The 56,020-nt window shown below is 70.2% G+C and carries 52 protein-coding genes (2 of these 52 cut by a window edge); 18 read left to right on the top strand and 34 right to left on the bottom strand.

Features of this window, described 5'->3' with window-relative positions; translation table 11 throughout:
- The 7 genes from DVK05_RS12585 to DVK05_RS12555 all read right to left on the bottom strand — a co-directional run.
- Positions 1 to 112, bottom strand: the 5' portion of a protein-coding gene (locus tag DVK05_RS12585; protein ID WP_121563751.1) for an ABC transporter substrate-binding protein. The gene continues 830 nt to the left of window position 1, outside the view; the window shows 112 of its 942 coding nt (coding positions 1–112); its start codon is at positions 110 to 112; the stop codon falls past the left edge of the window.
- A 113-nt stretch (positions 113 to 225) separates the two neighbouring features.
- A complete protein-coding gene (locus tag DVK05_RS12580) occupies positions 226 to 720 on the bottom strand; it encodes a hypothetical protein (protein ID WP_121563749.1) in 495 nt (164 codons plus the stop codon).
- A gap of 43 nt (positions 721 to 763) precedes the next feature.
- Entirely contained in the window at positions 764 to 1,135 is a 372-nt protein-coding gene (locus DVK05_RS12575; protein WP_121563747.1) for a hypothetical protein, read from the bottom strand.
- A 29-nt stretch (positions 1,136 to 1,164) separates the two neighbouring features.
- Positions 1,165 to 2,502, bottom strand: a complete 1,338-nt coding sequence (locus tag DVK05_RS12570; RefSeq protein WP_121563745.1) for an ABC transporter ATP-binding protein — start codon at positions 2,500 to 2,502, stop codon at positions 1,165 to 1,167.
- Positions 2,495 to 3,538 (bottom strand): ABC transporter ATP-binding protein, encoded by a 1,044-nt coding sequence (locus DVK05_RS12565; protein ID WP_121563743.1) that lies wholly within the window; start codon positions 3,536 to 3,538, stop codon positions 2,495 to 2,497. Before DVK05_RS12565 ends, DVK05_RS12570 begins: the two co-directional genes overlap by 8 nt.
- Before the next feature lie 47 nt (positions 3,539 to 3,585).
- A complete protein-coding gene (locus DVK05_RS12560) occupies positions 3,586 to 5,028 on the bottom strand; it encodes an ABC transporter permease (RefSeq protein ID WP_121563741.1) in 1,443 nt (480 codons plus the stop codon).
- A gap of 3 nt (positions 5,029 to 5,031) precedes the next feature.
- Positions 5,032 to 6,075: an ABC transporter permease gene (locus DVK05_RS12555; RefSeq protein ID WP_121563739.1), complete on the bottom strand. Its 1,044-nt coding sequence runs from the start codon at positions 6,073 to 6,075 to the stop codon at positions 5,032 to 5,034.
- A 103-nt stretch (positions 6,076 to 6,178) separates the two neighbouring features.
- On the opposite strand from DVK05_RS12555, the gene DVK05_RS12550 reads away from it, so the two are divergent.
- On the top strand, positions 6,179 to 8,011 hold the full coding sequence (locus DVK05_RS12550; protein WP_121563737.1) for an ABC transporter substrate-binding protein: 1,833 nt from the start codon (positions 6,179 to 6,181) through the stop codon (positions 8,009 to 8,011).
- A gap of 158 nt (positions 8,012 to 8,169) precedes the next feature.
- Here the strand turns inward: DVK05_RS12550 and DVK05_RS12545 are convergent, their stop codons facing one another.
- From DVK05_RS12545 to DVK05_RS12535, 3 genes are all read right to left on the bottom strand, one after another.
- Positions 8,170 to 8,355: a hypothetical protein gene (locus tag DVK05_RS12545; protein WP_121563736.1), complete on the bottom strand. Its 186-nt coding sequence runs from the start codon at positions 8,353 to 8,355 to the stop codon at positions 8,170 to 8,172.
- A 65-nt stretch (positions 8,356 to 8,420) separates the two neighbouring features.
- Entirely contained in the window at positions 8,421 to 8,687 is a 267-nt protein-coding gene (locus tag DVK05_RS12540) for a hypothetical protein (protein WP_121563734.1), read from the bottom strand.
- Positions 8,684 to 9,349, bottom strand: coding sequence for a class I SAM-dependent methyltransferase (locus DVK05_RS12535; protein ID WP_121563732.1), 666 nt, complete (start codon positions 9,347 to 9,349; stop codon positions 8,684 to 8,686). The genes DVK05_RS12540 and DVK05_RS12535 overlap by 4 nt, the downstream gene beginning before the upstream one ends.
- Positions 9,350 to 9,492: 143 nt before the next feature.
- Here DVK05_RS12535 and DVK05_RS12530 point away from each other — a divergent pair, with 143 nt between their 5' ends.
- On the top strand, positions 9,493 to 9,861 hold the full coding sequence (locus tag DVK05_RS12530) for a VOC family protein (RefSeq protein ID WP_121563730.1): 369 nt from the start codon (positions 9,493 to 9,495) through the stop codon (positions 9,859 to 9,861).
- A gap of 40 nt (positions 9,862 to 9,901) precedes the next feature.
- On the opposite strand, the gene DVK05_RS12525 is transcribed toward DVK05_RS12530, so the two are convergent.
- The 7 genes from DVK05_RS12525 to DVK05_RS12500 all read right to left on the bottom strand — a co-directional run bounded on the left by DVK05_RS12525 (position 9,902) and on the right by DVK05_RS12500 (position 19,395).
- Positions 9,902 to 11,350, bottom strand: a complete 1,449-nt coding sequence (locus tag DVK05_RS12525; RefSeq protein WP_121563728.1) for a PGF-pre-PGF domain-containing protein — start codon at positions 11,348 to 11,350, stop codon at positions 9,902 to 9,904.
- A 3-nt stretch (positions 11,351 to 11,353) separates the two neighbouring features.
- Complete coding sequence (locus DVK05_RS12520) at positions 11,354 to 14,482, bottom strand: surface glycoprotein (protein WP_121563807.1); 3,129 nt, start codon at positions 14,480 to 14,482, stop codon at positions 11,354 to 11,356.
- 286 nt (positions 14,483 to 14,768) lie between these two features.
- Positions 14,769 to 14,942: a hypothetical protein gene (locus DVK05_RS17385; protein ID WP_173228915.1), complete on the bottom strand. Its 174-nt coding sequence runs from the start codon at positions 14,940 to 14,942 to the stop codon at positions 14,769 to 14,771.
- Positions 14,943 to 15,015: 73 nt separating this feature from the next.
- Entirely contained in the window at positions 15,016 to 16,068 is a 1,053-nt protein-coding gene (locus DVK05_RS12515) for a zinc-dependent alcohol dehydrogenase family protein (protein WP_121563726.1), read from the bottom strand.
- A gap of 107 nt (positions 16,069 to 16,175) precedes the next feature.
- A complete protein-coding gene (locus DVK05_RS12510; RefSeq protein ID WP_121563724.1) occupies positions 16,176 to 17,207 on the bottom strand; it encodes a DUF4350 domain-containing protein in 1,032 nt (343 codons plus the stop codon).
- Positions 17,204 to 18,190 (bottom strand): S49 family peptidase, encoded by a 987-nt coding sequence (locus DVK05_RS12505; protein WP_121563722.1) that lies wholly within the window; start codon positions 18,188 to 18,190, stop codon positions 17,204 to 17,206. Before DVK05_RS12505 ends, DVK05_RS12510 begins: the two co-directional genes overlap by 4 nt.
- A 119-nt stretch (positions 18,191 to 18,309) precedes the next feature.
- Positions 18,310 to 19,395: a sulfite exporter TauE/SafE family protein gene (locus DVK05_RS12500; protein WP_121563720.1), complete on the bottom strand. Its 1,086-nt coding sequence runs from the start codon at positions 19,393 to 19,395 to the stop codon at positions 18,310 to 18,312.
- Positions 19,396 to 19,795: 400 nt separating this feature from the next.
- Between DVK05_RS12500 and DVK05_RS12490 the strand changes: the two genes are divergently transcribed.
- Both DVK05_RS12490 and DVK05_RS12485 read left to right on the top strand, forming a co-directional pair.
- Positions 19,796 to 22,183, top strand: a complete 2,388-nt coding sequence (locus DVK05_RS12490) for a type II/IV secretion system ATPase subunit (RefSeq protein WP_121563716.1) — start codon at positions 19,796 to 19,798, stop codon at positions 22,181 to 22,183.
- Positions 22,180 to 24,210: a type II secretion system F family protein gene (locus DVK05_RS12485; protein ID WP_121563714.1), complete on the top strand. Its 2,031-nt coding sequence runs from the start codon at positions 22,180 to 22,182 to the stop codon at positions 24,208 to 24,210. Before DVK05_RS12490 ends, DVK05_RS12485 begins: the two co-directional genes overlap by 4 nt.
- Before the next feature lie 30 nt (positions 24,211 to 24,240).
- Here the strand turns inward: DVK05_RS12485 and DVK05_RS12480 are convergent, their stop codons facing one another.
- From DVK05_RS12480 to DVK05_RS12460, 5 genes are read right to left on the bottom strand one after another with little or no spacing between them, the layout of a single operon-like run.
- Positions 24,241 to 26,388 (bottom strand): ABC transporter ATP-binding protein, encoded by a 2,148-nt coding sequence (locus DVK05_RS12480; protein WP_121563712.1) that lies wholly within the window; start codon positions 26,386 to 26,388, stop codon positions 24,241 to 24,243.
- A complete protein-coding gene (locus tag DVK05_RS12475; protein WP_121563710.1) occupies positions 26,378 to 27,292 on the bottom strand; it encodes an ABC transporter permease in 915 nt (304 codons plus the stop codon). The genes DVK05_RS12480 and DVK05_RS12475 overlap by 11 nt, the downstream gene beginning before the upstream one ends.
- Positions 27,292 to 28,269, bottom strand: a complete 978-nt coding sequence (locus tag DVK05_RS12470; RefSeq protein ID WP_121563708.1) for an ABC transporter permease — start codon at positions 28,267 to 28,269, stop codon at positions 27,292 to 27,294. Before DVK05_RS12470 ends, DVK05_RS12475 begins: the two co-directional genes overlap by 1 nt.
- Complete coding sequence (locus DVK05_RS12465; RefSeq protein WP_233559383.1) at positions 28,266 to 29,924, bottom strand: ABC transporter substrate-binding protein; 1,659 nt, start codon at positions 29,922 to 29,924, stop codon at positions 28,266 to 28,268. The genes DVK05_RS12470 and DVK05_RS12465 overlap by 4 nt, the downstream gene beginning before the upstream one ends.
- Positions 29,925 to 29,951: 27 nt before the next feature.
- Complete coding sequence (locus DVK05_RS12460; protein ID WP_394338860.1) at positions 29,952 to 30,692, bottom strand: DUF1028 domain-containing protein; 741 nt, start codon at positions 30,690 to 30,692, stop codon at positions 29,952 to 29,954.
- A 255-nt stretch (positions 30,693 to 30,947) separates the two neighbouring features.
- Between DVK05_RS12460 and DVK05_RS12455 the strand changes: the two genes are divergently transcribed.
- Together DVK05_RS12455 and DVK05_RS12450 are read left to right on the top strand one after the other, a co-directional pair.
- Positions 30,948 to 31,622, top strand: coding sequence for a hypothetical protein (locus DVK05_RS12455; protein ID WP_121563706.1), 675 nt, complete (start codon positions 30,948 to 30,950; stop codon positions 31,620 to 31,622).
- A 328-nt stretch (positions 31,623 to 31,950) separates the two neighbouring features.
- Positions 31,951 to 32,643, top strand: a complete 693-nt coding sequence (locus DVK05_RS12450) for a hypothetical protein (protein ID WP_121563704.1) — start codon at positions 31,951 to 31,953, stop codon at positions 32,641 to 32,643.
- A gap of 47 nt (positions 32,644 to 32,690) precedes the next feature.
- On the opposite strand, the gene DVK05_RS12445 is transcribed toward DVK05_RS12450, so the two are convergent.
- Positions 32,691 to 33,179, bottom strand: a complete 489-nt coding sequence (locus tag DVK05_RS12445; protein ID WP_121563702.1) for a cupin domain-containing protein — start codon at positions 33,177 to 33,179, stop codon at positions 32,691 to 32,693.
- A 299-nt stretch (positions 33,180 to 33,478) separates the two neighbouring features.
- Between DVK05_RS12445 and DVK05_RS12440 the strand changes: the two genes are divergently transcribed.
- Together DVK05_RS12440 and DVK05_RS12435 are read left to right on the top strand one after the other, a co-directional pair.
- Positions 33,479 to 35,053 (top strand): alpha-isopropylmalate synthase regulatory domain-containing protein, encoded by a 1,575-nt coding sequence (locus tag DVK05_RS12440; RefSeq protein WP_121563700.1) that lies wholly within the window; start codon positions 33,479 to 33,481, stop codon positions 35,051 to 35,053.
- A 48-nt stretch (positions 35,054 to 35,101) separates the two neighbouring features.
- Positions 35,102 to 35,413 carry a hypothetical protein gene (locus tag DVK05_RS12435; RefSeq protein WP_053772484.1) on the top strand — a complete coding sequence of 104 codons (312 nt, stop codon included), beginning with the start codon at positions 35,102 to 35,104 and terminating at the stop codon, positions 35,411 to 35,413.
- 49 nt (positions 35,414 to 35,462) lie between these two features.
- Here the strand turns inward: DVK05_RS12435 and DVK05_RS12430 are convergent, their stop codons facing one another.
- From DVK05_RS12430 to DVK05_RS12420, 3 genes are all read right to left on the bottom strand, one after another.
- Positions 35,463 to 35,840 carry a group 1 truncated hemoglobin gene (locus DVK05_RS12430; protein ID WP_121563698.1) on the bottom strand — a complete coding sequence of 126 codons (378 nt, stop codon included), beginning with the start codon at positions 35,838 to 35,840 and terminating at the stop codon, positions 35,463 to 35,465.
- A 72-nt stretch (positions 35,841 to 35,912) separates the two neighbouring features.
- The gene (locus DVK05_RS12425) at positions 35,913 to 37,349 is read right to left on the bottom strand and encodes an MATE family efflux transporter (RefSeq protein ID WP_121563696.1); all 1,437 of its coding nucleotides are present in this window, start codon (positions 37,347 to 37,349) and stop codon (positions 35,913 to 35,915) included.
- A gap of 29 nt (positions 37,350 to 37,378) precedes the next feature.
- Complete coding sequence (locus tag DVK05_RS12420; RefSeq protein ID WP_121563694.1) at positions 37,379 to 38,464, bottom strand: ATP-binding protein; 1,086 nt, start codon at positions 38,462 to 38,464, stop codon at positions 37,379 to 37,381.
- Between the two features lie 131 nt (positions 38,465 to 38,595).
- Here DVK05_RS12420 and DVK05_RS12415 point away from each other — a divergent pair, with 131 nt between their 5' ends.
- Together DVK05_RS12415 and ilvA are read left to right on the top strand one after the other, a co-directional pair.
- Complete coding sequence (locus DVK05_RS12415) at positions 38,596 to 39,003, top strand: gamma-glutamylcyclotransferase (protein ID WP_121563693.1); 408 nt, start codon at positions 38,596 to 38,598, stop codon at positions 39,001 to 39,003.
- Between the two features lie 267 nt (positions 39,004 to 39,270).
- Complete coding sequence (gene ilvA, locus DVK05_RS12410) at positions 39,271 to 40,482, top strand: threonine ammonia-lyase (protein WP_121563691.1); 1,212 nt, start codon at positions 39,271 to 39,273, stop codon at positions 40,480 to 40,482.
- Positions 40,483 to 40,963: 481 nt separating this feature from the next.
- Here ilvA and DVK05_RS12405 read toward each other — a convergent pair whose 3' ends face one another.
- From DVK05_RS12405 to folP, 4 genes are all read right to left on the bottom strand, one after another.
- Positions 40,964 to 42,034: an NAD(P)/FAD-dependent oxidoreductase gene (locus DVK05_RS12405; RefSeq protein ID WP_121563689.1), complete on the bottom strand. Its 1,071-nt coding sequence runs from the start codon at positions 42,032 to 42,034 to the stop codon at positions 40,964 to 40,966.
- Between the two features lie 108 nt (positions 42,035 to 42,142).
- A complete protein-coding gene (locus tag DVK05_RS12400; RefSeq protein ID WP_121563687.1) occupies positions 42,143 to 42,877 on the bottom strand; it encodes a bifunctional 2-polyprenyl-6-hydroxyphenol methylase/3-demethylubiquinol 3-O-methyltransferase UbiG in 735 nt (244 codons plus the stop codon).
- Positions 42,878 to 42,953: 76 nt separating this feature from the next.
- A complete protein-coding gene (locus DVK05_RS12395) occupies positions 42,954 to 44,438 on the bottom strand; it encodes a DHH family phosphoesterase (RefSeq protein WP_121563685.1) in 1,485 nt (494 codons plus the stop codon).
- Between the two features lie 91 nt (positions 44,439 to 44,529).
- A complete protein-coding gene (gene folP, locus DVK05_RS12390; RefSeq protein ID WP_121563683.1) occupies positions 44,530 to 47,142 on the bottom strand; it encodes a dihydropteroate synthase in 2,613 nt (870 codons plus the stop codon).
- A gap of 97 nt (positions 47,143 to 47,239) precedes the next feature.
- Here folP and DVK05_RS12385 point away from each other — a divergent pair, with 97 nt between their 5' ends.
- From DVK05_RS12385 to DVK05_RS12370, 4 genes are all read left to right on the top strand, one after another.
- Positions 47,240 to 48,301 carry an ABC transporter ATP-binding protein gene (locus tag DVK05_RS12385; RefSeq protein WP_121563681.1) on the top strand — a complete coding sequence of 354 codons (1,062 nt, stop codon included), beginning with the start codon at positions 47,240 to 47,242 and terminating at the stop codon, positions 48,299 to 48,301.
- Positions 48,298 to 49,053 (top strand): ABC transporter permease, encoded by a 756-nt coding sequence (locus DVK05_RS12380; protein ID WP_121563679.1) that lies wholly within the window; start codon positions 48,298 to 48,300, stop codon positions 49,051 to 49,053. The genes DVK05_RS12385 and DVK05_RS12380 overlap by 4 nt, the downstream gene beginning before the upstream one ends.
- A 62-nt stretch (positions 49,054 to 49,115) precedes the next feature.
- Positions 49,116 to 49,259: a zinc ribbon domain-containing protein gene (locus DVK05_RS12375; RefSeq protein WP_121563677.1), complete on the top strand. Its 144-nt coding sequence runs from the start codon at positions 49,116 to 49,118 to the stop codon at positions 49,257 to 49,259.
- A gap of 153 nt (positions 49,260 to 49,412) precedes the next feature.
- Complete coding sequence (locus tag DVK05_RS12370) at positions 49,413 to 50,426, top strand: aldo/keto reductase (protein WP_121563675.1); 1,014 nt, start codon at positions 49,413 to 49,415, stop codon at positions 50,424 to 50,426.
- Positions 50,427 to 50,448: 22 nt separating this feature from the next.
- Here DVK05_RS12370 and hisH read toward each other — a convergent pair whose 3' ends face one another.
- Positions 50,449 to 51,150 carry an imidazole glycerol phosphate synthase subunit HisH gene (gene hisH / locus DVK05_RS12365; RefSeq protein ID WP_121563674.1) on the bottom strand — a complete coding sequence of 234 codons (702 nt, stop codon included), beginning with the start codon at positions 51,148 to 51,150 and terminating at the stop codon, positions 50,449 to 50,451.
- Positions 51,151 to 51,279: 129 nt separating this feature from the next.
- On the opposite strand from hisH, the gene phnD reads away from it, so the two are divergent.
- The 3 genes from phnD to DVK05_RS12350 all read left to right on the top strand — a co-directional run bounded on the left by phnD (position 51,280) and on the right by DVK05_RS12350 (position 54,248).
- Entirely contained in the window at positions 51,280 to 52,350 is a 1,071-nt protein-coding gene (gene phnD / locus DVK05_RS12360) for a phosphate/phosphite/phosphonate ABC transporter substrate-binding protein (protein ID WP_121563672.1), read from the top strand.
- Positions 52,351 to 52,416: 66 nt separating this feature from the next.
- The gene (phnC, locus tag DVK05_RS12355; RefSeq protein WP_121563670.1) at positions 52,417 to 53,235 is read left to right on the top strand and encodes a phosphonate ABC transporter ATP-binding protein; all 819 of its coding nucleotides are present in this window, start codon (positions 52,417 to 52,419) and stop codon (positions 53,233 to 53,235) included.
- Positions 53,232 to 54,248, top strand: coding sequence for an ABC transporter permease (locus tag DVK05_RS12350; protein WP_121563668.1), 1,017 nt, complete (start codon positions 53,232 to 53,234; stop codon positions 54,246 to 54,248). Before phnC ends, DVK05_RS12350 begins: the two co-directional genes overlap by 4 nt.
- Positions 54,249 to 54,252: 4 nt before the next feature.
- Here DVK05_RS12350 and DVK05_RS12345 read toward each other — a convergent pair whose 3' ends face one another.
- Genes DVK05_RS12345 through DVK05_RS12335 form a run of 3 tightly spaced genes read right to left on the bottom strand, consistent with a single transcriptional unit; the run spans position 54,253 to position 55,698 of the window.
- Positions 54,253 to 54,876 carry a uracil-DNA glycosylase family protein gene (locus tag DVK05_RS12345; RefSeq protein WP_121563666.1) on the bottom strand — a complete coding sequence of 208 codons (624 nt, stop codon included), beginning with the start codon at positions 54,874 to 54,876 and terminating at the stop codon, positions 54,253 to 54,255.
- A gap of 24 nt (positions 54,877 to 54,900) precedes the next feature.
- Positions 54,901 to 55,515, bottom strand: a complete 615-nt coding sequence (locus DVK05_RS12340; protein WP_121563664.1) for a DUF99 family protein — start codon at positions 55,513 to 55,515, stop codon at positions 54,901 to 54,903.
- Entirely contained in the window at positions 55,516 to 55,698 is a 183-nt protein-coding gene (locus tag DVK05_RS12335) for a DUF5786 family protein (RefSeq protein ID WP_007995123.1), read from the bottom strand. It lies immediately after the preceding gene.
- Positions 55,699 to 55,808: 110 nt separating this feature from the next.
- Between DVK05_RS12335 and DVK05_RS12330 the strand changes: the two genes are divergently transcribed.
- On the top strand, positions 55,809 to 56,020 hold the start of the coding sequence (locus tag DVK05_RS12330) for an MBL fold metallo-hydrolase (RefSeq protein ID WP_121563662.1). It continues 430 nt past the right edge of the window; only the first 212 of its 642 coding nucleotides appear in the window; the start codon lies at positions 55,809 to 55,811; its stop codon lies off the right edge, out of view.

Raw genomic sequence — 56,020 nt, 5'->3', positions numbered from 1 at the left:
GTAGGCCGCGGGCGGCCGGCGGGTGGTCGCAGCTGTGCGAGACGCCGACCGGTTCGACGCCGAGCGCGAACAGCGTTTCCGTGGCCGAGGGGAGGAGGGAGGCGACGCGCATACGCGGACTGAGGGGCTCGGCGATGAAAAGTCAGGGGTCGCCCGAGTAGCGGTTGAATAGGCCGATTCCGTGCGCGAACGGACCGCCGTCGTGGACCGATGACAGCGGCCGGCTCAGCCCTCGGGGAAGAACTTCTCTGGCTTGTCGTGTCGGAACGAGCCGAGGTGGGTCGCGTCGAGCTTCTGGACGTGAGAGTACACCACCCCCTCCTCCTCGGTCACCGATCGGAGTGACTCTCCGTGTCGCTTGTCGTACTGGGCGGCAAGCAAGATGGCGTTCTGGGAGGGTGCGTCGAGCAGCTGAACGAGGAAGAACACTTTCCCGCCGATCTCCCGGTGGAACACGTCGTAGCGCTCGAAGCCGCCCGCTTCGAACGCCTCTCGGAACGCCGACTCGTAGTTGCCGGGAATCACGTGAACGAAGCCGAACCGCCCCTCTTCGCCGACGTCGGGGACTTCGGGCGCGGCGTGGCCGACCGGAATCGCGACGGTCTCCCACCCCTCTGCTTGGAGGTCCGATGCGATCGACTCCATCTCTTGGAGCGTTCGGCGCCACGCGTCCTTCCGCGCCTCGACGCTCGCCGGAGTATCCTCAGTCGGCTCAGGCATGATCCGAGCTATGGAGATGTCACCTAAATACCTCCCGACGACATCAGACGCCGAGCACCGCCTCCAGTCCGAACGACACGAAGAGGATCGCCAGCCCCGAGAGGAACCGTTTCGTCCCGAGCGCGAAGTGCCGGCCGACAGGGAGGCCGAAACGTCGGGTCAGCGAGAGACGGTCGACGACCCGCTGCGTCCGAGAGGGTGCGTCGGGAGCGGACTCTTGGATGTCCGACGGGTCGCTCGGCCAGAGCTGTGCGATACCGACGCCGACCTGTAAGAACCCGCCGACGAACAGCAGGTACTTGAGGACAACCAACGGCTCCGCGAAGAGCGCCCCGACGGCCAACCCGACGAGCGACGCGGCTCCCGCCGTGAGGACAGCGTAGACGACGCCGTCGACTGTTTTGGAGAGAAACACCGCGACCGGCGACCTCCGATCTGTCGACATCACTCGAGGTTGCGGATCGATGACGGCGATTCGTACTCCGCGGCATGGCGGTGACAGTAGCTGGACCGCCCGGCGTCGTCGACGGTGTGGTACTCGGGCGTGTCGGTGTCGCACGGGCCGCCGATCTCCCGTTTCAGGTAGCTCTGAGCGGCCTCGGGGTTCCCGTTGTTCACCTCGTGGACGACGCGCTCGACGTGGTCGGACAGCTCGGCGGGTAAGTCGACGTCACCGAACACCTCTTCGACGATTTCGTCGATGTCGGAGATGCGCGTCTCCAGCCCGAGCAGTTCGCGGGCGATCACGGTTATCGAGCGGTCGGTGTGCGCCCGCTCTCTGAGGATCCCTCGGAGCTCCTCCATCGCCCGCCACGCGTCGTCGTCGACCGAACGGTACTTTTCAGGGCGGATCTTCGTCGGACAGCGCGTCGAGAACGGACAGCCCTCCGGTGGATTCCGGGGACTCGGCGGCGCCCCGCGGAGCGTGATCCGTTCGGACTCGGCGTAGGGGTCCGGTTCGGGAATCGCCGACAGCAGCGAGTGCGTGTACGGGTTCGCGGGGTTCTCGAACAGCTGCTCGGTCTCGCCGAGCTCCATAATGTGGCCGAGGTACATCACCGCGACGCGGTCGGCCAGGTGGCGGACGACCGAGAGGTCGTGCGCGATGAGCAGGTACGTCAGATCGAGGTCGGACTGGAGGTCCCGGAGCAGGTTGAGGATCTTCGCTTGGACCGACACATCGAGCGCCGAGACCGGCTCGTCGAGTACGAGGAACTCGGGTTCGAGCGCGAGTGCGCGGGCGATCCCGATACGCTGGCGCTGGCCGCCAGAGAACTGGTGAGGGTATCGGAAGTAGTGGCTCTCTGAGAGTCCGACCTTCTCCAGCAGTTCGCGCACCCGCTCGTCGCGTTCGGCCTTCGTCTTCCAGTCGTGAACGTCGAGCGGGTCGCGGATCAGCTCTCCAACGGTCATCCGCTCGTTGAGACTCGAGTCAGGGTCCTGAAACACCATCTGTGCGTTCCGTCGCCACTGCTTAAGATCGCTGCCGGAAAGCGTCGTGATATCGGTGTCGTCGAACCGTATCTTGCCGCTCGTAGGCGTTTCAAGTCGAACGAGCGTCCGCCCGAGCGTGGTCTTCCCGCAGCCGGATTCACCGACGAGCCCGAGCGTCTCGCCGCGATGGATGTCGAAGCTCACGCCGTCGACAGCTTTTACCGGATTGTCCGAGAGAAAGCCGTCCGCACCGTAGTGTTTCCGGAGGTTGCGAACGCTGACCAGACTCTCGTCGTCGGCAGTCGCCGCTCGTTGCTCCTGTTCGGGCGTCGTATTCGTTTTACTCATCGTCGGCCTCCGTCTCCGAGTCCGCCGTCTGTCGTTCGTGTTCCTCGATCGCTGCCTCCCGAGTTAGATCGTCCGGGTACAACAGACACGCTGCTTGGTGACCCGATCTCCCGGACTCGATGTCAACCGACGCGGGGTGGACCTCCTCGCACGTGTCGAACTTCTTCGGACACCGCGGGTGGAATCGGCAGTCAGTCGGCGCCTCCGTCGGCGTCGGCACGTCCCCCTCGATCGTTCTGAGGTACGTCTCGTCGGGGAACCGTCCGGGAATGCTCTTCAGTAACCCCTCGGTGTACGGGTGGGCAGGATTCTCGAAGATCTCCCCGACCGGACCGGACTCCACGATCTCGCCGGCGTACATCACGTTCACCCAGTCGCTGATCTCCGCGATCACGCCCATGTCGTGGGTAATGAAGATGATGCTGAGGTCGCGCTCCGCTTGGAGCTCCTGAAGCAGCTCCAGGATCTGCGCCTGAATCGTCACGTCTAGCGCGGTCGTCGGTTCGTCACAGATCAGCAGGTCCGGGTCACACGCCAGCGCCATCGCGATCACCGCGCGTTGGCGCATTCCGCCGGAGAACTGGTGCGGGTACTCGTCGAGTCGCCGCCGGGCGTCAGGGATACTCACCGATTCGAGGAGGTCGATCGCCGCCTCGTCGGCCTCGTCGCCCCGAAGCCCCTGGTGGACCCGCAGCGTCTCTTTGATCTGGTTACCCACCGTGTACACCGGGTTCAGGCTGGTGAGCGGGTCTTGGAACACCATCGCGATCCCACTTCCTCGCACCTCGCGGTATTCGTCTTCCGTCATCCGGGTCAGCTCACGCCCCCGGAACGTGATCGAGGAGTCGTCTCCGATCCGTCCGGGAGCGTCGACCAGCCCCATGATCGAGCGGGCAGTCACGCTCTTACCGGAGCCGGACTCGCCGACAATGCCGACGGTCTCACCCTCCCGAACCTCGAAACTGATCCCCTCGACCGCTCGAACCGTCTCCTTGTCGGTGTGAAACACCGTCTGTAGGTCTTCCACGGCGAGCATCGCTTTGTCACCCTCAGCGGTCGCCGTACGAGGCTCCAGGGTTCGGTTCACGCGCCACCACCACCGGCCGCGGCGGCAGTCGCTTCATCGCCCTCGGCGCTCTGCGGATCGACCGCGTCGCGGATCCCGTCTCCCATCGCGTTGAACGCGGTGACGACCAGCGTGATCAAGAACCCCGGGATCAGCGAGATGTGCCACGAGGCGGAGGCGACGTACGGCTGCCCGAGACTGATCGCTCGTCCCCACTCGGGCGTCGGCGGTGTGATACCGAGTCCGAGGAACGAAAGCCCCGCGACGGATATTATTACCCCACCGAGCGTGAGCGAGGCGTAGATCAGCATGTACCCGACGATGTAGGGAGCCATGTGTTTCCGCATGATCTGCGCAGGATGTTGCCCGTAGTTTTTCGCGGCGTCTATCCACTCCTCTTCGGCAACTTGGAACGACGGCCCACGGATGGCCCGCCACAGATACGGCCAGTATATCAGCGTAAACAGCGCGATGAACAGCAGAGCCCCGTTATACATCGTCGCGATCCAAGTGTTTGAAAACACCACCGCGGCTAGAATGAGGATCATTAACACCGGTAACGCCTGGATCGAGTCGCTGGTGACGACCAGTGCCAAGTCGACGGCGCCTTTGTAGAACGAGGAGATCATCGCGAACGACATCGCGAGGACGCCGGCGCCGAGCATCGAGCTGACACCGATGAACAGCGAGATGCGGGCCCCGTAAGCGAGGAACGTGAACAGATCCTTCCCCGAGGGCAGCGTGCCGAAGGGGTGGAACCGATTGAAGTTGTCGTACTCCCACGGCCCGACGTTGCGCGCGACCGAGCCGACGGAGGTCGACTGCCGGTTCGCCGCTCCGGCGGTCGTCGATTGAACCTCGCCGGTCTCTTCGGAGAAGTACTGGATCTGGTGGGAATACGGGTCCTGGATGTTTTGCTCCATCGTCGTCGGGCTCACGACGGGCGCGAACAGCGCTAACAGGAGGAACAGCGCCACGATGACCATCCCGAACTTCCCCCACTGGTGGCTCCTGAGCCGGTCGATGATGTCGTCCGTCGGCGTCCAGTCCGCGACGCGGTAATGGCGGCGGAACGTGATGTAGCCGAACCACAGCCATCCGCACCAGACCGCCCCGTAAATGAAGACCAGGGTGACCCGAACGAGCCAGGCGTACTTCGGCTCCAGTCCGAGGAACGTGCCTACCCATTCCTCCCCAGTGTAGTAACCCTGGTTCGGCACAAATTCGCGCGAAATCAGCGTCGGAAGCGACTGGGAGGCATCGACCGCGCCGGAGAGCGGGGTAGCTCCGAGGGTGAGCCGGAGGAGGTCGTTCGTCACACCCAGCACGAAAGAGAGCACTGCTCCGAGCTCGGCGAGGAGGAGGAGTGAGGCTCCCACCAGCCATCGGGCGAACGGAACAGGCTGGTCACGCACTCGGTCGCGGTACGTCGTTGTCGTTGCCGTTTGTTCGGCGGACATGGATTATTGATCCTCGAATCCAACGCGGGGGTCCAGCACCGTGTACAGCAGGTCCTGGATGATGTTGAGTGTAACCAACGTCAGGATAAACACGAACAGGAGCGACGAGACCAGCGGCAGGTCACCCTGGATCGCCGACTGGAAGAAGAGGTAGCCGATCCCGTTGATCCCAAACACCACCTCGACCAGTACGGAGCCGCCGATCAGCAGGAACGCCTCGCCGGTGATCACCGGCACCAGCGGGATCAGAGCGTTCCGGAAGATATGCTTCCAAACGATGTTACGCCGGCTCATTCCCTTCGCTCGGGCAGTTTCGACGTAGTTCGAATTCACTGTTTCCAGCACGGCAGTCCGACCGATCCGCATCTCGTTCCCCATTGACGCCGATCCTAACACCAGCGCGGCCGGGAGGATTTGTTTCGTCGCCGCGAGCACAACCGGCCACGTCTCTCCAGGCGCCGTGATCAGACTGAGCGGGTCACCGAGGAACCCTAACGGCGGGGGAGTCACGATGTTGGTCTCGACGAGGAAGGTGGCCCACTCGAACCCGAACAGCTCCTCAGACTGGGAGAGGACAGAGACGAGGATAATTGCGAGCCAGAAGTTCGGCATCGCGCGCCAGACGATCCCGCCGAACGAGGCGAAGTAGTCGCTCAGCGTGTTGGGGTTCAACCCCGCGTAGAATCCGAGCGGAATGCCGATGAACAGCGGGATCAGGATCGACCAAAACCCGAGCCACAGGGTCCTAGGAGCGTACGACGCGATGAGTTCGTACGCGCCGTCCCCGGGGCTGATCACCCACGACTGGCCGAGGTCGAAGGTGAACAGATTCCACATGTAATCGAGGTACTGGTCCCATAACGGGTCGTTTAGCCCTAAGGACTCTCGGAGCTGCTCGTACTCGGTCGGGTCACCGGACGGTCCCAGAATTGCCGCCGCGGGATCGATCGGGCCGACACGGATGATCAAGAATGCCACCGTCGTCCCCAAGATGAGTACGGGTATCGAGAGGAGGAGCCGACGGAGGAAGTAGTTCCACTTGGCCATTAGTGTGTGATTTGCTACTACGTGCCACGGATAAAATTTTCTAATAGTCCATACCATTGCCCATTTATGATATTTTTTATACATCAGTACCCTGGCCCTTCCCATGGTATCTGGTGACACAGACGCCTCACGGCGGACTTTTCTGAAAACGACAGGTGCGGCGGCGACCGGTGCGGCGCTGGCGGGTTGTGCCGGCGGCGACGAACCGCCGTCGTCTGATACGAACGGGACGGACACGGGCACCGACGAGGACGGCGAGTCGGACGACGGCGGGGACGGCGACGACGCCGGGAACGAGCTCCAGCTCATCAACGCGACGATGAGCTCCCTCGATCCGGTTCAGGCATCGGACACGGCCTCGTCGGAAGTCACGACGCAGATCTTCGACGGCCTGCTGAACTGGGTAGACGGCGGCGTTCCGGTTGAGGCTCGCCTAGCCGCCGACTACTCGGTCAGCGACGACTTCCTCACGTACACCTTCGAGCTCAAGGAGGGCGTCAGGTATCACAACGGTGACGAAGTCACGGCAGGAGACTTCGTCTACGCGTGGGAGCGGCTGGCCGCGTCGCCGAACTCCCAGGCCCCGTCGGACATCCTGAGCGCGGTAAACATCGCTCACGAAGAAACCGACGATGGGTCGTACGTCCCCGGAACCCTACAGATGGAAGCCGTCGACGACTACACGTTCGAGTTCACGCTCGCGGCCCCGTTCGCGTCGGCCACGCAGGTGATGGCGAACAACCAGTTTGCCGTCTACCCGGAGGGGATCGTCGGCGACATCGAGGGATACGACGGCGAGATGGACCAGGGGACGTTCGCCTCCGATAACCCCATCGGCGCCGGGCCCTTCGAGTTCGAGATGTGGCAGTCGGGGACGGAAGCGAGGGTTTCAGCGTACGACGATTATCACGACAGCGGCCCGGAAGTGGACGGGATCCACTGGCAGATCATCGCGGATCCCTCGGCGCGGTTCAACTACGCGATGAACCAGAACGCCGACATGTTCGCTATCCCGACCTCACAGTTCAGCGCGGGCAGCTACACGGTCGACCGGACAGACGAGCAGGGCCGGCAGCGCGGCACGTACGAGGCGCGCAACGGTGAAACGCTGTCGGCCACCGGTGTTCCGACGCTGAACTACAACTACATCGGGTTCAACATGCCCGCGGTGCCGAAACCCGTGCGGCAGGCACTAGCACACGCTATGAACCAGCAGACGATCGCCCAGCAGGTGTTCAAGAACCGGGCGGTACCGGCGTACCACACGATGTCGCCGAACATTTACCCCGGCGGGGCGGAGGCGTACAACCAACACGCAGAAGAGAACTACCCGTACGGGTACAACCAGACCGACCTCGAAGGCGCGCGGCAGGTGATGGAAGAGGCCGGGTACGGGCCGAACAACCGCTACGAGTTGGACTGGCTCCAGTACCAGTCGAGTACGTGGCTGAGCGTGGCAAACACACTCCGTGACAAGCTGACCAACGCGCACATCGACATGCAGATCGAGCAGGCACCGTTCTCGACCCTGCTCGAACGAGTGCGCGCCCTCAACGTCGAGGCCTTTACGCTCGCGTGGATCGTGCCTTGGGCGGCGCCGGACGCGTTCGTCAAACACCTCGACCCCTCGCGGTCGGATCCGACCGAAGGCCCAGTCGAGATGTACGCCGACTGGCCGAACGACAGCGAGGCGGCCCAGAACGCAATCGAGGCCTGGGAGCGGATCGAGAACAACCCCCTTGCGAACGACGAGGACACCCAAATCCGCAACGAGGCTGCCATCACAATGGAGGAGGCTAACTGGGAGGACGTGGCGAACCTCCCCGTCTACCACGAGATCGAACAACGGTTCAGCTACGACTACGTCGACGTCGACGCCTTCGGCTCTGGCGGGTCCTACAAGCAGAAACACGACACGACGACGCTGGACCGCTAGGTGACGGCGGTTTACTCTGGCGCCAGGGATTTTTCGACCCGTCATGACCGGTGTTGAGCGCGAACAGCGTTTCTGTGGCGGAGAGGAGCAGCGAGGCGACGCGTATACCGGAGGGGAGGCGCTCGGGCGACTAAAGTGAGGGGCCCGAGCGTCGGTCGCTACCGGGCCGGGAGCCGCGCGAGGACCGGCCGCGCGACCGCGTAGCCGACGTAGAGCAGCACGCCGGCCGCCAGCGCGAACGACGCCGTCCGGAACCACGCCGCGGTCGGCGCGTCGAGCGAGTTCAACAGCGTCACCGCGAGCAGCGTGCTCAGGAGGAGGAACCGCGCGTCTCGCGTCTCCATACGCCTTCGTCCGTCCGTCGGGCGGAAAACTCCCCCGCTCCCGCGGCCGGGCGCGTCGAGACGCGTCACTCGCCGACCGCGTCGGCGGTCGCCGTCGCGTACGCGGCCGCGAGGTCGCCGTTCGGGAGCGCGTCGCGCGCCGCCGCGCATCCCCACCGGATCCGGTCGCGCCGCTCGCCGGCCGGGAGCTTGTTCGTCGCCACCGTCTCGGCCGTGTCGAGCAGGGCGCGAGCGGTGTCGCGGTCGCCGCGCTCGGCGGCCGCGCCGGCCTCCGCGAGCAACTGGCCGAGGCTCGCGCGCACGTCGTGCGGGACCTCGTCGGGGTCGCTCACGGGTCGGTCGCCCCCGGCTCGGCGCCGCCGTCGGGCGCCGGGTCGCCCGCCAGCGTCGCGAAGACGAACTCGGTGCTGCTCAGGGGGTCGGTCGCGGTCCGCGTCTCGACGTCGGCGAACCCCGCCGCGCGCAGCTGGTCGAGCGTGCGCCCGCGGCCGGGCGCGGAGAAGAACATCTCCCCGCCCATCCAGCCGCGCCGCACCGTCTCGAAGCGGCCGCTCGGCAGCGTCGCGAGGATCCGACCGCCGGGGCGGAGGACGCGCGCGAACTCGTCGTACACCGTCGGGTGGCGCTCGCGCTCGACGTGAAACACCGCGTGGTAGGCCGTGATCGCGTCGAAGCGGTCGGCCGCGAACGGGAGCGCGGACATCTCGCCGTGGACGAGCCGCGCGTCGGGGACGGTCTCGCGGGCGAGGTCGAGCCCGCGGCGCGAGACGTCGAGCCCGACGCTGCCCGGCGGGAGGTTCGCCAGGGTGCGGGCGCCGTCGCCGCAGCCGACGTCGAGAACGAGCGGGTCGTCGTCGGTCGCGACCCGAGGGTCGCTCGCCAGCGCGTCGAGCAGGTCGTCGATCAGCGCCGCGTCCGATCCGTCCGGGTCGCGTCGCTCGGCGTACGTCTCGGCGACCGCGTCCCACGCGCGGCGTACCGCGTTGCGGTCCATACGGACGCGACGGGCGCGAGCGACATGATTGCTCGGGCGGCTCGGCGACGCGCCGGCCGCACCGCTCGCGACGGCCGCGCCGCCCGCGCCGAGCGGGGAGCCGGCGGTCGGGAATTTATGCCGGCGGGGCGCGAGGGCGACGCATGGAGATTCTCCACACCTGCCTGAACGTGGCGGACGCGGACCGAGCCGCCGACTGGTACGTCGACGAACTCGGCTTCGAGCGCTCGTGGGAGTTCACGGTCGCCGACGGCGACACTCGCAACGTGTACGTCGCGGACGAGAACGGCGTCGAGTTCCAGCTGTCGGACACGCCCGGGGAGGAGCCGAGCGCGGACGGCGACCGCTACGACCACGTCGCCGTCGGCGTCGACGACGTGGACGCGGCGTTCGCCGATATCGACCACCACGGCGTCGTGGAGGCGCCGACCGACCACCCGGAGGCCGGCGCGCGCGTCGCCTTCGTGAAGGACCCCGACGGCCACGTCGTCGAGCTGATCGAGCCGCTCTGAACGGCCGTCTCGGGGAGTTCGAAAGAAGGGCGAGAGCCGGTTAGCCGTCGGCGCGGCGGACCGCGGCGACGACGAGCAGCGCGACGACGACCGCGAGCGCGACCGCGCCGAGCGTCGGGAGCGAGAACAGCCCCGGCTCCTCGACCGGCGCGTCGTCCGCGGCGACGGTCACCGTCTCCGTCACGGTGTCGGTCTCGCCCGCATCGTTCGTCACCGTGAGCGTCACCTCGTACTCGCCGGGCTCGGCGAACGACGCCTCGGTCGTGCTGCCGGTCGCGGCGTCGCCGTCGATCGACCAGTCGTACGCGACGACCTCGCCGTACTCGTCGCTCGACTGAAGCCCCGACAGCGTCACCGTCTCGCCGGGGTCGAGCGTCTCGACCGGCACCGTGATCGCCGCGTCGGGCTCGCTCACCGCCGAGACGGCGAACGTCGAGAACCCGGGCGTCTGGGCCTCCAGGACGACCGCGTCGTCGGTCTCCTCGACCAGCGTCGTCTCTAAGCCCTGCCACTCGCCGTCGGCGAACCGCGAGAGCCGGAGGTCGCCGGGGTCGGCCTCGGCCGCCGCGACCCGGTCCGCGGAGATCCGCGTCCGGATCGTCGCCGGCGTGTCCGTCGCGGACGCCGGCACCGATATCTCGACGACCGACACCGATGCGCCGGGCGCCGGGCCGGTCGTCTCCGGCGCGGACTCGTACTCGGCGACGCCGACCGCGCCCTCGACCGCGCCGTCGAAGGTGATCCCCTCGACTGAGGTCTGCCCGGTGAACGTCACCGAGCTCGTCCCGGTCGCCTCGTCGACCGCGGCGGTCGCCGCCTCCGCGCCGGTCGTCGACGCGTCCGCGGGCAGGTCGAGCACGTCGTCGACCGCCGGCGGGTCGGCCGGGCCCTCGCCGGGCGTTTCGCCGTCGTCGCCGCCCGGTGCGCCGCCCGTTCCGCCGGCCGGTGCGCCACCGGTACCACCACCGGGCGCGCCACCGGTACCGCTGCCCGGCGCCGTGCCGTCACCGCCGTCGTCGCCGTCACCGGGATCCGTCGGCGTGTCGTCGCCCCCGTCGCCCGGATCGGTCGGCGTTCCGTCTCCGCCGTCGCCGTCGTCGGGCGGCGCCGGCGCCTCGGCGAGCGAGAGGTCGACCGCCTCGTTGGCGCCCGACTCCCACGCCGCCGTGCCGGCCTGCGAGTCGGCGACGCGGAACGTCACCTCGTCGGCGGGCCCCTCGACGGTGAGCTTCTCGTCGAAGGCGCCCGGGCCGCCGAAGCGCCCCTCGGCGTCGGTCTCGATCGAATCGCGGACCTCGCCGTCGACGACCGCCTCGACGGTGACCCCGTCGAGCGGCTCGCCGTCGGCCGTCACCTGGCCGTAGTAGGCCGCGGGCGTCGGCGGCGGGCTGTCCTGCGCCGCCGCGCCGCTCACCGCGGCCCCGCTCGCGACGAGGCCGGCGACGAGCACCGCGAGCGCCGCGATCCCGAGCAGGTGTCGGAGGTTCATGGATTAGCTACCCGTGACCGCGCCTTCCTCGTTCGACTGCGTCGGGCCGACCGGCACCGTGGCGCCGAGCTCGCCGTCGTCGGTCACGAACACCCAGTAGCCCTGGAACGGGCTGACCGAGTCGGGGTTCGTCGCGAACGGCGCCGTGGAGTTCGCGCCGTAGGGCTGCGAGCCCGCGCCGGCGTTGATGTGCGCGACCGTCGCGACGTTCGTCGTCGTCACGTCGAACGCCTCGGCGGACGTGCCGGACTCGGGCGCGCCGACGAAGTTCCAGCCCGATTCGAGGTCCGCGCTCGTCGGGTACTGGGCGTCGGCGGCCGCGTACTCGAAGGCGATCCGGAGATCCTCCTCCCCCTCGTCGACCTTGACGGCGAACGCGTCGAGCGCGCCGACTTCCTCGTCGGCGATCTCGGCGCCGCTCTCCCAACCGTCGCCGTCGTACGCGTAGACGGTGCCGTTGAACTCGCCGAAGACCTCGGTGACGTTGCCCTCGACCGGCGCCGGGAACGCGACCGAGTGCGGCGTGCCGTCCGCGGGCACGACGAGGTCGTGGCCGAACTGCGTCGTCTCGCCGAGCGAATCGGCGTCGACCTCGTTGGGTTCGACTGTCAAGAACGGGTCGTAGGTGATTTCCCCGCCCTTCTGAGCCTCCTTGAATGTATCTGCGTCCGTGAGGAACTCGACATCGCTAAGGTCGGTCCAGTAGTTCCCCGTTACGTCCAGCTCGCCGTCCCCGGCCTTGTTTTCGATCGTCTCGACACCGTCGAAGGTGTTGAACCGGACTGTCTGAGCTTCGGGCGTGGCACCTTCGACACCAAATCCAACACCGTCGTAGTTCTCAGCGTCACCGGTCGCAGAGAGTTGGTTGAACCGTACAGTAGTCTCTGTCCCGGCTCCACGTGCGACGACAGCGATAGAGTATCCTTCACTTGTAACCTCAATATCGCTGTTACGGACCGTCGCGTCCGCACCCTTATCGGCACTAACGCCGACAACACCGATCAGCGCGTCACTCGTCGTCTCACCGGTGCCGTCGATCGTCGCGTTCGTGATGGTCGCCGAAGCATCATCACCGGAAACCTCAATGGCGAGTCCCTCACTGAAGTCGGCCGATTCGACGGACAGGTTCACAGTGACATCGGAGACCGTCACGTTCGACCCGGCCACGTTGACCGCGTTGTTTTCGGCCGCCGGGTTCGGGAACACGTCGCCGACGTTACTCTCGATCCGCACGTCGGACAGGTGTGCGTCGGCCGCGTCGAGCGCGACCGAGCCGTTGATCACGGTGTCGTCCCCCTGTCCGGAGATGGTGACGTTTGTCGTACCGATCGTTACATTCTCCGTGTATGTGCCGGCGCCAATTCTGACGGAATCGCCTGATTGAGCGTCCTCAACTGCTGATGAGACGTCAGTGTAGATACCCTGAATATATGTGAGATTGACCGCCGTTTTGTCCGTCCATCCAACTTCACCGACCTGAACCGTGACGTTGATCGAACGGATGTCGCCTTTCGGAGTCCGAGCTGTCACCTTCCCTTCAGGGAAGCTGTTCTCTTCGGCAACAGCGGATAGATTGAGATCGACTTTCCCCTGCGAGTATACGCCGTTGAGAATAGTGTTTTGACTGATCTCAGCCCCGCCAACGTCGTAGTTTCGCCAGGGGATATCTTCCTGCGTGCCGCTGAACTGGAGGACTCCTATTCGATTGTTCCTGATAACTCGGTTTGAAGCAGCTGTCTCGTTTCCGGCTCCATTACTAGCAGACAAGTAACCACTGATCTGATTATCAGTAACAAGGAACTTCTGAACGGCCCCAGTAGCGAAGTAGACACTGCCGACATCGCCGTTAATCACGTTCGAGCGGAGGGTGGTGTTGTCCCCGACAATTTCGACATTCTTGTTCGGGTCTGCGTCGGGGTTTGGAGTAAGTTCGAGCCCCTGAATCGTCGTGTCGTCAGCAGCAACGAACGCCCCGTTCGTTCCGTCGAGCGAGGAGTTCAGCGACACCAGTTCTGCTTGAGCGTTCGCCGGGGTAGTGATCGGCTCACCAGCTTCGTTCACGCCGCGGATCGTGAGGTCATCGGTTCCAACGTAAACTCCGAATGTTTCCCCAGCGCGCTCTCCCGCATCCTCTTCGTACGTTCCCGGGTACACGTCGATCGTGTCTCCGGGTTCGGCCGCGTCGATCGCCGCCTGAACGCTCAGGTTTCCGTCGACGACGAACGGGCCATTGAGTTCGGAGACCGCTGCTGGATCGGCCTCGATTTCGTCGTTGGTCGCCGCGGCGGCGTCGAGAGCCGTTGAGGCAGAGCGATAGTAGGAATTGAATGGACCAGCTGTAACTCGGTACTCGAAGTTATCCGGGTAGTCGATATCATAGATCAGCTCATCAGTAGGGGCCTGTTCGTAGAGCGGGAGCGGTTCGTTGGCGTCGAGGTCGCCGACGAACTCGATCCCGTACGAGCCGACGTCGTCGCCGAGCTGGTCGCTCAGATTGCCGTCGGCGTAGATCGCGACGCCGCCCCACGAGTTGTTCGTCGTCGTGACGCCCGTGACCTCGGTGTCGGTCACGTCGGTGAACGCGACGCCGTTCCCGGAGACGGTGTCGGAGACGGTCACGGAGTCGATCGTCGCGTTCGTGACCGCGTTGAGGTCGACGCCCGTCGACCCGCTGCCGCGAACCTCGACGTCTTCGATTGTGAAGCCGTCGAGCCGGCCCTCGCTCAGGTCGGCGCCGGAGACCTTGACCGCGTACGTCCCGGGGCCGGTGATGTCGAAGTTACTGAGGCGCACGTCGGCCGCCGTGACGCGGATTCCGTACCCACTCGATTCGCTCTCGATCGTCGTGTCGCCGACGCCGACGATGTCGACGCCCGCCGTGTCGACGGTGAGCTGTCCCGACGGCGAGTACGTCTCGTCGACGAGTTCGAGCGTATCGCCCGGCGAGAGGGCGTCGCTGCTCAGGGCCTCCTGGATCGTCTGGAAGTCCGTCGCGTTTCCTTGACCGACTTCGTAGGTCGTGGTCCCTTGGTCCTGCGCCACCGCGCTGCCGGCGAAGCCGGCGCCGACCGCGACCACGGAGAGCACCATGACCGCGGCCAGCGCGACCGCGTGTGCCTGCTCCCGCGTCATTCGTCGACCACCCGCACCGGTTCGACTCGTCCCTCCGTTTGTGTCCGTGTCATAGGCGTGTGAGACTCCGTGCTGGAGATGTCGGGACAAGCACCTCTACGGACCTTGTATTTCGCCGACTGAACGGGTTCGGGAAGGGCCTGAACAGGGTTTCAGGCACCACCTGAAACGGGTTGAGAGGACGCTAACGGCGGGATTCGAGTTTTACGGGACAGCGACGCCGCTCAGGGGACGGCGACGCGCGAAAGAAACGTCGGGGTTCGAGGCGGGGTCGTGCCCGACCGCGTCAGTCGTCGGCCGGGACGCGCGGCTCCGCCGGGGGCTCGGACTCCTCCGTCTCGCCCGCCGGCTCGTCGACCGCGTCGACGTCGGGGGTGTCGTCGAGCTCGTCCGCCTCCTCGGACCGGTGACGTGCCTGGACCTCCTCCCAGGTCATCGCCTCGTCGTAATGGTGGCACATGACAACTATCAACACGGACTAGACGCTTCTAAATGTTACGCCGAATCTGTCGAAAGAGGGGCTCTGAGCCGGCCTACGCGTCGTCGTGGGGTTTGACGAGCACCTTGATCGCCTCCCGCTCGTCCATCATGCGGTAGCCCTCGGCGACGTCGTCGAGACCGACCGTCTCGGTGAAGATCGGCGCGGGGTCGAGCGTTCCCTGGAGCACGTCGGCCATCAGCTCCTCGGCGTACGCGCGGACGGGGGCGACGCCGCCCGCGAGCGTCACGTTCTGCCCGAACATGCCGAACACGTCGAGGCCCTCGTCTTCGACGCCGTAGGGGACGCCGACGTACCCGATCGTGCCGCCGGGGCGGACAGCGTCGATGGCGGTGTTCATCGCGCTCGCGGCGCCGACGCACTCCATCACGTGGTTCGGCCCGCCGTGGGTGAGCTCGCGGATCCGCTCGACGGCGGCCTCGCCCCGCTCGGAGACGGTCTCGGTGGCGCCGAACTCCTCGGCGAGTTCGAGGCGGTCCTCGTGGTGCCCGACGGCGACGATCCGCTCGGCGCCGAGCCGGCGCGCGGCGAGGACGCCGCAGAGCCCGACCGCGCCGTCGCCGATGACGGCCACGGTCGAGCCCGCCTCGACGCCCGCGCTGACGGCCGCGTGGTGGCCGGTGCCCATGACGTCGGTGAGCGGGAGCAGCGAGCGGAGCGCGTCCTCGTCGTCGGCGTACCGGTCGGGAACGCGGACGAGCGTGCCGTCGGCGTGGGTCGAGCGGACGTACTCGCCCTGGCCGCCGCCGTTGTCGCCGCCCCACGAGTCGCCGTTCTCGCAGGAGGTGTGGAGCCCCTTCCGGCAGAACTCGCACTCGCCACAGGAGATCGCGAACGGGGCGAGCACGCGGTCGCCGGGTGCGACCGAGGTCACGTCGTCGCCCACTTCCTCGACGATCCCCATCGGCTCGTGGCCGACCGGAGAGCCCGCGTCGCGGTCGCTGTCGCCGCGGTAGAACCAGAGGTCCGAGCCGCAGATCGCGGTGTGGGTGACGCGGACGATCGCGTCCGTGGGCGCCTCGATCTCGGGGCGCGGTCGCTCTTCGACGCCGATGTCGCCGGGTCCGTTGAAGACGGCTGCGCGCATGGCCTCCGCTACCGTCGCGCGCGGCAAAAATGAGCGGGTGTCGGAAGCCGAGGCGGACGGGATCCGATCGACCGATCACTAGGACCCGTCCGGGGTCGGGCGACCGGTCAGGCGCCCGTGCCGTTCGTCGGCGGCTGCTCGCCGCCCGGCGGCGGCGTCGGGCCGGTCGACCCGCCCGCGCCGGGCGGCGTCCGGTCGTTCGTCACGAGGAAGTCGGCCAGGTTCCCGATCAGCGCGTCGTTGTCCGCGCGTCGGGCGTTCTCCGGCGACAGGAAGTCGCCGTCGCCGATCATCACGACCTCGTCGTTGCGCACGAGGAGCGGCGCCTCGGTCGCCTCGCGGGTCGTGGAGAGCTCGCTGCCCTCGATCGGGCGCAGCACGTCGCTGCCGCCGACGGCCGTGCCGACCGGGGTCGCCGACGGGAACACCGCGCGGTCGACGCCCTCGGTCAGCGCCGAGTCGCCGGTCGCCTCGGCGTACACGCGCTGGTAGTTCAGGTCGTTCTCCGCCATGTTGTACACGTAGCCGGGCCGGGTCGTGACGTCGAGCGTCGCGTCGAGCGACGCGGCGCCGGGCTGGGAGTACGCCGCGTCGGGCTCGGTGGCGAGCACGACGTGGCCGCCGGACTCGACGAACGACTCGATCTCGTCGAGCTGCTCCGGCTCGTAGTCCGTCCGGAACGTCACGAACGCGTCGGCCTCGGCGAGCCGCTCGCCGAGCTGCGTCGGCCGGTCGGCGCCGGGCCGCGCGGGCGGTCGGCGCTGGTCCGGGTCGGGCACGTACACGTCCACGTCGTGGCCGTTCTCGATGAGCGCGTTCGCGAGCGGTCTGATGTCCCGGTCGTCGACGCCGCCGCCGCCGAGCCCGAGGAGGCTGATGGGGAGCGCCGGACCGGGACCGCTCGCCTCGACGCCGGGGTCGACGAGGACGGTCTGGGACGCCGCCGAGGCGTCCATCTCGACGGTCGCCTGGCCGGGGTCGTCGTCGACGACGAGGTCGTCGTCGAGGTAGTGGTCGTTCTGTATCTCCGGGGCGGGCGCGGCCCCGTCGGCGGTCGCGAAGCCGACGGCCGCGGCGCCGCCGAGGACGGCCGCGAGGGTCACGACGAACGCGACCGCGAGCGTGGCGACGCGGTTCACGCGCCGACACCCCCGCTGAGCCGCGCCGTCTCGTTGGCGGTCGCCGTCCGCTCCGTCGACGCCGCGCCGGCGTCGCGGAGGTCGGGCTCGGAGAAGCGCTCGATCGTGTCCACGTGCGGCACGGCGGGCGTGTAGACGTACGTCGAGGGCATCGGCTTCACCTCGGCGTACCCGGGGTCGTTCGCGTGGATCGCGACGAGCCCGGAGTCGGTGCGGACGAGGAAGGGGATGCCGAACTCCTGTCCGGTCTCGCGGGTGTCGACCGTGTACTCGCCGAGGTTCTCCTCGGTGGCCGCCGCGTGGATCGCCTCGTTGAGCGAGCCGATCTCGTCGGCGAAGCCGTTGTTGACGGCCTCGGTGCCGAGGTACGTGTCGGCCTTCGCGACCTCCTCGCGGGGCATCTGGAACTCCTCGCCCCGTTCCGCCATCATCGCGTCGATGAACGTGTCCGCGAGCGTCTCCTGTTCGGCCCACGCCTGGGTCGGGTTGCTGCCGGCCTTGTCGGGGCCGCTCGGACCGAAGGGCGTCGAGCGGGCCGACGGCGCGGGAGCGTTCAGTCCGATGCTGCCGACCGTCGAGGTGGGCATCACGTAGATCTCGTCGGCGGGCGCCATCGCGTAGTAGCCGCCGGAGGCGCTGATCGACTGGACGCTCGCGATGACGGTCATGTCCTGGCTCGTCCGCTGGACCGCCTTGTACATCCGCTCGGAGGCGACGGGCGCGCCGCCCGGCGTGTCCAGTTTGAGGACGACCGCGCCCACGGAGTCGTTGGCGCGGATGTCCGCCAGTTCGCTCTCGACGTCGTCGGCGAGGGCCGTGTTGATCGGTCCCTCGATCTCGACGACGGCGACTGTGTCGTTCGGGTCGTTGGTCGCCGCGTACACGCTCGGAGCGAGCACGGCGCCGACCAGAGCCGCGGCCAACACGACGACAGCAACCTGCTGTCGCGACGTGAGGGCCGTGGAGGGCTTGTCTGCTGACATCGCCGTGTAACAACTGTAGCAAATATGTGAAAAAAACAACGAAGGAGCGCCGACGCCGAGCGCGGTGCGTCGCCGACGAACCGCGAAGCGCTACGGGACGCGCCGCCGCGGGACGCGGCTCAGATCCCGCCGCCCGCCATCGCGAACAGCGCGACCGCGATGACCGCGAACAGGCCGCCGACGCCGGCCTTGATCGTCCCCGTGTCGAGCGCGGTCGAGACGTACGGCGCGATCTGGCCGCCGAGCGTCGTCGCCGGGACCGTCCAGACGACCATGTTCCACGGGGTCGTCGCCAGGTCCATCGTGTGGCCGCCGACCAGCCCGCCGCCGAACACGTGGACCACGGAGGCCAGCACGGCCGTCGTCGCGACGACGATGTGGTTCGTGCCGATGGCGACCCGGACCGGGACCTGCGTGCGGAGCATCGAGATGATCCCGAGCTCGCCGATCCCGAAGCCGGCGAGCCCCTGGAACACGCCGCCGACGCTGTAGTTGAGGAACCGTTCGAGGTAGCCGCCGCGGGAGTAAGTGTAGTCGTCGCCGTCGCGGTCGACGCGCGTGACGGTCCCGGAGTCGTCGGTGTCGACGCCCGCGGGGCCGAGCTTGTTGTCGTCGTCCGGGAGGTCGGGCGAGGAGCCGCCGTCGGTCGCGACCTCCTCGTCGTCCGCGCTCTCCGTCGGGTCGCCGTGCCCCAGGTTGGCCTTGAACAGCAGGTACGACGCCGCCAGCAGCGCGATCCCGAGCAGGGCGTGGAACAGCGGCTCGGGGATGACAAAGGAGAGGAGCGCCCCGCCGACGACGAAGGGGACGCCGCCCAGCACGAGCGACAGCGAGAGCCGCCGGTCGACGAGCCCGTACTGGATGAACGCGAGCGACGAGCTCGACAGCCCGAACGACTCGCTGATGAGCCCGATCTTCACCAGCGTCGTCGGCTCAAGGGGGTACGCGACCAGCGGGAAGACGAAGATGAGGAACGGCACGAACAGCGCCGACCCGCTGATCCCGACGGTGTTGACGACGGTGGCGCCGGTGACGAACGCCAGGAACAGCCACCAGTACTCGGTCCAGTAGTCGACGCCGGCGTCGGCCGGCGTCGGCGCGAAGGCGTACACGCCCGCGACGAACAGGAGCGGGGCGAGGAACACGAAGACGTGCTGATAGCGCAGAAAGGCGCGCTGAAGGTCGCTCGACAGTGACGTGCTCATTGAGGGGTGGAACGCGAATTACGTGGGATATTATAAATGCGTTTCCACACGTCACGATAGTGATGAACGATCGTCAACGTCGCGGAGGTCGCCACAGCGGCCGCGACGCCGGCGAAATACGGATCGGCATTCGAACGTTTCCGAAGCCGTAAATGAATACTCTGTGACAGAAAGAAACGGTTAAACGGAGCGGTCGGTCACCCGCGGATCGAACGATGACGCGGGAGCTCGGGACCGCGGCGCGCGGCGGCTCGGGAACGACGCCGCGCTCGACGCACGCGACAACCGGAACGCGCGGGACGGACGCGACAGACACGACGGACGCGGCGAGCGCGACGCGATCGGCCGCACGGCGGCGAGCGGCGACGGCGGCGGGTCGGAGAACGCGGGGGACGGCGCGGTGAGCGACGGCGCGACCCTCCGGATCGTCGACGAGCCCGACGACGATCCGGGCGGCGCGGTTCCCGCACCGGTGCCGCCGGACGACCCGGAGGCGTGGTACGCGCCGGACGTGCGGGCGCAGTACGAGGCGGCGCCCGGCGTGGTCGCGACCGTCCGCGAGCGCGACGGCGGCCGGTTCGGCTACGACGTCCGCGAACCGCCGCTGTCGCCGGCCGACGAGCGCGCGCTCGACCGCGTCCGCGACCGCTTCTCCGCGGTGGGCCATCGCCGCCCGCTCACGCGGGTCGGGGTCGTCGAGCGCGCCGAGCGTGGGTTCGAGCCGAAGTACGCGACGGCGATCGACCGGCTGATCGACGCGACCGCGGCCGCGCGGCGCCGGATCGACTACCACGCGCTGCGGGAGTTCCGGCTGCTCGGCGAGCTCACCCCGGTCGCCTTGGACGACCGGATCGAGGTCGCGGACGTGGGCGACGACCGCGAACTGGTCGTCCACACCGAGACGTTCGCGCCGCTGGAGACCGGTATCGACGCCGACGCCGACTACGTCGAGCGGGTGGCCGCCGAGCGGCTCGCGCAGTACGCCGTCGAGTTCGCCGGGCTCTCGGTCGAGGTGGTCGTCTACCGCGAGCGGCTGCTCGGCTCCGACGCGTTCGAGACGAAGTACGCCGTGCTGGAGCCGGACCTGCTCCCTGGCGACGAGGCGCTCATCGAGGAGTGCAAGTCGCGGATCTGGGAGACGACCGTGAGCGACGTGATCGAGGACCGCGAGTCGTTCGTCGCCGCCCGCGCCCGGCGGTTCCTCTCGCGCCGGCTCACGGCGCGCAACACCCGCGCGTGGCTCGACGCCGCGGTCCACCGGGCGCGGGCGGCGCTCGCGGACCGGGGGCTCGCCGCGCCGCCGGTCGACTCGCGGTACGCCCGCGACCGGCTCGACGACCTCGCGTACTACGTCCTCCGCGACTTCGTCGGCGAGGGAATCCTGACGATACCGATCCGCGACCCCAACCTGGAGGACGTGGAGGCGAACCGCGTCGGCGAGCGCGTGAAGGTCGTCCCCCGCGCGCCCGTCCTCTCGGGGGCGGCCGACGAAGGGACGGGGCCCGGGGACGGCGGCGCCGAGGCCGGCGCCCGCGTCCCGACGAACCTCGCGTTCGAGGACGAGTCGACGTTCGTCGACGTGGTCACGGGGATCGCCGCCCGCGACGGCACGGAGCTCAACGCCTCGACGCCCTCCGCGAAGGTGAACCTCGAACTCGACGGGGTGCCGCAGACGATCCGGTGTGCGGTCGCGCTGCCGGTCATCTCCGAGGGCGGGCCGCACGTCTCGATCCGGAAGCAGCGCGCGGACGCGCTCACCCCCGTCGACCTGATCGAGCGCGACGCGCTGTCGGTCGACCTGGTGACGCTTCTGTGGCTGCTGTACGAGCACCGCGGCGTCGTCCTCTTTGCGGGCCCGACCGGCGTCGGCAAGACGACGCTGCTCAACGCCCACGCGCCGTTCATCCCCTTCGACGCCCGCCCGGTCTCCGTGGACGAGGGGTCACGCGAGGTCCGCTTACCCCACGAGACCGGCGTCTCGCTCACCACCCGCGACCACGAGGACGCCTACAAGTCGGTGGGGATGGCGGAGCTGATGACCGAGGCGAACTACCTGAACCCCGACGTGGAGGTGATCGCCGAGATCAACACCCCGGAGAGCTTCGAGACCTTCGCCGAGAGCCTGAACACCGGCCACGGCGTGGTCGGCACGACGCACGCGGAGGACGTCGCGGCGCTCGCCAACCGCCTGCGCGAGCGGGACCTGCCCGCCCGCCTGCTCCGCGAGGTCGACCTCGTCGTCTTCCCCCGCCAGGTCGACGGCGAGCGGTACGTCTCCCGGGCGATCGAACCGCTCTCGGAGGCCGCGTACGACGACCTCGACCCGGCGGCGACCCGGAGCCCGAGCGGCGACCCGAAGCGGGGCGGCGCGGGCGTCGTCGAGGCCGGCGGCGAGTCCGTCCGCTACAACACGGTCGCGTGGCGCGACGGCGACGGCGCGTTCCGGTTCCCCGGCGCGCCGGGCGGCGACGCGGAGGGGTCGAGCGCGGGCGCGACCGGGGCGGGCGGCGGGACGGGCGACGGCCGCGGCGGCCCGCGGTTCCGCGTCTTCGACCGGATCGCGACCCGGACCGACCGCGACCGCGAGGCGGTCGCCACCGAGTTCGCGTCGAAGCGCCGGTACGTGGAGTACCTCGTGCGCGACGGCGTCGACGACCCCGAAGAGCTGTTCGAGTTCCTCGCCGACCTGCGCACCGACGAGGCGGCGACCGTCGAGCGCGCCGCGCGGACGATGGATCGGGACGGCGACGGGGACCGCGACGGCTCGGCCGAGCGGGGGCGACCGTGAGCCGGCGACGCGCGACCGCGACGGTCGAGGAGGGCGCGGACGGGGCGGGTGCCGTCGAAGCGGTCGCGGACGAGGGGGACGCCGCCGACGCGCTCGCGGCGGGCGGCCGCCTGGCGGTCGTCGACCGCGTCTGCTACGCGCTGTTCGCGCGCCACGCGAGCGACCGCCGGCACGACGCCGACCGGAAGCGGTACCGCGGGACCGCGCTCGGGACCGGCTTCGAGACGTACCTCGCGCGGGCGTACGGCTGCTCGTGGGTCGTCGCGGCCGCCGCCTTCTTCCCAGCCCTGGTCGTCGCGGCGGGCGCGGCGCCCGCGGTCGCGGCCGCGGTCGAGGCGCGGTTCGGCGCTGCGCTGCTCTCGGCGGGGTCGACGGCCGTTCCCGCGCCCACGCCGGACTCAGTGGGGCCGCTCCGGACGGACCACGCCGCGCTGCTCGTCGCGGTCGCGGTCGCGCTCTGCGCGAAGCGCGCGACGGTGGCGGCGGCCGGGCTCGGCCTCCGGTGGGCGGTCGCGACGCGGCGGACGGACATCGAGCGCACGCTCCCGGGGGCGGTGCGGTACCTCGAACTGCTCTCGTCCGGGAGCGACGCGCCGCGGGCGATGCTCCGGAAGGCGGCCGATGGCGAGGCGTACGGCGCCACCGCGACCTCGCTGCGGAAGGCGCTCAACGCCGCCCGGCTCGCGGGCAGCCTCGACGAGGGGCTCCGCCGCGTGGCGCGGGACACGCCCTCGCGGGAGCTGCTCGCGCCGTTCCTGCTGAAGTTCCGGAAGCACGCCGCGACCGGGGACGAGGCGCTCTCCGAGTTCCTCGCCACCGAGCGCCGGATGCTGTCGCACCGGCAGGACCGCGCCCGGAAGCGGGCCCGGCGGTTCCTCGAACTCCTCACGGAGCTGTTCGTCGCCGTGCTGGTGTTGCCGGCGCTCCTCGTCATCGGCGCGACCGCGCTGTCGGTGGTGATCCCCGAGCTGCTCCCGCCCGTCTCCACGCCCGTCGGCGTCGTGCCGACGCGGGCGGTGGTGCTGTACGGCGCGGTCGCGTTCCTCGTCGCGTTCGGCCTCGCGGCCGCGGTCGCGGTCGGCACGCTCCGCCCGCCGAGCCAGCGCGCGAGCTACGAGGCGCCCGCGGACCCGCGGGCGGTCGTCGCAACCGCCGGCCGCAACCCCGCGAGCACGGCGGTCGTCGCCGCGGGGCCGGCGGTCGCGCTCGCGATCTGGCTCGCGGTCGCGGGCTACACGCTCGTCAACGTCGTCCTCGTCGGGTACGCCGCATTCGCGGTGCCGGTGGGACTCGTCGCCGCGCGCCGCACCCGGATCGACGACGCGAAGGACCGCGAGCTGGCCGACTTCGTCCACGCCGTCTCGGGCCACGTCGCGCAGGGGCGCCCGCTCGAAGCCGCGGTCGCGGCGGTCGCGCGCGACGCCGACCTCGGCGTCCTCGACGACGACGTGGCCGACCTCGCGTTCGCGCTGCGCTCGACGACCGCCCCCGACGGGGCGACCCGAGCGAGCGCCGGCACCGGGGCGGGCGGGGTCGACGTTCGGGCGGCCGCGATCGAGCGGTTCGTCGACCGCGTCGACACCCCGCTCGCGGCGCGGACGCTCGGGCTCGTCACGGGCGCGCTCGACGCCGGCAGCGACGCCGACGCGGTGTTCGAGACGCTTCGGATCGAGGTCGGGCGGCTGTACAGCGAGCAGCGCGCGCTCCGCTCGGCGATGCAGCCGTACATCGCGGTGGGGTGGGCCGCGGCGGTCCTCGTCGCCGGCGTCGTCGCGGTCGTCAACACGCAGGTGGTCGACGCCGCGCGCTTAGCGGAGATCGCCGCCGCCTCGGAGGCGGTGACGGAGCCGGAGGGGGTGTATCCGGAGTTAGAGCGCTTCCGGCTGTACGTCGTCACGCAGGCGACCGTGCTCGCGTCCGGCTGGTTCGCCGGGACCGCGGCGCGGGGGCGGTACGCCGCGCTGCTCCACTCGGGCGCGCTGGTGGCGTGCTGTTACGTGGTGTTCACGGTGGGGGGGCTAGTGTAAAGAGAGACTGGGACCCGTTGGACAGACGGCTCAGTCGACAGAGTCCCAGTTGACCTCGTCGGCGTACTCCTCGCGCATAAGGTGACAGCCGATCGTCTCGCCGTCGACCTCGTGGTCGGTCGGCTCCTCGCGCTCGCAGACCTCTCCGATCTTTCGCGGACAGCGCGGGTGGAACCGGCAGCCGGACGGCACGTCCGACGGGTCCGGCACGTTCCCCTCGAGGATGATCCGGTCGTCGCCGTCCTCCAACCCGGGGATCGCGGACAGCAACGACTCGGTGTACGGGTGATACGGCGGCTCGAACACGTCCGCGGTGCGGCCGTGTTCGACGATTTCGCCGAGGTACATCACCGCGACGCGGTCGCAGACGTACTCGACGACGGAGAGGTCGTGGCTGATGAGCAGGTACACCAGACCCAGCTCCTCCTGGAGGTCGGCCAGCAGGTTCAGGATCTGCGCCTGAACGGAGACGTCGAGCCCGCTGACCGGCTCGTCGAGGATGAGCACCTCGGGATTCACCGCGAGGGCGCGTGCGATGCCCACGCGCTGCTGCTGCCCGCCAGACAACTCGTGCGGATACCGCTCTAGGTGCGACTCGTCGAGGCCGACCGCGTCGATGAGCTCGGCCACGCGCTCGGGCCGCTCAGTCTGGTCGTCGATGTCGTGGAGGTCCATCGGTCGGCGGACGATCTGCCGGACGGTTCGACGCGGGTTCAGACTCGACTGCGGATCCTGGAAAACGATCTGGAGGTCGCGGCGCAGCGATCGGAGCTCGTCGGAACCTGCGGTCGTGACGTCGCTCTCGCGGTACGTCACCGATCCGTCGGTCGGCTCGATGAGGCGGAGCAGCGTCCGGGCGGCCGTCGACTTGCCGCAGCCGGACTCGCCGACCAGTCCCAGCGTCGAGCCGGCCTCGATCTCGATGTCGATGCCGTCGACGGCCCGCACCGGCTCCGGATCGCCGAGGAGGCGACCGAGCAGGCTGCCGGTGTCGAAGTGCTTCGTGAGGTTCTCCGCTTCGAGCACCGGACCGGGCTCGCCGTCGCTCCGGTCGTCGATGCGATCCGTCTGCCAAGAGAGCGACCGCGACTCGTGGTCGTAGTCGTACTCCATCTCTTCGACCTGCTCGTGACGGTAGCAGGCGACGGAGCGCCCCGTCTCGTTCGGGACCGGCTCCAGATCGGGGTGTGCCTCGCGACACTCCTCGGTCGCGCCCGGGCACCGGTCCGCGTACTTACACCCGGCCGTGGAACCGGTGAGATCCGGCATCTGCCCCTCGATCACGTCGAGCCGGTCGCGGTCGTCGGGGTCGACGGCCTCGTCGACGCTCGTGATGCTCGCGAGCAACCCCTTCGTGTACGGGTGACGCGGGTCGGTGAACAGCACCTCCGCCGGTCCGGACTCGACGATGCTCCCGGCGTACATCACTGCGACGCGGTCGCAGATCTCGCGAACAACGCCGAGGTCGTGGGTGATGAAGAGGATCGACATCCCCAGGTCCTCGCGGAGGTCGTCGAGCAGTTCGAGGATCTGGGCTTGGATCGTCACGTCGAGCGCCGTCGTCGGTTCGTCCGCGACGAGGAGGTCCGGCTCGGACGCGATCGCGATCGCGACGACGACGCGCTGTTTCTGTCCACCCGAAAACTCGTGCGGATAGTCGTCGGCGCGCGTCTCCGCGTCGGGGATCCCGACACGGTCGAGGAGGTCGACCGCCTCCTGCCGCGCGGCGCTCCGCGAGAGGTCGCGCGCCGCTTCGACCGCCTCCGCGACCTGTCTCCCAACCGTCATCGTGGGGTTCAGCGTCGAGGTGGGGTCCTGAAACACCATCCCGGTGTTTTCCGCGCGGAACTTGCGGAGGCGCTCGGGAGAGAGCGAGAGGACATCCGTACCCTCGAACTCGACGCTCCCGTCGACGATCTCGCCCGGGTCGTCGATGAGGCGGAGCACGGAACGAGCGGTCGCGCTCTTGCCCGCGCCGCTCTCGCCGACGAGCCCGAGGATCTCTCCCCGATCGAGATGGAAGTCGACGCCGTCGACGGCGTTGACGACGCCCTCGTCGGTGCGGAACACCGTCGAGAGGCCGTCGACGGTCAAGACCCTGTCACGCGTCTCTGTGCTGCCAGCCGACGCCATCGGCGTCGACGCCTGCCGTGGGGATGCTGTGTGCTCACTCGTCATGGTCGGCTCCGAGCTCCGTGCTCACGGTCGGGTCGAGGACATCGCGGATGCCGTCGCCGAGGAGGTTGAACCCGAGGACGGTCACGGCGATCCCAAGCCCCGGGAAGATAGCCATCCACGGGGCCTGCGTGAGGTACTGTTTGGACTGCCTGATCATTAGCCCCCACGACGGCTGCGGCGGCTGTGCGCCGAGTCCCAGGAACGAGAGCCCGGCGGCCGCGAGGATGGCGAACGCCAGGCTGATGGACGCCTGAACGATGATCGGCGCGGCGGCGTTCGGCAGGACTTCCCGGAACAGGACGCGGCTGTCCCGCTCGCCGAGCGCCTGTGCGGCCTCGACGAAGTCCTCCTCGACGACCGAGACCACCTCGCTGCGGGTGACCCGGGCGAAGTAGGGGATGTACGTGATCCCGATCGCGATCATCGCGTTCGTCAGCGATGGGCCGAGGACGGCGACGACCGTGAGCGCCAGCAGGATCGGCGGGAAGCTCATCAGAACGTCCATCGAGCGCATGATCGCGTCGTCGATGTTCCCGCCGACGTACCCCGCGGCCGCGCCCAGCGGAACGCCGGCCGCGGTGGCGATGCCGACGCTCAGCCCGCCGATGTACAGGCTGATTCGGGCGCCGAGAACGATTCGGAGGAGGATGTCTCGACCCAGGTGGTCGGTCCCCATCGGGTGTGCGAGGCTCGGCGGCTGGAACCGGTTCGCGACGTTGAGGGCGTTGGCTTGCTCTAGTGAGACGAACAGCGGGCCGAGCAGACCGACCGCGAGCAACAGGCCGATGAGCACCGTCCCGGCGATAGCTTTCGAATTCGACCGGTACCGGTCGAACAGCTCGCCGATCTTGCGGCGGCGAGCGTCGTTTAACCACCGCGTCCCGTCGGCGTTCTGGGTCGCCATCAGGCGCCACCCCCGGCCTGGACGCGCGGATCTAAGACCGCGTACAGGAGGTCGACCACGAGGTTACTGAGCATGAACACCGTCGCGATCGTCAACACCGACCCTTGGATGAGCGTGGTGTCGCGGTTCAACAGCGCTTGGAACGCGAGTCGCCCCAGTCCGGGATACGCAAACACCTGCTCGATGATGACGATCCCGCTGAACAGGAAGCCGATCTGGAGCCCGATCACGGTTAACACGGGAAGGAACGCGTTCCGGAGCGCGTGGCGGTAGACGATGTCGCGGTCTGGAATCCCCTTCGACTGCGCGAGCTTGACGTACCCCGACTTGAGCTCCTCGATAAGCGACGAACGCGTCATCCGGGTGAGGTGCGCCATGAGCGCGAAGCCGAGCGAGAGCGCCGGCAATAGCACGTGCTTCACGCCGGCGATCGGGTCGACCGCCGGGTTCACGTATCCCGATGGTGGTAAGATCGCGAAGAACTCCGCGAAGACCAGGATCAACACCAGTCCCCAAAAGAAGTCCGGGAGGCTGATCCCGGTGAACGCGACGACGCTCGTCGTGAAGTCCTTCCACGTGTTTCGGGCGCGGCCGGCGATCACGCCGAGTGGGATCGCCACCGTGACCGCGATGACGACGGCAGCGCCCGCGAGGAACGCGCTCGCCGGCAGGCGCTGAACGATCAGCTTGGCGACCGGGTCGCCGAAGCGGAGGGAGTCCCCCATGTCGCCCGTCAGGACTCCGGCGAGCCAGTCGAGGTATCGCACCCAGATCGGACGGTTCAGTCCGAGGGTCTGCCGGAGCGCATCGAGCCGCTCCGGACTCGCCCGGTTGCCCAAGATCAGGAGTGCGACATCGCCGGGGAGCACGTTGACGATGCCGAAGGTGACGATCGACACGCCTAGAAGCGAGACGATCAGGAGCCCGACCCGCCGAGCCGCGTACCGGACGAACCCCGCGTCGATGGCCGATCTCATTCGTCAAGCCACGACTCGCTGAAGTTCACCTCGGTGTTGTTTGGCGCTAACACCGTATCGAGGCCACCGACGGAAGGTGTCGCCCCCATCGCGCCGTCACGGAACCACAGCATCGGCGACGGCACCTCCTCGTGGAGGACGCGTTGGGCCTCGCGGTAGTACTCCACCTCTTCCTCCTCCGACGGGGCGCTCTCCGCGTTCTCGATGGCGGCGTCGAAGTCGTCGCTGGCGTACGCGAAGGAGTTGAACGACCCCTCCGAGTGGAACAGGCCGCGGTACATCTGTGCGGGCTCCCAACCCCCGAACCAGTTGACCATCGCCATCCGGTAGTCCATGTTCGCGGTGACCTGTGTGAGCCAGTCGCCCCACTGAAGCTCCTGGATCTCGACCTCGAGGCCGAGCTCGGAGAACGACTGCTCCATGATCGTCGCGGCGGTGATGTGCCACGGGTAGTTCGTCGTCACCTTGAACTCCAGCGGCGCGAACTCGTTCATCCCGTACTCCGATTCCTCGATGAGCGCCCGGGCCTGCTCGATGTCCTGTGGCCGCGGTTCGAGCTCCTCGTTCCGGTACGGGCTATTCGGGAAGCTCGGGGTCGCGAGCGTCGATCCCTGACCGAAGAGGGCGCCCTCCACCAGCTCTTGTTTGTCGATCGCGAAGTCGATCGCCCGGCGCCAGTTCACGCTGTCGAACGGCGGGCGGTCGTTGTGGAGATACATGTGGTTGAACGCCAGCGGCCGCCACGTGGACGTCTGAACGTTGTCGTTGGCCCCGTCCACGTAGTCGGTCATGTCGTCGAGCGGGATGTCGTTGATGTAGTCGAGATCCCCGTCGGTGAGCCCCGTGAGCCGGGTGTCGGGGTCGGTCATCGTCCGCTCTTCGAGCGCGTCGACGTACGGGCCTTCGCCCCAGTAATCGTCGAACGCCGACAGCTCGGCCCGGTTCCCCTGCTGGCGGGACTCGAACACGAAGGGGCCGGTGCCGACTGGGTTCGATGCCTGGTCCGGACCAGAACCCTCCGGGATGATCGCCGTGCCGGAGAACGCCAACTGTCGGAGGAGGGGATTGTACCGCTCGCTCATCTGGAGAACGACCGTCGAGTCGTCGGGCGTCTCGACCGACTCGACCGACGTGAACACGCCGCTGTACCGCGCTCCGACGTCCGGGTCCGTGATCCGCTCGATCGTGTACTGAACATCGCTGCTGGTCAGCTCTGACCCGTCGTGGAACGTCACGCCGTCGCGGAGGGTGAACGTGTACTCGGTCCGGTCGTCGTTAATCGACCAGTCGGATGCGAGGCCCGGACGCGTGATGTCGGGATCGGAGGAGATCTCCAGTTCGCTCGTTAGCCCGACCAGCGTCTCGTGGACGTTGTTCAGAAACCGCGACGAGGCGGCCGTCTGTGCGATGTGGATGTCGAGTTCCTGGGTGACCTCGCTGTGGCCCCATATGAGCGTGCCGCCCTCTTCCGGCTCGCCGGTCGGACCAATCGGTCCGTCGTCGGAGCCACCGCCGTCTCCCCCGTTCGAGCCGTCGGAGCCGTCGCCACCGGAGGTACAGCCCGCAAGCGTCGTGCCAACGCCTGCCATTCCCGTGGCAACGAGGAACCGTCGCCTGTCGATACTCTCGGTCGTGTCTTCAGAGGTGTCGCGCATTGTTGCGTGTGCGTAGCAAGTAGTTCGTTAACGTTTCAATCCAAAGTCGACGATTGCGTCGGGGTACTCACCGAGCTGATCCTCGGCGACAGCCGGGAGTTCCTCCTCCGTTTCTACGGCGAGGTCGTACGCCTCGCGAAGTTCTGAAATCGGCTCATCGCTGTTGTCGACCCGGAGGTTGTGGTACAGCTTCGGCTCCGGAGCCGCGATGAGCAGCGCTGCGCTGATCTTCCCGCGTTTGTCGCCGCCGGCCGCCTGCCCCGCTTCCAGCGCGGCAATGAGCCGGTCCGCGAACCCGCCGTCCGCGTCCGCGTAGCCGCGGCTCACCGCGTCGATGACGTCCGCGCCATCGAGCATGTTGCCGGCAACCGTGTAGTCGTCTCCGGCGGAGTCGCCGGCCCAGTCGACGCAGTCCGCACCGGTGTATCGGAAGGAATCCTCCGCCGTCACGCCGTGGAGTTGACGGTACGTGTCGTGAGGATCGTCTGCGAGAAGCGCCTCGCAGGCGGTCGATACGGAGACGCCCCTGTCGGCGAGTTCGACCGCGTTTCGTCCGTGTGATACGTTTACGTACGATTGGGTCGCGACCGCCGCGTTCTCACTCACGAACGGACACAAGGCGCCGACGCCCACGAGCGCCGTACTGACTGCGACGCCGAACGCTCCGGTTTCAGGATCCTGTGCCGCTATCGAGAATGTTCCGGGAGCGAATCGCTCCGCGGGCGAAGTGTGGTCGGGACCGGTATCGGAACGGCCCGTGTCACTCATTGTATTGCCAGTCACAGCCATGGTAGTACATAACAAGATATAAAATAAATCTTATTGTTAAAGAGAAAACGCCCGCTTATGTACGTGGAAGAGTACTTTCCTCGGCAAATAATATGCTTTCAGTGGTTCTGAGAGATTTATTTTCAAATACGAGATTTCAAACTGGGGAGTCAGCGAGTTGCGAGCGCCCCGCTCGATGCAGTCGTGTGACCGCAACACGACCCTTTTCTGCCGCGCCCGCGTAGGAAGACTCCCATGGACGAGAAGACCGCCGAACTCCGCGACCTGTTCGTCGAGGCAACCGGCTCGGAGACGGTCACCGAGCGGCAGGAGGCGGAGCGGGGGACCCTCGTCGACCGCGACGACGAGGCGGTCGGCGACGCGGTCCGCAATCTCGTCGCCGCGATGCGCGAGCGGTACGGCTTCTCGACGCCGCTCGGCGACGCCGCCTACGCGCTCGTCGCCCGCGGCCGGTTCGCGGACGAGGGCGACGAGTCGATCGCCGTGGCCCTGCGCGACGAACTGACGGACGGCGAGGGCGACTCCGAGGTCGACCCCGCGGACGTGGACGCCGAGACCGTCCGGAAGGCCCGCTTCGACCTCCACCTCGTGCGCGAGTCGGACCGCGAGGTCGACGCGGGCGAGGGCGACGAGCCGCCGTTCGCGTACGCCGACCTGAAGCGGCTCACCGCCGCCGGGAACTCGATCGTCGAGTGCGCCGAGGAGCTGGACGCACAGCCGGACACGGTCGCCCGGTACGCCGCGGTCGCGCGCACCGACATCGCCTCCACGCGGGCGAACGACCGCTTCCGCGACGCGTTCCGCGACCTGCTCACCGACGCCGACATCCAGGGGTCGCTCGCGAGCGACGCCCGCGAGGACGGCCTGCGCGAGGCGACCGAAGACATCGAGACGGACGTGTCTTTATAAGGAGTTCGCGGCGGAGTGGCGGCGAACAACGCCAAAGCCCCAGCCGCGAGGACTCGCGCGGCTCGCTGCGGTCCTCAGTCAGTCGCTGGCGCTCCCTCCTTGCGGTCCTTGCGTCGCCGTGCTTCGTCCTCGCGGCTGCCCCTTTGAGTCCCGCCCAACAACCGCACCTCACGCCTCCCCAGCCTCGCGGTCCGTTCGGGGCTCCCTGCGGTCGCCCCTCACTCACCGCGTCCCTCGCGCGTGCTGCCTCGCGACCTCCGCTTCGCTCCGGTCGCTCGCAGGCACGCGCCGTCGTTCATTTATAAGCGATAACGCGACGAGACGCCGCGTGACCCTCGTCCCGTTCAGCGACCTGGCGCGCGCGGCGTACTGCCCCCGACAGCTCTACTACGTGCGGCGCGACGACGAGCGCAGCGTGCCCCCGAAGGCGCGCGAGCGCATCGGCCTCGCGTTCCGCTACGAGGAGTTGGCCGACGCGCCCGACCGAACGCTCCGGCAACTCCCGCTTCATCGATCACCGAGCGCGTACCGCCGGAACCTGCGTCGACTGCGCGAGCGCGACGAGTACGAGTGCCTCGTTGACCCCGCGACCGAGCGCGGGTTCCTCTCGGGGAAGGACTGTCACGGTACCGTTCACAAGGTGTTGGAGCCTGGCGAGGAGGGGAGCGATCCGGACGGCGCGGACTCCGCGACCGCGATCCCGACTCTCGTCTCGTCGGGGGAACCGCCGGAGAACGGCGTCTGGGAGCCGCAGGCGGTCCGCGCGGTCGGGCTCGCGAAGGCGCTGGCGTGGGAGCGGGAACGCGAGGTCGACCGCGCGCTGGTCGAGTACCCCGCGGTCGGGGTCGTCCGCGAGGTGCGACTGACGACCCGGAAGAAGGCCGCGTATCGCACGGCCCTCCGCGCGGCGCGGTCGATCGACGGCCCGCCGCCGCGCGTCGACGACGACCGCTGCGACGCCTGCGACTACGCCGCCGAGTGCGGCACGCGGCGACGGAGCCTGCGGTCGCTGCTGGGGTGAGGTGGCGCGGCGAAGCCGCGACCGCTTCGGCCAACCGTCCGCCGCGCTCAGGGCGAAAAGGAGGTGCCGCAGTCGGTACAGGTGAACCGGAACCGCGCCTCGTCGGTGAGCTCCGTGTCGTGGACGCGCTCGCCGCCGCACTCGCGACACTCCACCACGGACCGTATCTGGTCCCAGTCGTGGCGCGCGCCCGGCGCGCCGATCGCCCAGGCGACCACCTCCTCGTCGGCGTCCTCGGGCACGAACCCGGACTGGAACTCGCCCGGGGCGAAGCGGATCGCCTCGTCGGGCCCGACCGTCACGCGCTCGCGGTCGCGGCCGACCTCGAACGTCGCGGTGCCCGAGCGGACGTAGAACACCTCCTCCTGGTCGTCGTGCGTGTGGAGGCCGCCGGAGAAGGCGTCGCCGGGCGCGAGTTCGAAGTAGTTCATCGCGACGTGGTCGGTCCCGAGCGCGCGCGAGACCGGCTTTCGGATGTCGTGAACGCCCATGGGGTTCGTGACGACGTCGACGTCGTCGACCGCGACTCGCTCCATGCGAGCCGGTCGCGAGGGACGCCCCTAACGCTGTCGGCGGCCGCGCCGAGGATCCGTCGGCGAACCGCGCCTCGCGGTGACGATCGCTCGGTCAAACCTGACGCGACCCGGCATTTTATACGTGTGTGTGTCGTCCGCATGGGCACGAATGACGCGAGACACTCGCGATCGTTCGGAGGATAGAGGAAGTCGCCTCGCGGCGGCTGGCCGCGAAATTCTCCGGCGATAACGACGACGGGGCACGACCGCCCCGCGGCGGCACCGACCCCGAGACCACCGCAGAGCCGACGGACCCCCTTTTGACCCGAACACCGCTCACAGACCTCGACGAGGTACAGCTGTTAGACACCACCCTGCGCGACGGCGAACAGATGCCGGGCGTCTCCCTGACGCCCGGCGAGAAGGTCGGCGTCGCCCGCGAGCTCGACGCCGCGGGCGTCCACCTGATCGAGGCCGGCTCGGCGTGCACCTCGGCGGGCGAGCGCGAGGCGATCCGCCGCGTCGCCGACGAGGGGCTGGACGCGACGGTGACGAGCTTCGCCCGCGGGGTGAAACGCGACGTCGACGCCGCGCTCAACTGCGGCGTCGGCGGCGTCAACCTCGTCGTCCCCGCCTCCGACAAGCACGTCGAGACGAAGGTGGGCTCGACCCGCGACGAGGTCGTCGAGACGACCGTCGAGCTCGTCGAGTACGCGAAAGACCACGGGCTGTGGGTCGAGGTGCTCGGCGAGGACGGCTCGCGGGCCGACCTCGACTACCTCGAACGCCTGCTCGGCGCCGGCCTCGACGCCGGCGCCGACCGGATCTGCTACTGCGACACGGTCGGCGCGGCCGACCCCGAGCGCACCGCCGCGGTCGTCTCGCGGCTCGCCGACCTCGGCCCGACGAGCCTCCACACCCACGACGACCTCGGGTTCGGGCTGGCGAACGTCCACGCGGGGCTGAAGGCGGGCGCCGACACGGTCCACGGCACCGTCCTCGGCGTGGGCGAGCGCGCCGGCAACGTCGCCCTCGAAGAGGTCGCGATCGCGCTCGGCGAGTCGTACGGCGTCGACACCGTCGACCTCTCGCGGCTCTACCGGCTCTGCCGGACCGTCTCCGAGGCGACCGGCGTCGCGCTCCCGCCGAACAAGGCCGTCTGCGGCGCCAACGCCTTCGCCCACGAGTCCGGGATCCACACCGACGGCACGCTGAAGGACGGGACGATGTACGAGCCGTACCCGCCGGAGACGGTCGGGCGCGAGCGCCGGCTCGTCCTCGGCAAGCACGCGGGCCGCGCCGGGGTGAAGGCCGCGCTCGCCGAGCACGACGTGGCGGTCGACGACGACGAGCTGCGCGAGGTCGTCGCCCGCGTCAAGGAGCTGGGCGAGCGCGGCAAGCGCGTCACCGACGCCGACCTGCTCGCCATCGCCGACGACGTGCGGGGCCGCGAGCGCGAGCGCCACGTCGAGCTCGTCGACCTCTCGGCGACCTCCGGCGGCAACCTCCCGACCGCCTCGGTGCGGCTCCGCGTCGGCGACGAGGAGCGCGTCGCCTCCGGCACCGGCGCCGGTCCGGTCGACGCCGGGCTGGAGGCGGTCCGCGCGGCGCTTTCGGGCGACGGGGACGGCGAGCGCGGCGGGGAGGACGGCGCTGACGGCGGCGTCGCGTTCGACCTCGACTCCTACCACGTCGACGCGATCACGGGCGGCACGGACGCGGTCGTCACCGTCGAGGTCGACCTCTCGCGGGGCGACCGCTCGGTGAGCGTCTCGGCGTCGGACGCGGACATCACCCGCGCGAGCGTCGTCGGGATGGTCGACGGGCTCGACCGTCTGCTCGCGGCCGAGGCCGACGCCGCGGACGCCGATCCGGGCGCGGTCGCCGACGACTGACGCCGGCGTCTGACGAGGTTTTTACCCGATGGCGTCCGATCTCGGGGTGTGAGCGTCGTCGTCGCGATCAAGCCGTCCGCGCGCAAGCGGAACGCGAAGGTGGGCCGGCTCGTCTTCGAGGACGGGCCCCGCCACGCCTTCGAGAGCCGCGCGGCCGCCGAGCGGTGGGCGGACGACCTCTCGGCCGGCGACGGCCACGTCTGGGTCGCGAGCGCGCACCCCCGCGACGACGGCGACGCGGACTGTTACCTCGTCTCCCGGGCGACGAACGCGAAGCTGGAGGCGGCGTACGACAAGCGGCGCCGGCGGCTCAGGGGCGACCCGGGCTCCGAGCAGGAGTCGCTCGGCGGCGAGCCCTGATCCGCGGTCCCCGCCCGCGGGCGGGTCGGCGCTACCCCTTCGATCGCCGCTACTCGTCTCCGGCCGGGCCGCCGACGACGTCGTCCTCGAACCCGGCGACCGCCTCCATCACCGCCTCGCGGTCGGCGTCGTCGACGTCGAAGGCCCGCAGCGCCTCGTCGAGGTGCGTCGCGACGACCTCGAACTCCGCGTCGGTTATCGCCAGCTCCTCGTGCGCGGTCGCCATCTCCTCGCCCTCGTACTGCATCGGCCCGCCGGTGACGGCGCTCAGGAACTTGGTCTGGTGCGAGCGCTGGTCGGCCATGTCCACGTCGTCGAAGTAGTGGTTCACCCGGTCGTCGTCGAGCACCCGGTCGTAGAACTCGTTGACGACCGCGCCGATGGCCGGTTCGCCGCCGAGGCGTTCGTACAGCGTCTCGTTCGACATACGTCGGCGACGGACGCCGGCCGTATCACTGTTCCCCTATGGGGAAGGGCGCTCGTCCCGCGGCGCGGCGCCTCACGGCGAATCGTCCGCGCGCGACCCGTCGCCGGCGGCCGCGTCGGGGTCGGCGCCCGGTCCGGACCCGCGGGCGTCCATCATGTCCGCGGCCCGGCCCGCCCAGCCCGTGTAGCGGAAGCCGGCGGCGACGACGAGCGCCATCCAGACGTAGGCCGCGGACACCCCGACGTACGCGCCGGTCGGACCGAGGCCGACGGTGCGGCCGAGCAGCCACGAGAGGCCCAAGAACAGTCCGAACATGGCCGAGACGCGCGCGACGAGGGGGATCTGCGTCTCGCTGGCGCCCTGGAGCGAGCCGGAGAGCGCGGAGAAGCAGGCGAGGGCGGCGCCGGCGACGCCGTACACCCGCGCGAAGTCGACGGCGGACGCGACCGTCGCCGCGTCGTCGGTGAATATCGGCACGATCCGCGGCGCGGAGACGACGAGCCCGAGCCCGATCGACCCGACCGTGAGCACGCCGAGGCCCGCGACGGCCCACCCGTTGAACCGCGCGGCCTCCGGGTCGCCCTCGCCGAGCGCCTGGCCGACGAGCACCGACGCCGCGACGTTGTAGCCGCGCGAGAGCGGGCCGGTCACCTGCTGGTAGACGCGGCGGCCGATCTGGAAGCCGGCGTTGACCGTCTCGCCGAAGCCTAAGAGGAGCGCGTTGAACGGGAACTCCGCGATCTCGGAGCCGAACCCCTCCAGGACGCGGGGCGCGCTCACGACGAGGAGCTGTTTCGCGATCGTGAGGTCGCACGGCCACGCGAACTCCGCGTCGGTCCACGAGCCCCAGATGGCGAAACAGAGCAGCCCGGCCGTGAGCACGTTGGCGCCCGCGGTCGCGAGGCCGACGCCGAGGACATCGAGCCGCGGGAGCCCGAACAGCCCGAGGCCGAGGACGATCGACCCCGCGATGTTGACTGAGTTGGCCGCGATGTTGACGTACATCGGCGTGCGGGTGTCGCCGGTCCCCTGGAGCGCGCGGGCGCCGACGAGGGCGACGTGGCGCGCCGGCGCGGTGGCGAACACGATCGCGAGGTACGTCGAGCCGAGGTCGACGACCGCGGGCGAGGTGCGCTCGCCGACGAGCCGGCCGAACACGCCGATCGCGAACTCGCCGAAGAGGAACCCGAAGAGGACGAACGGGACCCCGGCGAGCGCGCCGAGCAGGATCGCCTGCGTCACCGCCTCGTCGCGGTTCTCCGCCGCGCCCGCGCCGGTGTCCTGCGAGGAGAGCGCGATGGCGCCGCCGCCGAGGCCGAGCCCGATCCGCAGCGGGAACCGGGCGTAGAGGTCCGCGAGGCCGATGGCGACGACCGCGGCGGGCGAGAACAGCGCGGTGACGAGGATGTCCGTCGTCCGCATCGCGGTGCGGAACGTCTGCTCGGCCATGACCGGCCACGCGAGCGAGAACACGCGCTTCCAGACGCGCCGCAGCCGCGGGAGGTCCATCTGTCGTCCCGGAGGGGCGCCCGCGGTTTTTACGTATCGGAGCCGGTCGAGTCGGCCGGTGCGTGCGGGAGCCGCACCGCGAACCGCGCGCCGCCGAGCGCCGACTCGCCGGGGGTGAGGGACCCGCCGTACGCCTCCGCGAGCGTGGCGACCAGCCGCAGGCCGCTGACGCCGCCGTTCGGGTCCGCCGCCGACGGCTCGTCGGCGAAGAACGACCCGTCTCGGATCTCCGGCGGGAGCCCCGAGCCGTCGTCCTCGACGACGAGCGCGACCTCGCCGGCGTCGGCGTCGACCCGGACCGAGACGCGGACGGTGACCGCCGGGCCGGCGTGTTCGATCGCGTTCTCGACGAGGTTGTGAACGACCGAGCGCACGCCGTCGTTGGCCGCGACGGGCGCCGTCTCCGGGAGGTCGGACTCGACCGTCACCGACTCGTCGTCCGCGACGCTCGCCAGCACGCCCCGCGTCGTCTCCGCGAGGTCGACGCGGCTGGAGTCCGCGTCGCCGAGGATCGCGTCCGCGACCGCGCTCGTCGCCTCGATGCGGTCCAGCCCCTCGGCGGCCTTCGAGGCCACGGTCGCGGCGTGGTCGGCCCCCTCGCCGTCGCCGTCGAGCAGGTCGGCGTAGCCGCGGATCGTCGAGAGGTCGTTGCGGAGGTCGTGCCGCAGGAGGTGGTTGACGAAAGAGACGGCGCGGACCGCGTCGCGGGCGCGCCGTGCCTCGGCGGCCTGGCGGACCGCGTAGTAGCCCGCGACCGCGCCGCCGAGGCTCCCGACGCCGGCGGCGACGAGCATCGGGAAGACCGGTTCGACGAGCGGCCGCCCCTCGAAGGCGCGGACGGCGAGCGTCGCGGCGAAGGCGGCGACGGCGAAGACGGTCCCGGTGGCGGTCCACCGCGCGACGCGCCACTCCTCCGCCGGCGAGAGCTCTCGGCGGGCGATCCGGCGACTCGCGACGAGGACCGTCACCGCGATCCCGCCGTCGAGCGCGAACGCCAGCAGCGGCCCCGCGGAGGTCCCGATGGCGCCGATCTCGGTGACGTGATGGACCGCGGCGGCGGCGAGGAGACCGGCCCCGATCAGAGAGACCGCGTGGTGACCGCGCAGCGTCGACATTACGTATCGAACCGAGGAAACGAGTAAAACGGTTGTGGATCGCCGAGCGGCGGGGCGCCGTGCCGAGGAATCGACGCCGCGGCGACGGGACTCGTCCGAACGTTGAAACCCGCGAGCGACCCACGGGCCCCATGGACGTCTTCGTGTACGGGACGCTGACCGAGCCGGAGCGGGTCGCCGAGGTCGTCGACTCGTTCGTCTTCGTCGGGCCGGCGACCCTCGACGGCCTCCGGCTCGTGGAGGGGCGGTACCCGACCCTCGCGCCGGGCGGCGAGACCGCCGGGCGGCTCCTCCGGACGGAGGCGGTCGACGCACTCGACGCGTACGAGGACGTGGACGGCGGCCTGTACGTCCGCGAGGCCGTGCCGCTCGACGCGCCGGACGACTACCCGGACACCGCCGCGGTGTACGTCGGCGACCCCGACCGCCTCGACGCGGACGCGACGTGGCCCGGGACCGGACCGTTTCCGGACCGGGTGCGGACGGTGCTCGACGACCGCGACGTGCGGGTGCGGCTGACCCCCCGAGATCCCGTCTGACGGGCGGATGACGGCGCCGCAGTCGTGCGGTTTCACTTTCGCTCTGGTAGCCTCACCTTTTTGTATTCCCGTCGCCTCGTTTCACTCGCACGTCACACGCGTGCATTCCCCCCTTTACCACCGCGAGCGACCGCGCCGTCGACCCGCATCCGCGGCCCGGATCGACGGCGTCGGCCCGCGCGGCGACCGCGACGCGGCGGTCGCGCGCCGCGTTCCCCCTGGCGTCCGACCGGAACCGATTAGCGGTCGGCGCGGCGACGGGGTGGCATGCTCAGTCTCGCCGACATCCGGGAGGCGCGCGAGCGCGTCTCGGGCGTCGCCCGGCACACGCCCCTCGAACGGTCTCGGTCCTTCTCGGAGATGAGCGGCGCCGACCTCCACCTCAAACTGGAGAACTTCCAGCGGACCGGCGCGTTCAAGATCCGCGGCGCGATGAACCGGATCCGGACCCTCTCGGCGGCGGAGCGGGAGGCCGGCGTCGTCACCGCGAGCGCCGGCAACCACGCGCAGGGCGTGGCGCTGGCGGCCAGCCGCGCGGGCGTCGACGCCACCGTCGTGATGCCGAAGTTCGCGCCCGTCTCGAAGGTGAAGGCGACCCGGGGGTACGGCGCGAGCGTCCGCCTGGAGGGCGTCGACTACGACGAGGCGCAGGCGTACGCCCACCAGTTGGAGCGCGAGGAGGGGCGCACCTACGTCCACGCGTTCGACGACCCCGTCGTGATGGCCGGCCAGGGGACGCTCGGGCTGGAGATCGTCGACGACTGCCCCGACCTGGACACCGTCGTCGTCCCGATCGGGGGCGGCGGCCTGATCTCCGGGGTCGCGGTCGCGATCAAAGAGCAGATCCCGGACGTGCGCGTCGTCGGCGTCCAAGCGGAGGGCGCCGCCTCGGCCGCGAAGTCGCTCGAAGCGGGCGAGGTCGCGGAGATCGACAGCGTCGACACGATCGCCGACGGGATCGCGACGCGGTCGGTCGGCGAGGAGACCCTGGCGGTCATGGAGGAGTACGTCGACGAGGTCGTCACCGTCGACGACCGCGAGATCGCCTTGGCGCTCACGCTGCTTTTGGAGCGCGCGAAGACGCTCGTCGAGGGCGCGGGCGCGGTCGCGCTCGCCGCCGTCCTCTCGGACGCCTTCGAGTACGACGACGGGGAGACGATCGTCGCCGCGCTCTGCGGGGGCAACATCGATCTCAACCGCCTCGGGACCGTGGTCCGGCGCGGTCTCGTTCAGATGGGCCGGTACCTCAAGATCACGATCGACCTGAAGGACCGGCCCGGCGAACTCGAACGGGTCTCCAGCATCGTCGCGCGCACCGGCGCGAACGTGTACGCGGTCCACCACGACCGCACCTCCCGCGACGTGGCCGTCAACGCCGCCGAGCTCGAACTCGAATTAGAGACCGACGACGCCGAACACGCCGCCGACATCGTCGACGCGCTCGAAGCCGAGGGGTACGACGTGGAGATTCTGTCGTAGATCGGGCGAGCACTGCGAGTATTTATAAATAGAACTGCGGTGGCGCGTGCCGGTGAGCGGCCGACAGGCCGCGAACCGCACGCGCGAGGGACGCGGTGAGTGAGGGGCGACCGCAGGGAGCCCCGAACGAGCCGCGAGGCTGGGGAGGCGTGAGGTGCTGTGCGGTCGCTGTCGGGTGGGACTCAAAGGGGCAGCCGTGAGGACGAAGCCCGGCGCAGTAAGCACCGCAGCGAAGGAGCAAAGCGACTGAGCGAGGAGCACAGCAAGCCGCGCGAGTCCTCGCGGCTGGGGCTTTGAAGCCGTTCGCCGTCGATCTACGGTCAGCGATGTATAAGCGAGCGGCTGGGAGTTTGAAATCGTTCGCCGCCGATTCACAGCCGATTATTTATAAATGAACGGTCGACCCGCAGTCTATCAGTCGTCGGACCCCGAAAGCGAGACCGAACGTTGGTTTATAAGAAACCGCGGAACTACGCGATTATCAGTCGTCCGCGGCCGCGGCGTCGACCTCGCCCTCGTACAGCTCGCCGGCGCGCTCGCGGTCGGAGAGGTACTCGTCGGCGTCGAGCGCGGCCTTCACGCCCATGCCGCTCGCGGTGGCCGCCTGCTGGTAGTGGAAGTCGACCACGTCGCCGGCGCCGAACAGCCCCTCGACGCCGGTCCGGGTCTGCCCGCCGCCGCGGCCGCCCTCAGTGATCAGGTAGCCGTCGTCGTCGGTTTCGATGCCGGTCCCCTCCAGGAAGTCCGTGTTCGGCGTGTGGCCGATGGCGTAGAAGACGGCGCCCACGTCGAAGTCGTACTCGTCGACCTCGTCGGCGGTCGCGGGGTCGTCGAGCTTCTCCTTCGGGTGGCCGTCGGGGTGCTCGACGAGCGTCACGCGGTCGATGCCGTCTTCGGGGGTGCCGTGGATCTCCGTGAGCTCGGTGTTGAGGAGGAGCTCGATGTCGCCCTCCTCGACGGCGTCCATCGTGCGCTCGATCCACACGTCCTCGGCGCGGAACTCCTCGCGGCGGTGGGCGACGTAGACGGTGTCCGCGAACTTCGTCAGGAAGTTCGCCTCCTCCATCGCGGCGTCGCCGCCGCCGACGACGAGCATGTCCTCGTCGCGGAAGAACGCGCCGTCGCAGGTCGCGCACGTCGAGAGCCCGTACCCCATCAGCTCATCCTCGCCGGGGACGCCGAGCGTCCGGGCGCTGGCGCCCGACGCGGCGATGACGGCGTCGGCGGTGTAGACGTCGCCGTCGGTGAGCGCGACGCGGAAGTGGCCCGCGGGCTCCTTCGAGACGTCCTCGATGACGCCGTTGCGGGCCTCGGCGCCGAACTTCTCGGCCTGCTCTTTCATGTCGTTGATCAGGCCCGGCCCGGAGACGCCCTCGGGGAACCCGGGGTAGTTCTCCACGTCGGTCGTCAGCGTGAGCTGGCCGCCCGGCTCGTCGCCCTCGATGAGCAGCGGGTCGTTGTTCGAGCGGGCGGCGTAGATCGCCGCCGAGAGCCCCGAGATACCGGTGCCGGCGATGATGAGTCGACGGTGTTCGACGATGTCGTCGGTCATGTGATCCGATTCGCCGGCGCGCCGTATGTACGTTGCGACCGTTGCGCGATTCCCGCACGACCGCCCCCTCGAACCGCCACGACCGCGCCACCGTGCCCCGACCCGCACCTACCGCACCGCGACGAACACGCTTCGGTCGTCGGCGGGGCCGTAGCCGTCGACGGTATCGACCTCGTCGAACCCGGCCGCGGCGAGCGCGTCGGCGATCCGCTCGTCGGCGAACGGCGTCATCCGGCGGGCGTCGACGAAGGGGTCGCCGTCGGGCGTGAACGTCACCGCCCGCCAGTCGAGGCGGCCGTCGCCGGTCGCGACGTGGTGCGCGACGCGGACGTACTCGACCGCGCCGTCCGCGCCGCGGCCCACGTCGAGTCCGGGTCGGTTCCCCTCGGGCGGCAGCGGGGAGTTGTCGAAGACGAGGGCGCCGCCCGGCCGGAGGCGGTCGCGGAGCGCGGCGAGCGCGGGGTCGAGGTCCGCGGGCGCGAGGTGGTTCACGACGCCGCGGATCGCGACGGCCGCGTCGAACGGGGCGGCGCCGCCGAGGTCCGGATCGGGCAGCCCCGTCCGGCGGAACTCGACGCCGCCGTCGCCGTCGAGGTCGGCGCACTTCTCGCGCGCGACGCCGAGCATCCCCTCGTGGACGTCTATCGCGGTCACGTTGAGACCCCCGGCGGCGAGCCGGCGCGTGTGCTCGCCGGTGCCGCAGCCGACCTCAAGCAGGCGGTCGGGGTCGACCCCGCGGTCGGCGAGCGCGTCGCGGACGAAGGCGACGTCGCGGTCGTAGTCCCACTCGGACTGGATCGCGTCGTACAGCCGCGGGCGCTCGTCGTAGAGACCGTCGGGCATGTCGGGCGCCTCGCGGGCCGGCTCCGAATGCGTTACGGCGCCGTGCGACGCCGTCCCATCCGTCGGTCCCGTGCGGTCAGTCGGTCGGGAACTCGGGCGGGAGCCCGGTGGGCTGCGTCGGCGCGTCGTCGAGCGCCTCGAAGAACCGGCCGGCGACGAACGCCTCGACGACGTCCGCCAGCGACTCCGACTCCGAGACCTCGCTCAGGATGCCGAGCGGGACCTGCGCGCCGGCCATCGCCGCGTGGCCCCCGGCGGAGCCGACGGGGTCGAGCGCGTCGCGCAGCAGCTCGCCAGCGTCGAGGTCCGCGCCGCGGGCGCGCGCGGAGCCGTAGATGACCCCCTCCATGTACCCGTAGACGAACGTCACCGTCACGCCCTCCAAGTCGAGGAGCCGCTCGGCCGCCTGCGCGAGCGCGTCGCGGTCGGCTATCTCGCCGACGCAGGAGGCCGCCACCGAGCCGCGCACGTCGCGGTTCTCGATGGCGGCCGCGAGGACGCGCAGCGTCTCCGGGCTCACGCTCGGGCTCTCGACGCGCTCGAGCGTCGACTCGTCGGCGTGCGCGAGCAGCGCCGCCGCGGCCTCGAAGTCGTCGGTGGCGGTCGCGCGCGTGAAGTCCTTTGTGTCGATCCGGATGCCGTACAGAAGTGCCGTGGCGAGGTCCCGCTCCGGCGCGATCCCGTACCGCGAGAGGTACTCCGAGATGAGCGTGCTCGTCGCGCCGACCCCGGGCCGGATGTCGACGAACGACCCCGCGACCGGCCCCCGCGGCGGGTGGTGGTCGACGACGACGTCGACCGGGTGGCCCTCGGGGAGGCTGTCGTTGATCCCCGCGCGGGAGTGGTCGACCAAGGCGACGCCCCCGTACGCGTCGAGGTCGATCTCGTCGAACGGCCGGAGCCGGATGTCGAGGAGGTTCACCATCGCGCGGTTCTCCTGGTGAGCGATCTCGCCGCCGTAACAGGCGTCGGCCTCGACGCCGATCGACGCCGCGATCCGCGCCAAGCCCAGCGCGCTCGCGATGGCGTCCGGGTCGGGGTTGTCGTGGGCGACGACGAGCAGCGGCCCCGAGAGCCCCCGGAGCGCCGCGAGCAGGCGGGCCGGCTTCTCGGCGCCGTCGGCGGCGGCGAACTCCGCGTTCGGGTCGGGGGCGTCGTCGAGGCCGACCGCCGCGAAGACGCGGTCGGCGACCGCCTCGACCGGGTCGACCACGCGGTCGGCGACCGCCTCGACCGCCGCGCGCTGCTCGTCCGTCGGCGCCGCCCCGAGGTGCGCGACGATCAGCGCCTCCGGGTACCGCTCCCGGGCCGCGCGCGCGGCGGTGACGTTGCGCTCGGCGTCGTCGCTCGCGATCAGCACGACGCCGGCGCTGTCGGGGTAGGTCCCGGGGTCGGTCGGGTCGGCCTCGACGGTGGCGACGTTGCGGTCGCGCAGCGTCGACACCCAGCCGGTGTCGTCGGTGATCGCCACCAGGTCGTCGCGCCCGCCGCGCCCGTCGCGGGCGTGTTCGACGAGCGCGTTCCCGACCGCGCTACAGCCGAGCAGCAGGCGCCGGGTCATGGGGACGCGACGGGACCGCGAGGCAAAACGCTGCCGTCGCCGCGGCGGGAGCGGCCGTCGGCGTCGCGCCCGACCGCGCGTCGGTCCCGGGTCACTCCCCGCCCTCCGCGGGGTCGCCCCCGCCGCGGAGCGCCCCGTTCACCGCAGCGGCGACGTCGACAGCGGCGCGGTTCTCGGCCACGTCGTGGACCCGGACGATGTCGGCGCCGCGGTCGGCGGCGAGCGCGGTCCCGGCGACCGTCGCGTGCTCGCGGTCGTCGGCGTCGCGCCCGACCGCGCCGTACAGCGACTTGTGCGAGTGGCCGACGAGGACGGGGCAGCCGAGCGCCGCGAACTCCCCGCAGCGGGCGAGCAGCTCGAAGTCCTCCGCCGGCGACTTCCCGAAGCCGAGCCCGGGGTCGACGATGACGCGGTCGCGGTCGATGCCGGCCGTGTCCGCCAGCGCGAGCCGCTCGCGTAAGGCGTCGACGACCTCTCCGACCACGTCGTCGTACTCGGGGTCGGCGTCCGGGTCGACCGGCGCGTCGAGGCTGTGCATCACGATCACCGGGCAGTCGGCGTCGGCGACGACCGAGCGCATCTCAGGGTCCTCCAGCCCAGTCACGTCGTTGATGACGTCCGCGCCAGCGTCGAGCGCCGCCTCGGCGACCGCGGGCTTGCGCGTGTCGACCGAGACCAGCACCTCGCCGGAGCCGACCGCGGGCACCGACTGGATCGCCTCGATCGTCGGGACGACCCGCTCTATCTCCTCCTCGACGGGGACCGGCTCCGCGCCCGGGCGGGTCGACTCCCCGCCGACGTCGACGACGTCGACCCCGGCGTCGACCATCCGCTCGACGCCCGCGACCGCGTCGTCGAGGTCCGCGTGGCGCCCGCCGTCGTGGAACGAGTCCGGCGTGACGTTGAGCACGCCCATCACCGCGGTGCGGTCGGTCCACGGGTAGTCGGGGGCGTCGGGGTCGCCCGCGTCGCTCTCGCCCTCCGTTCCGCCGGGGTCGCCCGCGTCGATCCCGGCCGCCGCGGCGAGGTCGGCCGCCACGCCGCCGAGCCCGCCCCCGTCGGCCGCGTCGAGGCGGTCGACGAGCGCGCGCAGCTCCGCGACCGTGCCCGCGACGGTGACCGGGACCTGCTCGCCGGCGGCCCCGCGGTCCTCGTCCGCCCCGAGCCCCCCGAGCGCGGCGTCGCCGCCGACCGCTCGGGCCTCGCTCGCGACGCGCTCGGCCCGGTCGCCGCGCAGCCGGAGCGTGAGGACGCGGTGGTCGACGCCGTCCCGGTGGGCCGCGACGCCCTCGGGCGGGACGCCGGCCGTGTCGAGGGCGTGCGCCGCGTCGGCGGGCCCCCGGACCGTCCGCTCGCGGACCGTCCGGACGGTCGCCGCCCGGGCCTCGGCGACCGCGAACAGCGAGCCGACGAGCAGCACGCAGTCGCCGTCGGCGGCGCGGTCGGTCGCGGCCGCGAGCGCGTCCGCCACGTCGTCGCCGGCCGTCACCTCGTCGACGCCCGCCGACCGGAGCGCGGCCGCGAGCACGGCGGGGTCCTCGGCGCGGTCGATGGCGGGGCGGCAGGTGACCGCCGTCGCCGCGTCCGGGAGCCCGGCCGCCGTCTCGGCGTGGTCCTTGTCGTGCATCGCGGCGTACACGAGGTGGAGGTCGTCGTAGTCGTACTCGTCGAGCGTCGCGGCGAGCGTGCGGGCGGCCGCGGGGTTGTGCGCGCCGTCGAGGACGGTCAGCGGCGCCGTGTCCACCACCTCGAACCGCCCCGGCCACGTCGCCCGCGCGAGCCCGTCGCGCACGGCGCGGTCGGGGAGGTCGGTCCCCAGCGCCGCCGCGGTCCGGTCCGCGAGCGCGACGGCGACCGCCGCGTTCGCGGCCTGATGGCGCCCGACGAGCGGGATCCGGTAGGTCCCATCCCGCTCGCCGACGAGCGAGACTGCGGCGTCGGTGGCGCTGACGCGGCCCTCGTAGGTCGCGGCGAGCGCGGGCGAGTCGTCGGTCTCGTCCGCGGGGTCACCCTCGTCGGCCGACCCCGCGTCGTCGGCGTCGCCGGTCACTCGCGTCACCGGCGCGCCGGCCTCGCCGGCGACCTCGCGGACCACGTCCAGCGCCTCGCCCTCGCAGGCGGTGACGAACGGCGCCTCGGGGCGGGCGATCCGGGCCTTCGTGCGGGCGATCTCCTCGATCGTGTCGCCGAGCACGTCGGTGTGTTCGAGGGAGACGTTCGTGACGGCGGTCGCGACGGGGTCGACCGCGCTCGTCGCGTCGTACTCGCCGCCGAGGCCGACCTCCAGGACCGCCACGTCGACCTCGCGGCGCGCGAACTCCCGGACCGCCATCGCCGTCACGACCTCGAAGAAGGTGAGCGGCTCGCCGGCGGCGGCGCGGTCGATCAGCCACGGGCGCACCTCCGCGACGAAGTCGGCGATCGCCGACTCGGTCATCTGCCGGCCGTCGACGCGGACGCGCTCGGCGAGCGCCGAGAGGTGCGGCGAGGTGTAGAGGCCGACCGACAGCCCCGCCTCGCGGAGGACCGACTCCGTCAGCCGCGCCGCGCTGCCCTTCCCGTTCGAGCCGGCGATCTGGACGAACGGGACCTCCTCGTGCGGGTCCCCGAGGTGCGCGAGCAGCGCCTCCACCCGCTCCGTCCCGGGCTTGACCGAGAAGCGGCGGAGGTCGAAGAGGAACGCCGCCGCCTCGTGGTAGTGCATGTCCCGTGGGTCGGCGGCGCGTCGCTTAGGCGTAACGGACCGGGACGCGCGGCGGCGAGAGGCAACCCTTACGCGCGCGGCGACCGGACTCGGTCGCATGGACGAGACAGCGACCGCCGACGCGGGCGGGAGCGGGACCGCCGGGGCGGACGCGGGGGGCTCGGACGCGCCCGCGGGCGACCCCGTCGTCGTCGGCGAGGGGGTCCGGAAGGCGTACGGCGACGTCGACGCGCTCGACGGGGTCGACCTCGACGTGGCCGCCGGCGAGGTGTTCGGGCTCATCGGCCCCAACGGCGCCGGGAAGACGACGCTGGTGCGCGCGCTCACCGGGACGACCGAGGCCGAGGGCGACCTGCGCGTGTTCGGCGCGCCGCCCCGCGAGGTCGACCCGAGCCGGATCGGGCTGCTCCCGCAGTCGTTCGACCCGCCCGCGCGGCTCACGGCCCGCGAGCTGGTCGACTACTACGGCGGCCTCTACGACGCGGCCCGCGACACCGAGGCGGTCCTCGACGACGTGGGGATGGCCGACGACGCCGACGCCTGGTACGAGACGCTCTCGGGCGGACAGAAGCGCCGCACCTGCGTCGCGACCGCGGTCGTCAACGACCCCGACCTCCTCTTCCTCGACGAGCCGACGACGGGGATCGACCCCGCCGGCCGCCGGGCGATCCACCGGCTGATCGAGCGGCTCGCGGCCGACGGCACCACCGTCTTCCTCACGAGCCACGCGATGGACGAGGTCGAGCGGCTCGCCGACCGCGTGGCCATGCTCCGCGACGGGCGGGTCGTCGCGAGCGGGGCGCCCGACCGGCTGGTCGCGGAACACGGCGGCGCGCCGCGGCTCGACGCCGCGACCGCGGGGCCGGCGACGGAGGAGACCGTCGCGGCGGTCGCGGCCGGCGTCCGCGAGCGCCTCGGCGACGGGCCGTCCGTCGAGGCGACCGACGGGGGGCTCCGGGTGCGCGGCGTGCGGCCCGAGGCGATCGGCGCCGCCGTCGACGCGCTCGACGGCGCCGGGGTCGCCTTCGACTCGCTGTCGTGGTCGGAGCCGTCGCTGGAGGACGTGTACCTGCGGCTGACCGGCGAGGAGTACGCGCGGCGGGGAGGGGACGCGGAGGAGACGGCGCCGGGCGCGGCGCCCGACGGGGGCGAGCGATGACCCGGCTCGGGCGGATCGGGACCGAGGCGGTCGCGGCGGCGCGGTCGTTCACCCGGCGCCGGACCGCGGTGTTCTTCACGTTCTTCTTCCCGGTCATCCTCGTCGTCATCTTCGGCGCGCTGGTGCGGACGCAGCCGACCGGCGGCGGCCTCTTCGCCGAGCCGGCGGGCTACTACATTCCCGGCTACCTCGCGGTCGTCGTCCTGTTCACGCCGCTGTCGCGGGTCGGCTCCGAGATCGCGCGCCACCGCGACGGCGGGCGGTTCGAGAAGCTGGCGACCACGCCCCTCTCCCGCGCCGAGTGGCTCGTCGCGCACACGCTCGTCAACGTCGGCATCATCGGCGCCGCGAGCCTGCTCATCCTCGGCCTCGTGGTGGCGGTGACCGACGCGACGCTCGTCGTCTCGCCGGCGCTGGCCGCCCTGCCGGTGTTCGTCGCGGTCGCGGTCGCGCTCTTCTGCGGGCTCGGCGCCGTCCTCGGCGCGCTCGCCGACTCGCAGGACGGCGTGATCGCCGCGAGCAACACGGTCGCGCTCCCCCTGCTCTTCCTCTCCGAGACGTTCGTCACCCCGGCGCTCCTGCCGGAGTGGTTCCTGCCCGCGGTCGCCGCCTCGCCGCTGACGTACTTCGCGCGGGGGACCCGGGCGATCACCTTCACCGGCGGCCGGTGGGCCGGCGACCTCATCGTGTTGACCGCGCTCGCGGCGGTCTTCCTCGCGGTCGGCGCGTACGCGGTGCCGCGGACGGAGTGACCCGGTCGGAACCGTCCATTTATGTCCGCAGACCGCGTCCGGAGGGAACGAGAGGGTAAGCGTTGACCACCGTTCACTTCACCTGTCCGGACTGCGAGCAGACCATCGAGGTCAACGACGCGATGCGGGAGACCATCCTCGACACCGGCTGCCCGGTGTGCACCGCGGCCGCGGCGGAGGAGGACTTCGCCGTGACGTGCGAGTGACCGCCGCGACCCGATGGCGTCGGTTCGACGCCGGACCCCGTCGGAAACCAGAGCGACGCGCTCGCCGCCGCTCCGTCCCCGCGATCGCCACGCGTTCGCACATCGCATCCGGTTGCTGAGCCTTTTTCCGTCGACCGCGACAACCGTTCGGCGATGACGCCCGAACTCGACGAGATCGATCTGGGAACCGTGCCGCTGGGTCGGACCGGCCTGCGGACGAGCGAGCTCCAGTTCGGCACGTGGCGGTTCGGCCGCGTGACCGAGGCGGGGAACGTTGAGATCGACGAGGAGCGCGCCCACGAGCTGCTCGACGCCTACGAGACCGCCGGCGGGCGGTACATCGACACCGCCGACGTGTACGGCGGCGGCGACTGCGAGCGCTGGATCGGCGACTGGCTCGCCGAGCGCGACCGCGAGCGCTACACCGTCGCCTCGAAGGTGTACTGGCAGATCCGCGACGGCGACCCGAACAGCCGCGGGACGAACCGCAAGAACGTGCGCCACCGCGTCGACGCCCTGCTCGACCGGCTCGACACCGACTACGTCGACGTCCTCTACATCCACCGCTGGGACGACGAGACCCCCGCCCGCGAGCTGATGAAGACGCTGAACGGGCTCGTCGAGTCCGGGAAGGTCCACTACCTCGGCGCCTCGACGCTCCGCCCGAACGCCTGGAAGGTCGCCCGCGCCAACGAGATCGCCCGCAGCGAGGGCTGGGAGCCGTTCACGGTGCTCCAGCCGCGCTACAACCTCGTCGACCGCGAGATCGAGGGGGAGTACCTGGAGTTCGCGCGCCAGCGGAACCTCGCCGTTTCCCCGTGGAGCCCGCTCGGACAGGGCTTCCTGACCGGGAAGTACGACCGCGACGCCGACCTGCCCGGCGACTCGAAGGCGGCGGAGTCGAGCCGGTTCCAGGAGGCGTACCTCACCGAGGAGAACTTCGACGTCCACGACGAGCTGGACGCGGTCGCCGACGAGGTCGGCGCCTCGCCCGCGCAGACCGCGCTCGCGTGGCTCTCGCACCGCGACGGCGTCACGGCGCCGATTGTCGGCGCGCGGACCGTCGACCAGCTGCGGGAGAACCTCGCGGCCGCGACGATCGACCTCTCAGACGAGCAGGTCGACCGCCTGACGGCGGCCAAGCCGGGCCCGTACGACGAGCTCTGAAGGGAGCGGGCGCGGTCGCCGGCTACCGCTCCGCGCAGTAGTCGACGAAGTTCCGCAGGATCTTCAGCCCCGTCTCGCCGCTCTTCTCGGGGTGGAACTGCGTGCCGAACACGTTGCCCGCCTCGTTGGCGACGACCGCCGGGAAGTCGACCCCGTAGTCGGCGGTGGCGACGACCGCGTCCGCGTCGTCCGGCGCGGCGTAGTAGGAGTGGACGAAGTAGGCGTGCTCGCCGTCGACGGACCCGCCGGCGGACGCGGCCGCCCCCGACTCCCCCGCCCCGTCGACGCCGTCGACGATCGGGTGGTCGCGCTCGACTTCGAGCTCGTTCCAGCCCATGTGCGGCACCTTCCGGTCGACCTCGAAGCGGACGTTGGTGCCGGGGATCAGGTCGAGCCCCGTCACCTCGCCTTCGCCCGCGTGGTCGGCCTCCTCGCTCGTCGTGAGGAGCATCTGCATCCCGAGGCAGATCCCGAAGAGGGGGCGCCCCGCCTCGGCGTGGTCGGTCAGCGCCTCGCGCAGCGGGCCGGCGTTCTCCATCCCTTCACGGAACGCGCCGACGCCGGGGAGGACGACGCCGTCGGCGGCCGCGAACGCCTCGGGGTCGTCGGTGATCTCGACGGACGCGCCCGCGCGCTCCAGCCCGCGGGTCGCGGACCGGAGGTTCCCGAGCCCGTAGTCCACGAGCGCGACGGACACCTCGGCGTCCGTTGGTGATTCGTCCATGGTTCCGGTTCGCGACCGCGGTGGAAGTCAGTTTCCATCCGGGAACTGTTACATAGCGGTATAGAGTCGTGTGTATATATTAACAGCAACACTTTTGAAACGCCAGTAAAAGCATCAAATGGACACCTCATGGCGCAACGACGCAAATTCCTCAAGATCGCGGGTGCGGCAAGTATCGTTGGACTCGCAGGCTGTAGCGGCGGCGGCGACGGGTCCGACGGCGGCGACGGCTCCGACGGCGGCGACGGGATGGACGGGTCCGACGGATCCGACGGGTCTGACGGGTCTGACGGCTCCGACGGCGGCGACTCGCAGATGTCGTTCGGCGGCGACGGGAAGGTCGACTTCGGCATCTCGCCGTCGGTCCCGCAGGAGGACCTCGAGGTGCAGTACTCCCCGCTGCTCGACCACGTGGGGAGCTATCTGAAGGAGAACTACGAGGTCCCCGACGGCCTCTCGGTCGAGGGGAACGTCGGCAGTAACTACAGCGCGATCATCCAGTCGCTCGGCCAGGGCACGACCGACGTCGCGGAGACGGGGCCGTTCGCGGCCGCCCTCGGCGTGAAGACCGGGAACGCGGAGATCATTCTCCAGCGGTTCGGCTACGGCGGCTGGACGTACAAGAGCATCATCGCGACGCCGAACGACAGCGACATCACGGAGCTGTCGGACCTGTCCGGCAAGACCGTCGCCTTCTCCGACCGGCTGTCGACCAGCGGTGCGCTGTACCCGCTGTACAGCATGTCGAGCGAGGGCGGCCTCGACATCGGCAGTCTGCCCGAGGGCGACGGCTCGCAGGCCGAGTTCGACGCCCGCTTCGCCGGCGGTCACGTCGGCTCGTACACCCTGCTCGAACAGGGCCAGGTCGACGCCGCCGCGATGGGCGGCTTCGTCCGCGACACCGGCACCGGCCCCGCGCCGGACGCCTGGCAGGAGGTCGCCACCACGCTCCACGAGGACGAGGGGCTGCCGCGCGCGCCGATGGTGGTGTCGCCCGAACTGAGCGACGACGTGAAGTCCGCCATTCAGGAGTCGTTCCTCGAGGCGCCGGACAGCATCTACTACGGTGCCGACGGCGAGTCCGACACCGACGACGACCTCTGGTTCAGCAAGGTCCGCGAGGCGAGCCAGGAGGACTACCAGTCCGTCATCGACGTCGCCAACGAGCTCGGCGTCGGCACGGACATCTTCGACCAGTAAGGCCCCGTCTCCAACTTCGGATCACTTTTCACCCGATCCCTCCCCTTTCGGACAAAGCCACACCCTATGCCAACGATCGAATTCGAAAACGTCACCAAGAGATACGGCGAGGACACCGTCGCCCTCGACGACGTATCGTTCACCATCTCCGAGGGCGAATTCGTCATCCTCCTCGGTCCCTCCGGCGCCGGCAAGTCGACGATGCTCCGCGTGCTGAACGGACTCACGCAGCCCACCGAGGGGTCCGTCCGCATCGGCGGCGAGGAGATACAGGGTAACCGCAGCAGCGTCGGCATGGTGTTCCAGGAACACTACCTCATCGAGAGCAAGACCGCGTTCGGGAACGCGCTGTCGGGCGCGCTCTCCCGGAACGGCCTCCTCCGGAGCGCCCTGGGGATGCACGACGACGACGACAAGCGGACCGCCCTGGAAGCCCTCCAGACGGTCGGCCTCCTCGACGAGGCGGGACAGCGCGCCGAGTCGATGAGCGGCGGGCAGAAACAGCGCGTCGGGATCGCCCGCGCGCTGGTTCAGAACCCCGAGATCGTCCTCGCCGACGAGCCGGTGGCCAGCCTCGACCCGAAGGCCGCCCGCGACGTGATGCGCTACCTCAAGAAGGCCGCGACCGAGCAGGACCTCACGACGATCACCAGCCTCCACCAGGTGAACATCGCGCGCGAGTTCGGGGACCGGTTCCTCGGGATCCGCGACGGCGAAGTGATCTTCGACGGCGACGCCGACGACCTCACGATGGACGAGATGGACCGGATCTACTACGGCAGCGCACAGGACGGCAACACGGTCCCGGCCGGGACGACGGGCGAGGAACTGGGCGAGACCGACGCCGAGGCCGACGCGGCCGCAGACGGGGGGCGAGAGGCGTGAGCTCCCCGTCCGACTCCGCGATCGCCGACCAGTTCCGCTCGCTCGAACGGCTCCGGCGCCTCAAGTACCTGCTGTGGAGCGCGCTGCTCGCCGCCGTCCTCGGCGTCACCTACTGGGGGCTCGGCTTCATCGGGTTCCAGCCGAACGTCGTCGCCGGACGGCTCCCGGCGATGTACGAGTTCATCGCGACCGGCTTCTTCCCGCCCGACTTCCAGAACTTCACGATCTACACCAAAGACCAGGGGATCACGGGGCTTCAGGCGATCCCGGCGAGCTTCGGCGAGGGCGGCGCCCGCATCGTCGAGAGCTTCCAGTCGCCGCGGCAGACGCTGGTGAAGGCGAGCCTCGTGACGCTCCTCCTCGGCTTCATGGGGACCGTGTTCGCCTTCCCGTTCGCGCTTATCCTCGGCGTGCTCGGCAGCGAGCGCGTCACGCCGTTCCCGTTCAACTTCATCTTCCGCGGGACCCTCAGCGGCATCCGCGCCATCCCCGCGATCGTCTGGATCTTCCTGTACATCCCCGTCGGGCCGCCGGGACAGGTGACGGCGGTGCTCGCGATCGCGACCGACAGCATCGGGAACCTCGGCCGCCTGTTCACCGACGACCTCGAAGAGATCGAGGAGGGACCGATCGAGGCGATCCGGTCGACGGGCGCCTCGGGCACCCAGACCGTGAGCTTCGGCATGCTGAGTCAGGTGTCGCGCTCCTTCATCGCGTGGACCCTGTACATCTTAGAGATCAACACCCGGATCGCCATCTCGCTCGGGGTCGTCGGCGCCGGCGGCCTGGGGCTGATGATCCGGAACAGTCAGGACCTCTTCGAGTTCCAGCAGACCGCCGCGGGGCTGGTGATGGTGTTCATCGTCGTCCTCGGCATCGAGCTCATCTCCTCGCGGATCCGCGCCCGGCTCCGGCCCGGCGAACACGAGGGGAAGGGACTGATCGAAGCGATCCGCGGCCTGTTCGACGCGAAGAAGTGGCTCGGTATCGGCGACGGTCCCAAGCGGGACTGAGCGCCTAAAACTCGCCGAGCCGCGACTGGCCGCCGCCGTTTTCGCCGCGCTCCCCGACGCCGCTCAGCTCCGCCGCCCGGGCGATCGTCTCGAAGAAGCCGTCGCGTTGACTCCGGTCGTACAGCGTCGCCGCCGGGTGGACCGACAGGAGGACGCGCCGCGACGCGCCGGCGAGCCGCGCGTCGACCACGTCGCCGGACGCCGAGGTGATCGCCACCGACCGGTCGAGGAGGTGCTCGCTCGGCACCTTCCCGAGGGTCACGATCAGCGTCGGGTCGAGGCGGTCGATCTCCGCTTCGAGGTGGCCCCGGCAGTTCGACAGCTCCTCGGTCGTCGGGTCCCGGTTGTCGGGCGGGCGGCACCGGACGCAGTTCGTGATCCGCACGTCGGCGCGGGCGAGCCCCGCGTCGCGTAGCGCCTCGTCGAGCACGTCGCCCGACCGGCCGACGAACGGCTCGCCCTCCTCGTCCTCGGTGGCGCCCGGCCCCTCGCCGACGAACAGCAGGTCCGCGTCCGTCGGGCCGACGCCGTCGACGATCCGGCTCCGGGAGGCGACCAGTTCCGGGCACCGCTCGCAGGCGGGCACGCGGAGGTCCTCGTCGAGGCCGTCGCCGCCGTGTTCGCTCATACCCACGGCTCCGGGCGCGGCCGTCTAAGGTGCGTCGGTCGCCCCGGGAGGATCGCTCGCCGTCACCGCCTCGCGGTGGGCGCTCGCGGCGAGCGCGGCGATCCGGAGCGGCTCGCAGCGCCGGAAGCCGTCGCGGGTGAGAGCTTCGACCGCCGCGGCGGCGCGCTCGGGGTCGAGGCCGACCGCGCGGACGAACCGGGGCTCGTCGGACTCGGGGGCGTCGCCGTCCGCGTCCGCGGAGCCGACCGGAACGCGGGGCGGCAGCGACCGGTACGTCGCGAGGCGGTCGGCGAGCGCGTCGCCGTCGAAGGCGTCGCGCAGGGCCGGTTCGAGCCCGGGGCTCGCCTCGTAGCTCACGGCGTACACGGGGCGGTCGAGCGCCTCGCGGAGTCGGTCGAGGTCGAGGAGGTTGAACCACGCCGGCGCGACCCCCGCGCAGGCGACGTGGCGGACGTCCTCGCGGTCGAGCGCGCGCCAGCAGTCGAGCGCGGCGTCGGTCGCGTCGGTCCCGCCGACGGTACACCGCGCGAACGCGAGGCCGTCGGGCGTCCCGTCGGCGCGGACGACGACGCCGGCCGCGTAGCTAACGTCGCGGGCGTCGGAGAACGCGACGCCGAGCGTGCGGCTCGGCGCGGTCACTCACGCGTCCTCGGACTTGATCTCCTGGAGCCGATCGAGAAGCTCGTCGTTCGAGGCGCCGGGCTCGTAGTCGACGGACCCCTGGTGGGTCTCCTGGGCAGCCCGGACACCGTCGTCGTCGTCGAAGTCCGCGTCCAGGTCCTGATTCTCCTGTTCGGACTCGTCGTAGCTGCCGAAGCCCATCTGTGTGTAAAGTTAACGGCGGGTGTCAAATAAATCCACGGCCGCTCGCGGGGAGAGACGCCGCGCGGCCGCGGCTGTACCCTTTTGTCGCTCCGCGAGCGAGTACGGGCATGGAGCCGATCACCGTCACCGCGGACGCGGAGGAGTTCACCTGTAACGCGTACCTCGCCGTCGGGGACGCGACGACGCTCGTCGACGCGGGAACGATGCCGGGCGTCGACGACGTGATCGCCGACGCGCTCGACGACGCCGGCGTCGACGGGCTCGACCGCGTCGTGATCACCCACCAGCACCACGACCACGTGGGCGAGCTCGACGCGGT

Origin of the sequence: Halorubrum sp. Atlit-8R, from assembly GCF_003666025.1 — an archaeon.
Taxonomy (GTDB): domain Archaea; phylum Halobacteriota; class Halobacteria; order Halobacteriales; family Haloferacaceae; genus Halorubrum; species Halorubrum salinarum.
This window is presented reverse-complemented; position numbering and strand designations above follow the sequence as displayed.

Bases quoted from the DNA above. Each gene is read 5' to 3' on its own strand.
- DVK05_RS12580 (WP_121563749.1), bottom strand. From the start codon at position 720: ATGCCTGAGCCGACTGAGGATACTCCGGCGAGCGTCGAGGCGCGGAAG.
- DVK05_RS12570 (WP_121563745.1), bottom strand. From the start codon at position 2,502: ATGAGTAAAACGAATACGACGCCCGAACAGGAGCAACGAGCGGCGACT.
- DVK05_RS12565 (WP_121563743.1), bottom strand. From the start codon at position 3,538: ATGCTCGCCGTGGAAGACCTACAGACGGTGTTTCACACCGACAAGGAG.
- DVK05_RS12560 (WP_121563741.1), bottom strand. From the start codon at position 5,028: ATGTCCGCCGAACAAACGGCAACGACAACGACGTACCGCGACCGAGTG.
- DVK05_RS12555 (WP_121563739.1), bottom strand. From the start codon at position 6,075: ATGGCCAAGTGGAACTACTTCCTCCGTCGGCTCCTCCTCTCGATACCC.
- DVK05_RS12550 (WP_121563737.1), top strand. From the start codon at position 6,179: ATGGTATCTGGTGACACAGACGCCTCACGGCGGACTTTTCTGAAAACG.
- DVK05_RS12545 (WP_121563736.1), bottom strand. From the start codon at position 8,355: ATGGAGACGCGAGACGCGCGGTTCCTCCTCCTGAGCACGCTGCTCGCG.
- DVK05_RS12535 (WP_121563732.1), bottom strand. From the start codon at position 9,349: ATGGACCGCAACGCGGTACGCCGCGCGTGGGACGCGGTCGCCGAGACG.
- DVK05_RS12530 (WP_121563730.1), top strand. From the start codon at position 9,493: ATGGAGATTCTCCACACCTGCCTGAACGTGGCGGACGCGGACCGAGCC.
- DVK05_RS12525 (WP_121563728.1), bottom strand. From the start codon at position 11,350: ATGAACCTCCGACACCTGCTCGGGATCGCGGCGCTCGCGGTGCTCGTC.
- DVK05_RS12520 (WP_121563807.1), bottom strand. From the start codon at position 14,482: ATGACGCGGGAGCAGGCACACGCGGTCGCGCTGGCCGCGGTCATGGTG.
- DVK05_RS17385 (WP_173228915.1), bottom strand. From the start codon at position 14,942: ATGTGCCACCATTACGACGAGGCGATGACCTGGGAGGAGGTCCAGGCA.
- DVK05_RS12515 (WP_121563726.1), bottom strand. From the start codon at position 16,068: ATGCGCGCAGCCGTCTTCAACGGACCCGGCGACATCGGCGTCGAAGAG.
- DVK05_RS12505 (WP_121563722.1), bottom strand. From the start codon at position 18,190: ATGTCAGCAGACAAGCCCTCCACGGCCCTCACGTCGCGACAGCAGGTT.
- DVK05_RS12500 (WP_121563720.1), bottom strand. From the start codon at position 19,395: ATGAGCACGTCACTGTCGAGCGACCTTCAGCGCGCCTTTCTGCGCTAT.
- DVK05_RS12480 (WP_121563712.1), bottom strand. From the start codon at position 26,388: ATGACGAGTGAGCACACAGCATCCCCACGGCAGGCGTCGACGCCGATG.
- DVK05_RS12475 (WP_121563710.1), bottom strand. From the start codon at position 27,292: ATGGCGACCCAGAACGCCGACGGGACGCGGTGGTTAAACGACGCTCGC.
- DVK05_RS12470 (WP_121563708.1), bottom strand. From the start codon at position 28,269: ATGAGATCGGCCATCGACGCGGGGTTCGTCCGGTACGCGGCTCGGCGG.
- DVK05_RS12465 (WP_233559383.1), bottom strand. From the start codon at position 29,924: ATGCGCGACACCTCTGAAGACACGACCGAGAGTATCGACAGGCGACGG.
- DVK05_RS12460 (WP_394338860.1), bottom strand. From the start codon at position 30,692: ATGAGTGACACGGGCCGTTCCGATACCGGTCCCGACCACACTTCGCCC.
- DVK05_RS12455 (WP_121563706.1), top strand. From the start codon at position 30,948: ATGGACGAGAAGACCGCCGAACTCCGCGACCTGTTCGTCGAGGCAACC.
- DVK05_RS12445 (WP_121563702.1), bottom strand. From the start codon at position 33,179: ATGGAGCGAGTCGCGGTCGACGACGTCGACGTCGTCACGAACCCCATG.
- DVK05_RS12430 (WP_121563698.1), bottom strand. From the start codon at position 35,840: ATGTCGAACGAGACGCTGTACGAACGCCTCGGCGGCGAACCGGCCATC.
- DVK05_RS12425 (WP_121563696.1), bottom strand. From the start codon at position 37,349: ATGGACCTCCCGCGGCTGCGGCGCGTCTGGAAGCGCGTGTTCTCGCTC.
- DVK05_RS12420 (WP_121563694.1), bottom strand. From the start codon at position 38,464: ATGTCGACGCTGCGCGGTCACCACGCGGTCTCTCTGATCGGGGCCGGT.
- DVK05_RS12415 (WP_121563693.1), top strand. From the start codon at position 38,596: ATGGACGTCTTCGTGTACGGGACGCTGACCGAGCCGGAGCGGGTCGCC.
- ilvA (WP_121563691.1), top strand. From the start codon at position 39,271: ATGCTCAGTCTCGCCGACATCCGGGAGGCGCGCGAGCGCGTCTCGGGC.
- DVK05_RS12405 (WP_121563689.1), bottom strand. From the start codon at position 42,034: ATGACCGACGACATCGTCGAACACCGTCGACTCATCATCGCCGGCACC.
- DVK05_RS12400 (WP_121563687.1), bottom strand. From the start codon at position 42,877: ATGCCCGACGGTCTCTACGACGAGCGCCCGCGGCTGTACGACGCGATC.
- DVK05_RS12395 (WP_121563685.1), bottom strand. From the start codon at position 44,438: ATGACCCGGCGCCTGCTGCTCGGCTGTAGCGCGGTCGGGAACGCGCTC.
- folP (WP_121563683.1), bottom strand. From the start codon at position 47,142: ATGCACTACCACGAGGCGGCGGCGTTCCTCTTCGACCTCCGCCGCTTC.
- DVK05_RS12385 (WP_121563681.1), top strand. From the start codon at position 47,240: ATGGACGAGACAGCGACCGCCGACGCGGGCGGGAGCGGGACCGCCGGG.
- DVK05_RS12380 (WP_121563679.1), top strand. From the start codon at position 48,298: ATGACCCGGCTCGGGCGGATCGGGACCGAGGCGGTCGCGGCGGCGCGG.
- DVK05_RS12370 (WP_121563675.1), top strand. From the start codon at position 49,413: ATGACGCCCGAACTCGACGAGATCGATCTGGGAACCGTGCCGCTGGGT.
- hisH (WP_121563674.1), bottom strand. From the start codon at position 51,150: ATGGACGAATCACCAACGGACGCCGAGGTGTCCGTCGCGCTCGTGGAC.
- phnD (WP_121563672.1), top strand. From the start codon at position 51,280: ATGGCGCAACGACGCAAATTCCTCAAGATCGCGGGTGCGGCAAGTATC.
- phnC (WP_121563670.1), top strand. From the start codon at position 52,417: ATGCCAACGATCGAATTCGAAAACGTCACCAAGAGATACGGCGAGGAC.
- DVK05_RS12345 (WP_121563666.1), bottom strand. From the start codon at position 54,876: ATGAGCGAACACGGCGGCGACGGCCTCGACGAGGACCTCCGCGTGCCC.
- DVK05_RS12335 (WP_007995123.1), bottom strand. From the start codon at position 55,698: ATGGGCTTCGGCAGCTACGACGAGTCCGAACAGGAGAATCAGGACCTG.